This is a genomic window from Enterobacter sp. KB-221C9 (assembly GCF_041320715.1).
Taxonomy (GTDB): Bacteria; Pseudomonadota; Gammaproteobacteria; order Enterobacterales; family Enterobacteriaceae; genus Enterobacter; species Enterobacter asburiae_D.
In genome coordinates this window covers 339,804-395,490 of the sequence record NZ_JBGIWG010000001.1, presented here as the reverse complement: position 1 = coordinate 395,490, position 55,687 = coordinate 339,804, and the positions used below count along the sequence as shown (strand labels likewise).

Sequence of the window (55,687 nt, the reverse complement as noted above, 5' to 3'; positions counted from 1 at the left end):
CCTCGACCGCCAGCCGGTGTATCAGCTTTATACGCTGATGAACCGAGCCATTCTTTTTGGCGGAGAACACCTTGTTAACGCGCAGCGGGCGCTTGAGCGTATGCTTGCCGCCTGAGTAGAGAACGGGTGGCCTTGCCGCCACCCTTATCGCTTACAGAAAACCGAGCAGTGAGAAGAAGAAGTATCCCGCCACAATGATGATGACGGGAAGAATATAGAGCGGGAAAATTTGCAGGAAAATGGTGTGACGCGGCACAACAATGCGGGATTCAATCTGCTCCCGACTCATTCCTTCCGGGCCTTTGGCCTGCTCCAGAATCAACTGATCCTCAACGCCTTCGCGTAAAAAGCGCGTCTGGCGACTCATTCTCGCGCCAGAGGCCTGCAGTGCCAGCGCGACAAAGATCAGGGCGTATATCACCCAAAAGCCGATGTTCAGCTGTTGATGAAAATCCGGGGTGGGTGAGTTAAACCAGAAAACATTCAAAAATGGCGTATTAAAACGCATCATCTCAATCATGACATGAGCGAAATCAAGCATTACCGCATTGATACCCGGCTGTTTTTCGCTGTGATCGTACATAAATTTGAGTACAGAAATCAGCGTAGAAATGACGGCAGGAATAAAAATCACCCAGCCAGCAATGCGTTTTAAGACCGCAATGCGTCCAGCTTGTTGATACGTCATCAGTTCCTCTTCATAAAGACGCGTTATTTGTGCCTAAGTCTACCTGCTGGTCATCAATTTCGCCCGCTCTTTAAAAGCAATATGCTAAATTGCAGATAGTGCTTAGCACGTATCGTCTGTCGAACACCCTGGAAAAGGAGACGTTGTGATGTCGACACCGCGCCAAATTCTTGCCGCAATTTTTGATATGGATGGATTACTGATCGATTCCGAACCGCTGTGGGATCGCGCCGAACTGGATGTGATGGCCAGCCTGGGCGTGGATATCAGCCGTCGTAATGAACTACCCGATACGCTGGGCCTGCGCATTGATATGGTGGTTGACCTGTGGTTTGCCCAACAGCCGTGGGTGGGTCCCGATCGCGATGAGGTGACCGCGCGCATTATCAGCCGCGCCATTTCGCTGGTAGAAGAGAACAGGCCGCTGCTGCCCGGCGTACGCGAGGCCGTTGCACTGTGTAAAGCCCAGGGGCTGAAGGTTGGCCTGGCCTCGGCTTCACCGCTGCATATGCTGGAAAAAGTGCTCACGATGTTTGAACTGCGCGACAGTTTCGACGCGCTGGCGTCCGCTGAAAAATTGCCTTACAGCAAGCCGCACCCGCAGGTCTACCTGGACTGCGCCGCGAAGCTGGGCCTGGATCCCCTCAACTGCGTTGCGCTGGAAGATTCCGTTAACGGTATGGTGGCGTCGAAGGCGGCGCGGATGCGCTCCATTGTGGTGCCCGCTGAAGAAGGCCGTCACGATCCACGGTTTGCCCTTGCCGATGTGAAGCTTAATTCACTGGCAGAACTTACGGCGCATCACCTGCAGGGCGGTTAACGCCCTTCTCCGGTTTGTGACAAACAGTTACACCGTCACCTCTTCCGCCTACTGTATAAAAACCCTATACTGTATGAATTGACAGTTTTGTGGGTTTTATCATGACGGCGGAAGGCCACCTGCTTTTTTCTATTGCGTGCGCAGTATTTGCCAAAAACGCTGAACTCACCCCCGTGCTGGCACAGGGGGACTGGTGGCATATTGTCCCTTCCGCCGTATTGACCTGTCTGCTGCCCGATATTGACCATCCGAAATCCTTCCTCGGGCAGCGCCTGAAGTGGGTGTCGAAACCCATCGCCCGCGCGTTCGGCCACCGGGGGTTTACGCACAGCCTGCTGGCCGTGTTTGGCCTGCTGACGCTTTTCTATTTAAAGGTGCCCGAAAGCTGGATAGTCCCCGCCGATGCCATTCAGGGAATGGTGCTGGGCTATTTAAGCCATATTCTCGCCGATATGCTGACGCCTGCGGGCGTGCCGCTGCTGTGGCCCTGCCGCTGGCGTTTCCGTTTTCCCATCCTCGCACCGCAGAAAGGTAACCAGCTTGAGCGTGCACTGTGCATGGCGCTGTTTGCTTACGCCGTCTGGATGCCGCAAACATTGCCCGAAAACAGTGCAGTTCGCTGGTCATCCCAGATGATTAATTCGCTGCAATTTCAGTTTAATCGCTTTATTCATCACCAAATTGAACAGTAAACCGACAAAATTATCCCATTTGTCATAAACCATTCCATTTGGATATAAGCGCTACATCACACTTCTGCTAACCTTCCGCCAACAGGATCGGTAAAAACCGACCCAATAATAAATCAGGAGAACGGGGATGAATTTTCCACTCATCGCGAACGTCGTTGTGTTCGTTGTATTGCTATTGCTTCTCGCGCAGGCGCGCCACAAACAGTGGAGCCTGGCGAAAAAAGTGCTGGTTGGTCTGGCCATGGGTGTCGTATTTGGTCTGGCATTACAGGCAATTTATGGCTCCGATAATCCAGTTCTGAAAGACTCTATTCAGTGGTTCAACATCGTCGGTAACGGCTATGTCCAGCTGCTGCAGATGATCGTGATGCCGCTGGTGTTCGCCTCTATTCTGAGCGCCGTTGCGCGCCTGCATAACGCAACCCAGCTGGGCAAAATCAGCTTCCTGACCATTGGTACGCTGCTGTTCACCACGCTGATTGCCGCGCTGGTGGGTGTGCTGGTTACCAACCTGTTTGGCCTGACCGCAGAAGGTCTGGTTCAGGGTACCGCTGAAACGGCGCGTCTTACCGCGATTCAAACCAACTATGTTGGTAAAGTGGCTGACCTGACCGTGCCGCAGATGGTGCTCTCCTTCATTCCGAAGAATCCGTTTGCTGACCTGACCGGTGCGAGCCCAACCTCGATCATCAGCGTAGTTATTTTCGCCGCGTTCCTGGGCGTAGCGGCGCTGAAGCTGCTGAAAGACGACGCGCCAAAAGGCGAACGCGTGCTGACCGCGATTGACACCCTGCAAAGCTGGGTGATGAAGCTGGTTCGTCTGGTCATGCAACTGACGCCTTACGGCGTGCTGGCGCTGATGACCAAAGTGGTTGCCGGCTCTAACCTGCAGGACATCATTAAGCTGGGCAGCTTCGTTGTCGCCTCTTATCTGGGCCTGGGCATTATGTTCGTGGTGCACGGCATCCTGCTGGGCGTGAACGGTGTCAGCCCGCTGAAATACTTCCGCAAAGTGTGGCCTGTGCTGACCTTCGCCTTCACCAGCCGTTCCAGCGCAGCCTCTATTCCGCTGAACGTGGAAGCACAGACCCGTCGCCTGGGCGTGCCGGAGTCTATCGCCAGCTTCTCTGCTTCCTTTGGTGCGACCATTGGTCAGAACGGCTGTGCGGGCCTGTACCCGGCGATGTTGGCCGTGATGGTCGCCCCGACGGTGGGCATCAACCCGCTGGATCCGGTTTGGATTGCCACGCTGGTCGGGATTGTTACCATCAGCTCCGCAGGCGTTGCGGGCGTTGGCGGCGGTGCAACCTTCGCCGCGCTGATTGTGCTGCCTGCTCTGGGTCTGCCCGTGACGCTGGTCGCGCTGCTGATCTCCGTTGAGCCGCTGATCGACATGGGTCGTACCGCGCTGAACGTGAGCGGCTCCATGACCGCCGGTACGCTGACCAGCCAGTGGCTGAAGCAGACCGACAAAGCGATTCTGGAAAGTGAAGACGACGCCGAGCTGGCGCACCGCTAATCACTTTAGAAATAAAAAAACCGCCTGATGGCGGTTTTTTTATGGCTGTTATTCTTCAACCTCTTCATCCTGGCGGATCTGCATCGCCCACCGTTGCGCTGACTCCGGCACCGTAAACGTGGGAGAGCGACGGAAGTGTTCGCCGATCAGCACAAAGGCCACGTATTTCCCCCGCAGCTGCCAGACATCGCGAAAACCCTCCACTTTCAGGGCATGGTCAGGCGGCGCGGGCTCAACGCGGGGCACATAGCTAATAACCTGGCGGTTTTGTTGACGAAGAGGTTTCATAAGCGACTGGTTCACTAAAGCAAATTCTTGAAGCAGGAAAATTCTATGATAGCCGATCCTGTTGCCTTCCGTCGCGCTCCGAGTGGGTGGGATGGCTCCTTTCGCTAATGACGGCATGTGAAAACTCTTAGTTCGCGAGCCATCTCGCGACATTGTTCTATCCTTAATAGGGTTTTTAGCAATGGATAAAGGAGAAGCGTGCAATGTCGAACAAAGATAAAACACATCAATCACCGATTCATGGCACTGAGGAATCTCAACCGGGTATGGACTCTCTCGCCCCTGCTGACGGATCTCACCGCCCCTCCCCTGGCCCTTCCGCGCCAGGCGAACAGCCTACCGCACCGGGAAGCGTGAAATCACCAGACACGGGAAACGAGAAGCTCAAATCGCTTGAGCCACACCGTAAAGGCGGCGAAGGTTTTGCGCTCACCACCAATCAGGGCGTGCGCATTGCTGACGATCAGAACTCCCTTCGCGCAGGCGCGCGCGGGCCAACCCTGCTGGAAGACTTTATCCTGCGGGAAAAAATCACCCATTTCGACCATGAGCGAATTCCGGAACGCATCGTTCACGCGCGCGGTTCCGCTGCGCACGGCTACTTCCAGCCATACAAGAGCCTGAAAGCGATCACCAAAGCGGATTTCCTCTCTGACCCGGACAAAATCACTCCGGTATTTGTGCGCTTCTCCACGGTACAGGGCGGCGCCGGTTCGGCAGATACGGTTCGGGATATCCGCGGCTTTGCCACCAAGTTTTATACCGAAGAGGGTATTTTCGATCTGGTGGGCAATAACACCCCGGTGTTTTTCATTCAGGATGCGCATAAATTTCCTGACTTTGTCCATGCGGTAAAACCGGAGCCCCACTGGGCCATACCGCAGGGACAAAGTGCGCACGACACCTTCTGGGACTATGTCTCCCTGCAGCCTGAAACCTTACACAACGTGATGTGGGCGATGTCAGACCGCGGCATTCCGCGCAGCTATCGCACCATGGAGGGGTTTGGCATCCACACCTTCCGTCTGATCAACGCCGAGGGTAAAGCCACGTTTGTCCGTTTCCACTGGAAGCCGGTGGCGGGTAAAGCCTCGCTGGTTTGGGACGAGGCGCAGAAGCTGACCGGACGCGACCCGGACTTCCATCGCCGCGAGCTGTGGGAATCCATTGAAGCGGGCGACTTCCCGGAATACGAACTGGGCCTGCAGCTCATACCGGAAGAGGACGAATTTAAGTTTGATTTCGATCTTCTTGACCCGACGAAGCTGATCCCGGAAGAGCTGGTGCCGGTTCAACTGGTGGGTAAAATGGTGCTCAACCGCAACCCGGATAACTTCTTTGCCGAAAACGAACAGGTTGCGTTCCACCCTGGGCATATCGTACCGGGGCTGGATTTCACCAACGATCCGCTTTTGCAGGGTCGTTTGTTCTCGTATACCGATACGCAGATCAGCCGTCTTGGCGGGCCGAACTTCCACGAAATTCCGATTAACCGCCCAACCTGCCCGTACCACAATTTCCAGCGCGACGGGATGCACCGTCAGGATATTGATACCAACCCGGCTAACTATGAGCCGAACTCCATCAACGATAACTGGCCGCGTGAAACGCCGCCGGCGCCGAAACGCGGTGGATTCGAATCGTACCAGGAGCGTATCGACGGCAACAAAATTCGCGAGCGCAGCCCGTCGTTCGGCGAGTATTACGCCCACCCTCGCCTGTTCTGGAACAGCCAGACGCCGATTGAGCAGCAGCACATTATCGGCGGCTTCAGCTTTGAGCTGAGTAAAGTGGTGCGAACCTACATTCGCGAGCGGGTGGTCGATCAGCTGGCGCGCATTGATATTCAGCTCGCCCAGAGCGTTGCGGATAACCTGGGTATTACGCTGACCGATGAGCAGCGCAACCTTGCGCCGCCGAAAGAGGTTAACGGCGTGAAGAAAGATCCGTCCCTGAGCCTGTATGCCGTGCCGGGTGGATCGATTAAAGGCCGCGTGGTCGCCATCCTGCTGAACGACAACACCCGCGCCAGCGACGTGCTGGGGATCATGCAGGCGCTGAAAACCCAGGGCGTACATGCGAAACTGCTTTATTCCCGCATGGGGGAAGTGACCGCCGATGACGGCTCCGTGCTGCCGGTGGCCGCAACCTTTGCCGGGGCGCCATCGCTGACCGTCGATGCGGTGATTGTGCCGTGCGGGGATATTGACAGCCTGCTGAACAACGGTGACGCCGTGTATTATCTGCTGGAAGCCTATAAGCACCTGAAACCGATCGCGCTTTCCGGCGACGCGCGGCAGTTTAAGGCGCAGCTGAAGGTGGCCGATCAGGGTGAGGACGGTATTGTCGAGGGAGACAACGTTGACGATGCCTTTATGACGAAGCTGTTTGATTTGCTCGCCGCGCACCGCGTCTGGTCACGCAGCAGTAAGATTGACCAGATACCGGCGTAAAAAAAGCCGGGTGGCGCTTGCGCTTACCCGGCCTACATTTCGATTGGTTTTGTAGGCCCGGTAAGGCGAAGCCGCCATCGGGCTTTATCTCAAAGATCCCCAAACGTCCCCAACCGATACCCACGCTCGGCAATCGCATACTTCAGCGACGACGATGTGAGCACGTCCAGCTCCGCCAGGCGCGGCCAGCAGTAGGCGCTTTTCCGCACGGTGTTATCGACAAAAGCCGGATGCGCCATCACCTCTACGGACTTTTCACCGCGAGCGGCGGAATCATCCAGCACCTTCAGGAACAGCGCTTCGTCGATCTCGTCACCGTAAAATGCGCTGCTGAAGCCCTCTGTGGTTGTCACGGCGCAGTCCGGCACGCCGCGCGCCTCCCTATCCACGCGCATCGCCACGCCTTTGCGCTGTGCAAACTCCGCGACAATCGGGAAAATCGCCGGGATCATGTGCACGTGGTGATGGCTGTCGATATGCGTCGGCGCCTTACCAAACACATCAACAAAGCGGTTGAACTGACGCTCCAGCTCGCGGGCAATCTCTTCGAGCGGCAGCGCGCCCTGCTCCGCCAGTTCCCAAATCCATTTTCCCAGCTGGCCGTCGCGCGTCAGGCCCGGCATTGGCGAAAGCGGCATCCCGAGCGTCAGCACAAAATGCATGCCGACACCCAGCTCCGGCACCTCGCGGCTCAGCTGCGCCGCGTGTTCAACCGCCTCACCATTCACCAGCGCCGTGGTAGAGGTCACCACACCCCGGCGACAGGCTTCAATAATGCCGTAGTTCTGGCCTTTCGACAGGCCAAAATCATCAGCATTAACGATCAGCAGGTTTTCCATTGTGCGTCCTCTTAGTGGTGTTTGAACTTCAGCTTCTCGATCGTGGCGGCAAAGTTCGGCAACCATTTTTCATGCGCCAGGATCATCTCGCTGGCCAGCTGCTCCGCATCGCGGTCGGAATGCACCAGCGGGCTGAGGTTCAGCGCCAGAAGCACGTCATTGAGCTCGCCGCTCAGCGCCGCATTGCTTGCCGCCACTTCAAAGCCTTTGATGGTGTGGATCAGACCCATGACCTTATCATCGAAGTGGGTGATGCGTGGATGCGGTTTAGCGCCATCGCGTCCCAGGATACAGGTCATCTCAACCGCCCAGTCCGCCGGGATATTGTCGATATGGCCGTGGTGCGGCACGTTGACGTAGTGTTCCGCCTGCTTGTCGTTGTAGATGGCGTTAATCACTTCACACGCCGCATCGGAGTAGTAGGCCCCGCCGCGCTGCTCCAGCTCTTTCGGTTTAACGTTCAGGTTCGGATCTTTATACAAATCGAACAGCTGCTTCTCGACTTTCTGAACGATCTGCGCGCGCGCGCCGCCCTTATAGTACTCGCCCATTTCGATGGCCAGCATCTCTTTCTGCTTGAAGTAGTAAAGCAGGTACGAGCACGGCAGCAGGTTCAGCGAGCGGATCAGCCCTTCGCTGAACGGCAGGTCAAAGATGTTTTTCACCGATGCCGCGGTCAGGCGACCGGAAGCCACGCCGTCGAGCAGTTCGGCAAAGCGCGATTTTCCGTTCACGATAACGTCTTTAATGAACACCATGTGGTTCAGGCCGAACAGGTCGATAGAGAGATCGTCACCGTCGGTCAGCGCCAGCACGTCGCGGATAAACATCTTCATGCCAATCGGAATATTGCAGACGCCGATAAAGCGTTTGAAACCGGTATGACGATAGACCGCCTCGGTCACCATCCCGGCCGGGTTGGTGAAGTTAATCACCCACGCGTTCGGGCAAATCTCCTGCACGTCTTTGACGATGTCGAAAATGACCGGGATGGTACGCAGGCCTTTAAACAGGCCGCCCGCGCCGTTGGTCTCCTGACCGAGATAGCCGTGGCTCAGCGGAATACGCTCGTCCAGCTCGCGCGCTTTCAGCTGACCCACGCGCAGCTGGGTGGTCACGAAATCTGCATCTTTCAGCGCCAGACGACGGTCCAGGGTTTTATGCACGGTCAGAGGCACGCCCGCTTTCTCCACCATGCGCTTGCACAGGTCGAAAATAATATTCAGCTTTTCCTGACCTTCCTCAACGTCCACCAGCCATAATTCGCTGACCGGTAATTCATGATAACGTTTCAGGAAACCTTCAAGTAATTCCGGGGTATAGCTGCTGCCGCCACCAATGGTTACGACTTTTAATTTCTTCTGCATAATATCTCCCTTAGCGTATCAGGTTAATCGCCTGCAAGGTATAGCGTACTCTTCCCGCTATTTGGGCAAGCCATTAAAGCAATATTTGTGGCGGGTAATCCGCCGAAAGTTAATTAATTACCGTTAAATTTTTCCGGTAACTGTTCGGTGTGAATGAAGTTAATTTCTTAAAGGTCTTAATAAACAGGCTGGGACTGCTGTATCCTGACTCGTACGCAATATCGGTAACAGAGTAGTTGGTAATTTCCAGCTGTTTCTTGGCAAAATTAATGCGGATTTCATTAATAATTTGCACGGGTGTTTTACGATAATAGCGCTGCGTCGCACGGGTCAGATATTCCTGGGATTTCCCCGACAGGGAGACCATATTTTCCAGCGCATTTTCGCTGAACTGGCCTTTATCGTGCATCAGCTCAACGGTGCCGCGCAGCCATTGCGGAATATCATCCGTCACCTGCTGCTCTTCACGATGGTGGCGCAGCCGGTTCATCACGTAGAAGGTCACCGTTTCAATAAACTCATCAAATTCATTGTCGCGGAAGTTCAGCGAGGCGATAACCGTTTCAATCCAGGTCATAAACTCGTTTTTGACCCGATAGACCTGGGAGGCCACAAAGCAGAACGGCACCAGCGGCAGATAGTGCTTCTCAAAGAAGCGTCTGCTGACGCCCACGTTCAGAATACGGGTGGCACCAAATTCGTAAAAGCTCTGGTGATAAGACCCCATCGGCAGGAAGACAAAATCCCCTCGCTCAAGCAGGACGCGCTTACCGTTGATCTCCTGGTAGTAGCGGCCGGTCAGAACAATCGTGAATTCGTAGTAGTCATGCTGGTGCAGACCACTGGCGCTCTCCGTTTTGTTGTAGATAACCACGTGAAAATTTTTGCCGTTAAACAGCTGCTGTTCAAGTGCGGTTTTAATTTCCATCGTGCTGACCTCCTGCTGCGAAATCCGACTCAGTGCATTTTCTCGTGAAGCTCAATGAGCTCCGCCACCAGCTCACGCGCCAGCATCGAGGTCATCAGGTGATCCTGCGCGTGGACCAGCACCAGGCTGACCTTCATCTTCCCTTCGCCCTGGTCGCTTTCAATCAGCTTTGTCTGCACCAGGTGCGCTTCGTTCAGGGCCGTGCGGGACTGTTCCATCATGGTTTTCGCGGCGGCGAAATCCCCCTGCTTGGCCTGCTTCAGCGCGGCATAGGCCAGGCTGCGGGCCTGTCCGGAGTTGATGATAAGCCCCATCACCACTTCTTCGAGATCGTTCTCGACGGCTTCGTCTGCGACAATACTATCCAAATCTAACATTTTTAAGCTCCTTGTGGCTGGCGCGGGCTTCCCCGCGCCGGTCAATCTTAGAATTTCAGTGAGAGGGCAATATCCTCTTCGCTCTCTTCTTCATCAATAATGGTGGCGGCTTTGTTGGCAATCGCCACGAACGGCATGTACAGCAGGGTAGCAATCCCGAGGTTGAATATCGCCAGCAGGAAGGCCGCGACGCTGCCGTTGGTGTTGAAGAAGGCCCCCAGACCCGCCGGCATGGTCCACGGTGCAATGTTGGTGACCGGTGGAATGATGCCCAGGTAATACGCCGTCAGGGTGATAGCGGCCAGCAGCGGCTGAATCAGGATGAACGGAATGAACATTACCGGGTTCATGATGATTGGCAGACCGAACAGAATCGGTTCGTTAATCTGGAAGATGCCTGATGGCAGCGCCAGCTTCGCGACCTGACGGTAGTCGGCACGACGAGAGACAATAAAGACCGCGATGATCAGACCCAAGGTCGCCCCGGTACCGCCCAGGAAGATATAGGAGTCAAGCATCGGCTTCGCCCACACATGGAAGGTTTTACCCGCTGCCAGCGCCGCGTCAACGGAGCCGTACTGCTGGTAAAGCGCAACGTTTTCCAGTGCCCAGGGGGTCATAATCCCGCTGTCCAGCGCGGCCAGTGCCAGTGAACCATGCACGCCGAAGAACCACAGCAGAGAGGTGAAAATCACATACGCCCAACCGACCACGCCACCCATCGACGCCAGCGGCGTAGAGATAGAGTCCATGATGATCTGGTGGAAGTTTGTGCCCCAGTGGGAGAGCGCCCAGGCGATAATCCCCATGATGGAGAGAATAATGAAGCCTGGAATCAACGCGGAAAATGAACGGGATACGGAAGCCGGTACGCTATCCGGCAGGCGGATAACCCAGTTGCGACGGATAATAAAGGTGAACATTTCTGCCACCACCAGGCCGATAACAATACCGGAGATGATGTTGGCCCCACCCAGCCAGTTGGCGCCAACGGCATAGGCTTCACCCACGCTGTATGGCGTCACGGTCATAAAAGCGGCAACGGATAATAACCCGGCGGCCAGCGGATCCACTTTACGCTCTTCTGCCAGTGCCATCCCAATAAAGAAAGGCGCCATCAGCGACATAATCCCCAACGTACCGTTATAGACGTTGCCGCCGATGGCTTTAAAACCATTAAGGGTTTCAATTGTGGAAGCGTCTAACCGAATTCCTAATGAATAAAAGAAGGAACCTTCACCAAAGCTCAGAAAAACGTTGTTAATTAAAACGAACATGGCCCCGGCCAGCGTCAACGGCATTAATTTAATAAAGCCGTTTTTGATGGCGTTAACGTGAGGCTGCTTTCCTATTTTAACAGCAAAAGGAAGGAGTACCTTTTCAAGTGAAGCGATGACTTTACTCATAGGAAAATACCCTTAAATGCCGTAACGCATGTTACGGCGTATTGTGTGTGAAATAACTCTTTGACGGGAAAAATAAAAATTAATTAGCAGCTTTTTTAATTGCTGCCACAGCAGCTTTAAGAACACCTAAACCATCAATCTTGCCGTACAGCCCCGAGTCGATCACTTCGACCGGTTTATTCGGTAACAGTCGTTGAATTTCGGGCAACATATAGGCAATTTGCGGCCCCAGTAAAACGACATCGGCTGTCTGGCCTTTTTCGCCCGCCAGCGTCTCTGGAAACGCTTCAATCACCACAGGGACTTCATACTTTTCAGCCTGCGCACGCATCTTTGACACCAGAAGCGACGTAGACATGCCCGCTGAGCAGAACAGGTAGATATGTTTCTTTTCCATCGTGATTTCCCTCTTGTATGACTACCTGCCATCGCGCTATCACTCGACTCGCTGTCCCGGCAGACAGGTAGCTTGCGTACTGTTGTTTATCGTTGGAGTGAGTATACGCAATGGTACAGACAGGGGATAATTCTGGATAGGCTCAAATTGTCTCTCATTGACCTGGCTTATTGACTCCCTTCACATTTCAGGCAAATAATTCGCGCAAAGAAATAAGATTTTCTGATGCATAAAAAAACCGGCCCATGGGCCGGTTTGTTAACATCCTCAGGCAAGCAGGGTTACTGCGCCTTAGGTGCCTGCGGATCGGTATCATATTCAGCGCAGGTCTGATAGCCGGAGTTGATCACATGACCGGTATCATCCAGGGCAACAAAGTAGGTTTCTGCCTTACCATCACGTTGACCCAGGATATAGGTCTGACAGGTCCCCTTCGCATGAATCATGGTTACTTCAGAAGAAGGTTTACCGGCAATCGCAGCCACCTGCGAACGGGTCATCCCTTTTTTAACGTCTTTTACTACGGGCTGCGTAAACTGATCCTTGGTGCGATCGTAAGCCGTACACCCTGCCAGCATAGTCAGTACCGCCGCTGCGCTAAGAATTCCTGCTACGTTCTTGTTCATATTCCGTCCTCTTGTTTATCAGCGTGTTATCTAAGCATGGGATAAAAAGTACTATTGTTCAACTTTGTGAATTGCGCCAGACGAATTTCGGAAAATTCTAATAAAACAACGATAACCTGCTAAAACGGCGCAAATTAGCGCACTCGAAACTGTGATCCTTGTCGTTTCTCGCCCAAAGGGTTAGTTTTAACAGCTAACACATTCTGTTTATGTACTGCATATGGAGGGCGTGATGGCTCTGCAACAAGAGATTATTCAGGCACTGGGCGCGAAGCCTACGGTAGATGCACATGAAGAGATCCGCCGCAGCGTGGATTTTTTAAAATCGTACTTAAAAAAGAACGCTTTCCTGAAGTCCCTGGTGCTGGGCATCAGCGGCGGCCAGGACTCTACCCTGACCGGTAAACTCTGCCAGATGGCGATTTCAGAGCTTCGCGAAGAGACGGGCGATGAGACGCTGCAGTTTATCGCGGTGCGTCTTCCTTATGGCGTACAGGCGGACGAGCAGGATTGCCAGGATGCCATTGCCTTCATTCAGCCTGACCGCGTGCTGACCGTTAATATTAAGGGCTCGGTGCTGGCAAGCGAGCAGGCGCTTCGCGAAGCGGGCATTGAGCTGAGCGATTTTGTTCGCGGCAACGAGAAAGCTCGCGAGCGCATGAAAGCGCAGTACAGCATCGCCGGGATGACCAAAGGCGTCGTCGTCGGCACCGACCATGCGGCAGAAGCGATTACCGGTTTCTTCACCAAATACGGCGACGGCGGCACCGACATTAATCCTATCTTCCGTCTCAACAAGCGTCAGGGTAAGCAGCTGCTGGCCGCGCTGGGCTGTCCTGAGCATCTTTATAAGAAAGCGCCGACGGCGGACCTTGAAGACGATCGCCCTTCTCTGCCGGATGAAGCGGCCCTTGGCGTCACCTATGACAACATTGATGATTATCTGGAAGGCAAAAAGCTGGATGACGGTACCGCGAAAATCATCGAAGGCTGGTATCTGAAAACCGAGCACAAGCGCCACACGCCAATTACGGTGTTTGACGATTTTTGGAAGAAATAGCCAACATTTTTGCCCAGCGGCGCTTCGCTTGCAGGGCCTACGGTTTCGCGCTGTTGTAGGCCGGGTAAGCGCAGCGCCACCCGGCTCTTTTTTAACCAAACCGTCTCTGCTACACTGTATACCTGAACAGTATATGGAGCAGTATGTGAGCAGGCGTCAATCCGCCCCGCGTCTTGAGTTTGAAGCGGCGGCTATCTACGAATATCCCGAGCACCTTCGCCCCTGGCTTGAGGCGCTGCCTAAACAGCCGGGCGTATACATCTTTCACGGTGAAAGCGACACCCTGCCGCTTTATATCGGCAAGAGCGTTAACATTCGCAGTCGGGTGTTATCCCATCTGCGCACGCCGGACGAGGCCGCCATGCTGCGCCAGTCGCGACGCATTACCTGGTTCCAGACGGCGGGAGAAATGGGCGCGCTGCTGCTGGAGGCGCGGTTGATAAAAGAACAACAGCCGCTGTTCAATAAGCGCCTGCGCCGCAACCGTCAGCTCTGCTCCCTGCAGATCGACGATGGCAAGCCGCAGGTCGTCTACGCGCGCGACGTCGATTTTTCTCATGCCCCGAATCTCTATGGGCTGTTCGCCAATAAACGTGCCGCACTCCAGGCGCTGCAAACGCTGGCGGACGAGCTACAGCTTTGCTACAGCCTTTTGGGTCTGGAGGCGACCACACGCGGACGCGCCTGTTTTCGATCCGCGCTGAAGCGCTGCGCCGGTGCATGCTGCGGGAAAGAGAGCGTTGAGGCGCATCACGCCCGGCTCCTCACCGGGCTGGCGACCATCAGCGTGAACTGCTGGCCGTGGGAAAGCGCCGTTGCGCTAAAAGAAGTGGGCGAGACAATGACCCAGTATCACATCGTCAACAACTGGCTCTGGCTGGGCGCCGTCGACGACATCAACGACGCGGCAACCCTGCTGCGCACGCCCGCCGGATTTGACCACGATGGCTATAAAATTCTCTGTAAACCGGTCCTGGCCGGAAAGTTTGAGATCATTGTGCTCAATGACCCGGCAGCCACGTGATTTCGCTGAACAATAAGGTGCCCTGAGCCTCCAGCAGACGCAGCGTATGGGACCCCTCTTCCCAGCTGGCACCCTGATCGGCCGTCAGCAATTTATCGCCCAGCTGCCACGCCCCGCTTAATACAAACACCACGCCCCCGCGCGAGCCAAAGGTGGTAAAGGTGCGGTCAGCAACGCGCACCTTCGCCCGGCAGCAGTCGCGCCGGGTCATGATGTTAAAGTCCATCGCCATCCGCCCATCGGATAGCAGCGCTTTCACCGGCAAATCGCCGGCAAAACTGTAGGGCTGATGATGCTTCAGGGTATGGAAGAACGCCTGACCCGCATCCAGCGTCACCTCTCCCCCTTCCAGCAAGGTAATCACCCGATCGACACCGGGAAACGAGGAGAATTCGCCGTTGCTGGCGATAGTCGCGATACTGGCGCGCCAGTGAAAATCGCGCGTCGCGGGAGGGAAGCAGCAAATCTCACGCGTTTCGCCTGCACCATTGCGCCAGAGGCTGACCGGCATCTTACGGATATCAAAGAACTCCATCACCACTCCTGAATGGCACAACCCGTGCCAGGGCAAGGATATCGCTATCGTTGCTGTCTTGTTTGTTATCGTTGGGTATTCACAGAAACAGTATCGGCAGCAGAACGGACAGGCCTTAGCGGAACGTTAATAAAAATTCTAACGCCATGACTCTACAAACATTCTCTGAAGCGACTACAGGAGGATACCGCGCTGGCGGCGGCAGGCAAGAGGGCAGGAAAGAAAAACCGCCGGTCCTGTCCACAGCGATTGCGCTTTTGTGGACAGGATCCCGGCGGTCTTAAGAGTGTGAACCGATTATTCGGTTGGTGCTGGCATTTTACCTTCCATCGCCGGACGTTCTGTCAGACGCTTCTCAAAATTCGCATTAAATTGTTTTTTCTGTTCCGGGGTCAGAATGTTGTAGATCTTGTTCTGGGTTTCCATGTGAGCCAGCATGCGGGCTTTGTGCTGCTCGGCCATTTTGTCGATCTGCGCTTCGGCTTTCGCCTTATCGAAGCTGTCGCTGGCGATGATGTCATGCATCGCACGGCGCTCTTCAAGCGGAGGACGTTTCATCTGGTCGCGGTCGTTTTTTTTGATGTCGCGGATCTGCTGCTTCTGAGCATCCGTCAGGTTGAGATCCTTAAACATCATCATCTCGTTGTGCATACCCGGACCTTTATGATGCATCATCATTTTGCCTTCAGCAGGCGCGGCAGTCGTAGTGGTCGCAGTATCTGCGGCGAACGCCATGCTGGTAGCGCCCAGAGCCAGGGTAGAAGCAACAAACAGTGCAGTAAACTTACGCATAATTTATTTCCTTTCTTTCAGTTATTCTTCGGCGCTATGCCGTGTTGACGAGATTAACTTTACGGGGTTTATCGTCAATTAGTCAGAGCAACGGTAAAACAATGAAAGTGTAAAAAACAAATTTTCGCCAAATGTGGAGGAAATAAGGATAAAGCGTGGAGAGTTGCAACAAAAAATATTCAATACGATGATTTTAAAGCGATTTAGAAGAAGTATAGCGAAGCGAAGATCAATAATAAAGCAATTCACCAGGAATATTCCGCAAAACAAGCGCAAGCGCTTTAATCGTTAAGAAAAGTTTTTTACTTCCCCCTCCCGGATGATGAGAGGGGAAAGGTTCAGGATATTTTTTCCAGCATCAGCCCGGCCCGCAGGCCAAACGCGACGGTGGGGTTAGGGAATAAAACATACTCGGTGGTTTTCTGCACCTCGTAACGTTCCTCGCCATCTTCCGCCAGCAGCGCCCCTTTGCGGAACGGTGTGAAGTTCAGGGTGTGCGCGGCCATGTGGAGCTGAAAGGCATCGCTGCGGCGCGTGATCTGCTGTACAACCCGATACCGCTCAACGGGCTGATGCGCGTGCTCGGGCGCCTTTCCTCCCAGCAGCGCCCGAAGGGCGAGATGCGTAGGCGCAAAGCGGGTCAGATCGTTCTGGCCGAACGGCAGCGCTTTTCCCAGCTCCAGCGTGCAGGCCAGCGCAGCGAAATGTTCACAGGTGAAATGGGTAAACGTTCCGCCCGGCGACTGGTGAAACACCAGCGCCTCCAGCCCGGCGTCACCCAGCCAGCTCAGGAACGCTTCATCCCACGGCTGATTGCGCTGCGGCAGAACGCCGAAGCGAACGTGGTAAGACGCGCGGATTGCCGTATGCAGATCCAGATGCCAGCGCGCCGGTCCCGCGGCGGCAAAAAACGCGGTCACGACGTTCTCCAGCCACTCTGCCCGCGCCGTTTCATCGCTCTGCGGAAACTGCGACCAGCGGCCGCCGAACATGCGGTTAATGTCGCTCACCAGATACCGTTTGTTTTGCGCCAGCGCAGGTGGATTGCCGAGCACCACCAGCACGCGGCACGTCAGGGCGATCTCATCGCGGTACAGCGCACGCAGCAGCAGATCAACAATCTCAACGGGTGCGGTTTCATTCCCGTGGATACCCGTTGAAAGCAGCAGCGAGAGATCGCTTTTTACGGTCGGCGTCAGCTCAAGCACCCCGCGCCCCAGCCACCGCCAGCGAAATGAGGGGCCGTCCCCCTCTTTCTGTTCCGGCATCTCATCGGCCAGGGTCAGCGCCAGTAAATTTTCCATATCCACTCCTTTAGCGCTGGAACGGGTAAACCGATCCCAGCTGCAGGATTGTCGATAACGCGTCCAGCGCCTCGCGTCCTTCACGCAGAAGCTGCGGGTCAACCAGATCCGCCTGCGTTAGCCGATCGCGATAGTAGCGATCGACCCAGTCATTCAGCCGCGTAAAGAGCGTATCGTTCATCATGACCGCCGGGTTCACCGCCTGCATTTCGTCCTGGGTCAAGACCACGCGCAGACGTAAACAGGCTGGACCACCGCCGTTGGCCATGCTTTCGCGCAGGTCAAACACGCGCAGTTCGTCAATCGGGTTATCGGCCTTCACCAGCTCCGTCAGGTAGCGCCACACGCCTTTATGATCCCGGGACTCCTGCGGCAGGACCAGCATCATGCTGCCATCGTCACGGCTGAGCAGCTGGCTATTGAACAGATACGTTTCTACCGCGTCCTGTACGCTCACCGCCTCCGTGGGCACCTGGACTGGCGTGAAGCCGCGCACGCGCTCATGCAGCGTGGCGAGCAGCGTCTCCTGATGGGCAAACGCCTGCTCGTGGCAGAACAGCACCTGGCGGTTAGAGACGGCAATTACGTCGTTATGGAACACGCCCTGGTCGATCACATGCGGGTTTTGCTGGGCAAAAATAACCTGTGAAGGATTGACCTGGTTCAGGCGGGCGACCGCCTGGCTGGCTGCCAGCGTCTGGCGGGCAGGATAGCGAACAGGAGCGGAATGACCGCCCTCCTCGCGCCCGTAGATAAACAGCTGCACGCCAGGATCGCCGTAATCGCCACCCAGACGGTTATGGTTAGCCGCGCCTTCGTCGCCAAACATCGCCACCTGCGGCAGGGCCTGGTGCACCTCAAAATGGGCGTCATGATTAAAAATGGCGCACAGCACGCGCTCGGTGGTTTCCGCTTCGGTGGCGCGGTGGAATTTGTTGTTCAGGTTCGCCACCGTCAGATGGACTTTGCCATCCAGCGTGTCGGCTGACGGCGCGACGGTCGCCGCGTTTGCCACCCACATAGAGGAGGCAGAGCTTGCCGCGGAGAGCAGGTGCGGCGTCTGCGTACCCGCTTTTTCAACCACCTGCTCATCGCTGCCGGTGAAACCGAGCTGACGTAATACCGCCACGTTCGGGCGTTCCTGCGGCGGGATCACCGCCTGCGGGAAACCGGCATCCGCCAGCGCCTTCATTTTTAGCAGCCCCTGCTTCGCCGCCAGCTTCGGGTTCGAGACCTGAAAACGGTGCTTCGTCGAGGCTTCATTACCAAAAGAGAGACCGGCATAGTGGTGCGTCAGCCCCACCAGCCCGTCAAAGTTAACTTCACGCGCTTTCATGACGATCCCCTCCGGTAAAATCCAGCCCCGGATTAAGCGTCTCCGGCAGCGTCAGCGCAGGGGTTTCCAGGCTCGCCATCGGCCACGCGCAGTAATCGGCGGCATACCACGCGCTGGCGCGATGGTTGCCCGACGCGCCCACGCCGCCGAACGGTGCGGTGCTCGCGGCCCCGGTCAGCGGTTTATTCCAGTTAACAATCCCGGCGCGCGCTTCCAGCAGCAGTTGGTCAAACTTCTCGCGATGCGGTGAAATCAGACCGCTCGACAGGCCGTAGCGGGTGTTGTTCGCCATCGCAATGGCCGCATCGAAATCGTCATAGCGCCAGACGCACAGCAGCGGGCCAAAGACCTCTTCATCCGGCACGTTGTTCGCGCCGCTCATCTCAATAATGCCCGGCGTCAGCAGAGAGGTGCCCGGCTGAACCTGCTTCGGCTCCAGCAGGGTTTTCGCGCCGCGCGCGACGTGATCCTGCCAGGCCTTCAGCACGTTCAGCGCGGCCTGTTCGGAAATCAGCCCGCCGATAAACGGCTGCGGGTCGGCATCCCACGCGGCAGGCACCAGACGCGCGCTCACTTCTACCAGACGCTTCAGGAAGGCATCCCCCTGCGCGCCCCGTTTCACCAGCAGACGGCGGGAGCAGGTGCAGCGCTGTCCGGCGGTAATAAAGGCGGACTGAATCGTCAGGTGCACCGCAGCGTCGATATCGTCAGGGTCTTCCACAATCAGCGGGTTGTTGCCGCCCATCTCCAGTGCCAGAATTTTCTCCGGCTGCCCTGCCAGCTGGCGGTGCAGCTGATAGCCCGTACCGGCGCTGCCGGTAAACAGCAGGCCGTCGATATCGCTCAGCGCGCTCAGCGCCTGACCGGTTTCCCGCCCGCCCTGCACCAGGTTCAGCACGCCCGGCGGCAGGCCGGCCTGTTCCCACAGCCTAACCACCGCCTCGCCGGTGAATGGCGTGAGCTCGCTCGGTTTGAAAATAACGGTATTGCCCGCCAGCAGCGCGGGCACAATGTGGCCATTTGGCAGATGCCCCGGGAAGTTATAGGGGCCAAACACCGCCAGCACGCCGTGCGGCCGGTGGCGCAGCGTGGCCGCGCCGTCCGGCATGTCGGTGTGCTGTTCGCCGGTGCGGGCGTGGTACGCCTTCACCGAAATGGCGATTTTGTTGATCATCGCCGTCACTTCGGTTGTCGCTTCCCAGCGCGGTTTACTGGTCTCAGACGCGATGATGCGCGTCAGTTCAGCCTTGTTTGCCTCCAGCAGCCCGGCAAACTTCTCCACAATCGCCTGACGTACGGCGAAAGGCTGTTTTGCCCACGCCGGAAACGCGCGGCGAGCGGCCTGGCAGGCCTGTTCGACCTGCGCGATGCTGGCGTCATGCCCCTTCCAGAGCACCTCTTTTCCAACAGGATTGGTTTTTACGCGCTCTTCGCCTTCGCCCGTTACCCAGTCACCGTTAATCCATAATGTCATGCTGTTTTCTCCTCAGGGCAGAGACGCACCAGGCGAACCGTATCGCCGGCGTTACATTTCAGGGCATCCAATTCTGCAGCCGTCAGCACCAGACGTTCACATTTCGGGTTGGTACGCACCAGCATGGCGCGGAAATTGGCGTAATTTTCGTTCGCCACCAGACAGGCGGGCCAGTCGCCCGGCGCGGGCTGGCCTTCAGAGACCTCAACCAGACGGCTTTTACGGATCGCGCGCACGTGGTCGATGTCGCACTCAAGCGTAGGCCCGCCGTCAAAGATGTCGACATAGTTCCGGTAGCGGAACCCCTCTTTTTCCAGCACCGCGCGGGCAGGCGCGGTTTGCGGATGGACTTCGCCAATCACCGCCTGCGCTTCCGGGCTGAGGAAATGGGTATAGATAGGATGCTTCGGCATCAGTTCGGCAATAAAGGCTTTCTGGCCGGTGCCGCAAAGATAGTCCGCCCGGCTGAACTCCATCGAGAAGAAGCGCTCGCCCAGGCTCTCCCAGAACGGCGAGTAGCCGGTATCGTCGATCACGCCGCGCATCTCAGCGACCACTTTTTCGTTAAAGCGATCGCGGAAGGTGGCCATAAACATAAAGCGCGATTTGGAGAGCAGGTAGCCATTGCCCTCTTTGCGCCACGCCGGGTCGAGGAACAGCGTGCAGAGCTCGCTGGCGCCCGTGTGGTCATTACAGAGAAACAGCGTGGGCAGCGCGTTATAGACGTTCAGCTCTTTCGAGGCATGAACCATGGTGCCGACGCGGTAGTTGTACCACGGGTCGTTAAGCCCGACGGCCACTTCAATGGCGCAGATCCCGGCCACGGTTCCCGTGTCGGTGTCTTCCAGCACGAACACATACCCCTGTTCGCTTTTTGGCAACGTCCCCTGCCAGGTTTGCAGGGCGCGCTCAATGCGCACCGACAGCGTTTTTTCATCGGCAGGAAGCGAGGTTAGCCCGCCTCCCGTCTTACCGGCAAGCTGCATGAGCCCGGCGAGATCGCCGCGCTCAACGGGACGGATAACCATCATGATGACACCCCGGATTTCACCTTTTCACACGCCAGCGCAAAACGGTCCAGACCGGTTTGCACCTCCTCCTCGCTGACGATCAGCGCAGGCGCGAAACGCACCACGTTGGCACCGGCAATCAGCACCATCACGCCCACTTTTGCCGCTTCCTGTGAAATAAGTTTAGCTTTCCCGGCAAACTCGGCGGTGAGCTCGCAGCCGATTAACAGCCCCAGGCCGCGAATTTCTTTAAACAGCCCCGTTTTGCTGTTGATGGCATTCAGGCGCTCGACAAACCAGTCGTGACGCTGCTTAACGCCTTTCAGCACCTCAGGCGTGTTAATGATGTCGAGAACCTGCCCGGCAACGGCGGTTGCCAGCGGGTTGCCGCCGTAGGTGGTGCCATGGGTGCCCACGGTCATTACGCTGGCGAATTTATCGGTGGTCAGCATCGCCCCAATCGGGAAGCCGCCGCCCAGCGCTTTGGCGGTCGAAAGCACGTCCGGCGTCACGCCGTAGTGCATATAGGCATACAGCTCGCCGGTGCGGCCCACGCCGGTCTGCACTTCGTCGAAAATCAGCACCGCGTCGTGGCGATCGCACAGCTCGCGCAGCCCCTGCAGGAAGGCTTTTTGCGCCGGAAGCACGCCGCCCTCGCCCTGCATCGGCTCGACGATCACCGCGCAGGTGGTGTCGTTAATCAGCTCGCTGGCGGACTGCAGATCGTTATAGATGCCGTGGCGAATATCCGGCGGCAGCGGTGCGAAATCCTGTGAGTATGAAGGCTGGCCGCCCGCGCTGACGGTAAAGAGCGTGCGCCCGTGGAAGGCATTTTTAAACGCCACGATGCCGCTCTTGTGGGTACCAAATTTATCGTGCGCATATTTGCGCGCCAGCTTCAGCGCCGCTTCGTTGGCTTCCGCCCCCGAGTTACAGAAAAAGACTTTTTCGGCAAACGTCGCGTCGATCAGTTTTTTGGCCAGGCGCAGCGCGGGCTCGTTGGTAAAACCGTTGCCGGTATGCCAGAACTTTGCCGCCTGCTCATTGAGCGCCTGACGCAGCGCAGGGTGCGCATGACCCAGCGCGTTGACCGCAATCCCACCTGCAAAGTCGATATACTCTTTACCCTGCTGATCCCACAGGCGCGAGCCTTCCCCACGAACCGGAATAAAAGCCGCCGGAGCGTAAACCGGCATCATCCATTCATCGAAATTTTCACGCGTAATTGACAGAGACATAGCGACCTCATCCGGTAAATAAAAAGTTATTTGAATGTTAAATAATTGAGTGTTTGCACTGTGAATGTAGATTGCAGCCTTCGTGCCAGCCAGCGATAAAAATGCATAAACGGGTTGAGGTAACAGAATATCAATAAGTTACAATATGGAGTTATTCACTGTTAGTGCATAAAAAGTGAATATTTTTACGACAAGCGGCGCTTTGCCGCATGAAAATCAGAAAGAGTATGCACAGGCCAAATATAATTCTGGAATTGTGATCGCTCGCGAAATTTATCGGTCATTTACGCCCCGTTTGAGGGCGGGACGCGTCAGAATGGTGCAAATATTGCACCACCGGCATTATCTGTCGCAGTTATTGGTCGAACCCGATAACAGTTGACGCAAATTCTGCTACCATCCATGCACTATTCACCTTGCACTGGCAGCGACTATGAAATTTGTCTCTTTTAATATCAACGGCCTGCGCGCCCGCCCTCATCAGCTTGAAGCTATCGTTGAACAACATCAGCCAGATGTGATCGGTCTCCAGGAGACAAAGGTTCACGACGACATGTTCCCCCTCGAAGAGGTGGCGAAACTCGGTTACAACGTCTTCTATCATGGGCAGAAAGGCCATTACGGCGTTGCGCTGTTGACCAAAGAGACGCCTGTTTCCGTCCGCCGCGGGTTTCCCGGCGATGACGAAGAAGCACAGCGCCGCATCATCATGGCGGAGCTGCCTTCCCCGCTGGGGAACATCACCGTGATTAATGGTTACTTTCCCCAGGGCGAAAGCCGCGACCATCCGACCAAATTCCCGGCCAAAGCCAAGTTTTATCAGGATCTGCAGAACTATCTGACCACCGAACTCAACAAAGACAATCCGGTGCTGATCATGGGTGACGTGAACATCAGTCCGACGGATCTCGATATTGGTATTGGCGAAGAGAACCGCAAACGCTGGCTGCGTACCGGCAAATGCTCCTTCCTGCCGGAAGAGCGCGAGTGGATGGATCGTCTGCTGGGCTGGGGCCTGGTGGATACGTTCCGCAACGCCAACCCGGAAACGCAGGACCGCTTCTCCTGGTTTGACTACCGCTCAAAAGGCTTTGACGACAACCGTGGCCTGCGTATCGACCTTCTGCTGGCCAGTTCGCCGCTGGCAGAGCGCTGCATCGAAACCGGGATCGACTACGAGATCCGCAGCATGGAAAAACCGTCTGACCACGCGCCGGTGTGGGCTAAATTCAAGCTGTAATGACGCGTGAACATTCGAAAAATCGCTTTCCTGTGCGCCCTTCTGGGCGCATTTATTCTGACGTTTGTCATGCTTCCCCCAGGCACGCTCTCCCTGGACGGGATTAAAACCCACCAGCAGGCATTGCTCTCCCATGTTGACCACGCGCCGCTACGAAGCGCGCTGATCTTTTTTGCGCTCTATGTGGCGGTTTCCGCCCTGTCGATACCCGGGGCGGCGATCCTCACCCTGCTGGGCGGGGCGCTATTTCCCCTGTGGGAAGGCACCGTGCTGGTCTCGTTTGCCTCCACGCTCGGAGCCACGCTTGCGATGCTCGCCAGCCGGTATCTGCTGCGCGAATGGGTCCAGAGACGGTTTACTCAGCAGATGAAAACGGTGAACGCCGGTATGGCGCATGACGGCGCGGGCTATCTTTTTGCCCTGCGCCTGATGCCGCTGTTCCCGTTTTTCCTGGTGAATTTGCTGATGGGGCTGACCCGCATTGGAGTCTGCCGCTACTGGTGGGTCAGCCAGGTCGCCATGCTGCCCGCGACGGTGGTCTTTCTCAACGCCGGTCGCGAGCTGGGGAAAGTGGCGTCGCTGCGCGATATTTTGTCGCCGGGCATGCTAATCGCCTTTACACTACTGGGGTTATTGCCGCTGGCGACGCGCTGGCTGTTTTCCCGTTATCTCCCGTCTGCTAAAAAGTGAGGCATTATGCGCCGTGTGCGTTTTTGCGCGTTTCTGACCGGTCTGCTGCTGGCAGCCCCCCTGTGTGCCGCCGAGAGCTGGCACGCTATCCAACAACAGGCCAAAGGCCAGACCGTCTGGTTTAACGCCTGGGGCGGCGATCCGGCGGTCAACCGCTACCTTGAGTGGGTCAGCGGTGAGATGCAAACGCACTATGCCATTACCCTAAAAATCGTCCCGCTGGCGGACGCCGCCGATGCGGTAAAACGTATTCAGACCGAAGCCGCCGCGGGGCGTAAGACCAGCGGCTCGGTCGACCTGCTGTGGGTCAACGGCGAAAACTTCCGCACGTTAAAAGAGGCGAACCTGCTGCAAACCGGGTGGGCGCAGACGTTGCCAAACTGGCGCTATGTCGATACCCGTAAACCCGTCACGGAAGATTTTGCTGTTCCCACAGACGGGGCCGAATCGCCGTGGGGCGGCGCGCAGCTGACCTTTATCGCCCGCAAAGCCAGCATGCCGACGCCGCCGGAGGATCCTCAGGCGCTGCTGGCTTACGCGCAGCAGCACCCGGGTAAGGTCAGCTATCCTCGCCCGCCCGATTTTACCGGCACGGCATTTCTTGAGCAGCTGCTTCTGACGCTCACCGATCGCCCTGAGGCGTTACAAAAAGCGCCCGATGAAACGTTTACCCACGTTACGGCGCCGCTCTGGGCCTACCTCGATAAGCTGCACCCGCGGCTGTGGCGCGAAGGCAAAGACTTTCCCCCTTCACCTGCGCGGATGGATGCCCTGCTTGCCAGCGGCAGTCTGAACCTGTCGCTGACCTTTAACCCGGCGCATGCGCAGCAAAAAGTGGCGAGCGGCGAACTGCCTGCAGACAGCTACAGCTTTGGTTTCCATAGCGGGATGCTCGGCAACGTCCATTTTGTGGCTATCCCGGCCAATGCCGACGCGAGCGCGGGTGCAAAAGTGGTCGCGAATTTCCTGCTGTCGCCGCAGGCGCAAATCCGCAAGGCCGACCCGGCCATCTGGGGAGACCCGAGCGTACTGAATGCGAAAGCGCTGCCCGAAGGTGACGCGAAACAGCTGCTGGCCAATACGCCTCAGGGGCTGCCGCAGGTGCTTGCAGAGCCGCAGTCCGCCTGGGTGAACGCGCTGGAGCAGGAATGGCTGCGTCGTTACGGCACCCGCTGAACGGGCTTGTCTGGCTGGCGATGGCGGTGATTTATCTGCCGATCCTGCCCGCCAGCGTCATGCTGTTCGCACCGGCGTTTTCCGTGACAAACTGGCAGCGGCTGCTTAACGATCCGCAGCTGCCTCAGGCGACCGTTGCCACGCTGGTCTCAACGCTCATCGCCACGCTGGGGGCGTTGCTGATTGCCCTTTTCCTTATCTGCCTTTTGTGGCCCGGTCAACGCTGGCGACGCCTCTCTACCCGCCTGCCGTGGCTATTGGCGATCCCCCACGTGGCGTTCGCCACCAGCGCGTTACTGCTGTTTGCGGAGGGCGGTCTGTTTTATCAGATCTGCACCGTCTGTTCGCCGCCGTTTGACCGCTACGGCGCCGGGCTGGGCCTGACGCTCGCGGTCAAAGAGAGCGCGTTTGTACTGTGGGCCATTTACGCCGTACTGCCGGAAAAACGGCTCGCGCAGCAGAAGATCCTCCTGCAAACCTTTGGCTACGGGCGTATTCAGACGCTCAGTTGGCTGATCCTTCCGGCGATCGCCCCTGTCCTCGGCGCGGTGATGCTGGCGGTGCTGGCGTGGTCACTTTCGGTCGTGGATGTGGCGATCGTTCTCGGGCCCGGCAACCCGCCCACCCTGGCCGTGCTGGCCTTTCAGTGGCTAAGCCAGGGTGACGCCGAGCAGCAGGCAAAAGGGACGCTGCTGTGCCTGCTTCTCCTCCTGCTGCTGGCCGCGCTTACCGCCCTCGGGTACGGCCTCTGGAAAGCATGGCGTCGCACGATCCCGGACCTCGCGGGGACGCGCCCCCGGACTCAGCGCGTCCTGCCTGAGCGGGCATTCAGCGGGTTACTGCCCGCGTGCGGCATCCTGTGCGCCGCGGTACTGCTGATGCTGGCGCGAGGGGGCGACGTGGGTCCCGTGGGTACCAGCCTCTCCTTCGGCCTGCTTTCAAGCCTGATCGCCCTCATCGTCATTTTTCTCTGGCTGGAATGGGGACCGCAGCGCGGCGCAGTGTGGGTGTGGTTACCGCTTGCCCTTCCGGCGCTGCCGCTCGTCACCGGGCAATACTATATTGCTTTGCGTCTGGGACTCGACGGGCACTATGCCGCCGTGCTCTGGAGCCATCTGCTGTGGGTATTGCCGTGGATGCTGCTGGTTCTGCAACCCACCTGGCGGCGGATCGATCCCCGACTTATTCTTACCGCCAGAACGCTCGGCTGGCGACGGGCGAAAATATTCTTACTGCTGAAATGCCCCCTGCTGGTGCGCCCTGCGCTGCTGGCCTTTGCCACCGGTTTTTCCGTTAGCATGGCGCAATACATGCCAACGCTCTGGCTTGGCGCGGGGCGTTTCGCCACGCTGACCACCGAAACCGTCGCGCTCAGCAGCGGGGGCAGCATCCCCATTCTCGCTAGCAGGGCGCTGGGATTACTGCTGGTCACGGGCACGGTGTTCGGTCTTGCCGCACTGTTATCCCGGCTCGCGGGCCGCTACCGTCAAGGATTACGATAATGCTGAAGGTAAAAGATCTCACCATCGAACCGCTTTTCCGCGAGGTCAATTTTTGCGTTCCCTGCGGGGAGATCGTTACCCTGATGGGGCCGTCCGGCAGCGGCAAATCGACCCTTTTTGCCTGGATGGTCGGCGCGCTGTCAGACAATTTTCAGGCGCAAGGCGAACTGTGGCTCGACGCGCGTCGCTGCGATAGCCTCCCCGTTGGATCCCGCGGGCTGGGCATCCTCTTTCAGGACGCGCTGCTGTTTGAACAGTTCAGCGTCGGGCAAAATTTGCTGCTGGCGCTGCCTGAGCGGATCGTCGGGCGCGCGCGTCGGGAAGCGGTCGAGCAGGCGCTGGATTCCGCCGGGCTGAGCGGTCATTACGCCAGCGATCCGGCCACCCTCTCCGGCGGGGAGCGTGCCCGGGTCAGCCTGCTGCGCGCCCTGCTCGCAGAGCCGCAGGCGCTGCTGCTGGACGAACCGTTCAGCCGCCTCGATAAAACGTTGCGCACGACGTTTCGGACATGGGTATTTGATGCCGTCCGCGCGCGCAATATCCCTGTGGTGCTGGTCACGCACGATGAGGACGATATTCCGCCCGGCGGCGAGCTGATTGAGATCTCTCGCTGGCAATAATGTGCTAACGCAAGGTTTTCCGTTTCGGGAGAGACGACAATGCCCCCCTCTTTTACTGACGTCAGGTTATTCGATGAAACGTGTTTCTCAACTGACCGCGCTGGCCCTGCTTTGCGGCCTCGCTTCCTTTTCCTCTCTGGCGGCTGATATGGCCAACGCGATGACGCTGCCTCAGCTTCAGGCGCAGCACGGCACGCCTGTCGACACCCGTCCCAGCGCGTTTTACAACGGCTGGCCGCAGACCCTCAGCGGCCCCTCCGGGCATGAACCCGCCGCACTCAACCTTGCTGCCGCCTGGCTGGGCGCAATGAGCGACGAGCAGATTGCGAGCTGGGCAAAACAGCATCAGCTTACGCCTGCGACGGCCATCGCCCTGTACGGCGACGAGAACGATAACCTGGCGGTGAAGTCCCGCCTGGAGAAAGCCGGATACCGCCACGTCTCGCTGCTCAGCGACGCGCTGCAGACGCCCGAGCGCCTTCAGCGCCTGCCTCATTTTGAACAGCTGGTTTACCCGCAGTGGATCCACCGCCTCCAGCAGGGTAAACCCGTGACCGCCGCGCCGTCGGGTGACTGGAAAGTGATTGAAGCCGCCTGGGGCGCACCGAAGTTTTACCTGCTCAACCACATTCCCGGCGCGGGCTACATCGACACCAACGAGGTGGAAAGCGAGCCGCTGTGGAATAAAGTCTCCGACGACAAGCTGAAAGCGATGCTGGCGAAGCACGGGATCCGTCACGACACCACCGTCATTTTGTATGGCCGTGACGTTTACGCCGCCGCGCGCGTGGCGCAGATTATGCTGTATGCGGGCGTGAAGGATGTGCGCATTCTCGACGGCGGCTGGAAAGCGTGGTCAGATGCTGGCCTCCCGGTTGAACGCGGCACGCCCGGCAAAGTGGCGCCAGCCACCGACTTCGGCGCGCCGATCCCCGGCCAGCCGCAGCTGATGGTCGATATGGAACAGGCGCGCGGGATGCTGCACCGTCAGGATGCCTCCCTGGTCAGCATTCGTTCGTGGCCGGAGTTCATCGGCGAAACCAGCGGCTACAGCTACATCAAGCCAAAAGGTGAAATAGCCGGTGCCCGCTGGGGTCACGCAGGCAGCGACGCGACCCATATGGAAGACTTCCATAACCCGGATGGCACCATGCGCAGCGCTGACGATATCGCCGCCCAGTGGAAGCGCTGGAATATTCTGCCGGAACAGTACGTCGCGTTTTACTGCGGCACCGGGTGGCGGGCGTCAGAAACCTTTATGTACGCCCGGGCAATGGGCTGGAAAAACGTCGCCGTCTATGACGGCGGCTGGTACGAATGGAGCAGTCACCCGCAGAACCCGGTCACCACCGGCGCGCGCGGGCCGGAGAGTGCGCTCTAAGGGTTGAGTGACTTCAGCGTCACATAGCCGCTCCAGATGCGCGTTGTGGTGGTCAGCCAGCACAGCGCGCCGAATACCCACGCGAATAGCGCAAAGTGTGCCGGGAAGAGGCAGCACAGCACGAACAGCGCGATGGTCTCCGTCCCTTCCGTTAACCCACCGATGTAATAAAACGACTTGTGCGCATAGCCGGGGTTGTCGATGTCGTGCTTCGCGGCCAGCGCCGCAAACGCCAGAAAGCTGCTGCCGGTACCGATAAACGCAAACAGCAGCCAGGCGGCCGCCAGCGCATTCTCTGCGGAAGCCGCGAGCGCAAAGCCAAACGGCACCAGGGCGTAGAACAGAAAATCGAGCGCGATATCGAGAAATCCCCCCGCATCGGTCAGCCCTCTCCGGCGCGCCAGCGCGCCGTCCAGGCCATCCAGCAGGCGGTTAAGCACGATGGCGACCAGCGCCGCCGGATACCAGCCGAGGGCCAGAAACGGCAGCGCCAGCACGCCGACGGCAAACCCGGTCAGGGTGACTCCGTCGGGCGTGATACCCGGCTTATCCAGCACGGAAACCAGACGATTCAGCACGGGCTTTACCCGCGGGTGCAGGTGGCGGTCAAGCATGGGGAGTCTCGTTAAACGTGGCGCACAGCCCCTGCGCCGGAATATCCAGCGCGGCATTAAAGCGGGCGGAGAGATTCTGAAACGCAATGAGCGCCGTCATCTCGGTGATTGCCTCGTCCGTGAAGTGGCGTTTCAGCGTCGTTCTGATAGCCTCATCCGCCCGGGGCGGCGTGGCGGTTACCGCCTCGGCGTAGGCCAGCGCCGCGCGCTCTTGCTCGGTGAACAAGGCGGAGTCATGCCAGTTGCCCACGGCCTGAACCTTATCCAGCGCGCCGCAGCGCTCGGCCAGCCGCAGACTGTTGGCATCAATACAGAAAGCACAGTGACAGAGCTGGGACACCCGCGTCATGAGCAGCGAACGAAGCACGGGCGTCAGTCGCGCGTGACGGCGCTCCAGAAAACCGACAAACAGCGCCACCAGCCAGAACAGACGCGGCATGCGCCCCCACCAGCGGGTGGGATTCAGCACCGCGCCAAAATGCTTTTTCTGCATGGCGGCAATCGGTTTAAGGCTGGCGGGAAGGGTTTCGAGGGGGGCAACCCAGGCGGTGGTCTCTTTCACCTGATTCTCCTGATTACTGGACTCTGAGAAAGGGCACGATAATATGTCTTTTTTCGCTATCAATTATTGACGACCATGCTGAAAACACTCGATGTCGTTGCCGCCATCATCGAAAAAGACGGCAATATTTTACTGGCGCAGCGCCCTGCCCATGCAGACCAGCCGGGAATGTGGGAATTCGCAGGCGGTAAAGTCGAGGCCGGAGAAACCCAGCCAGAAGCGCTTATCCGCGAGCTGCGTGAAGAGTTGGGCATTGACGCCCTGCCGGGGCAATACGTGGCAAGCCACCAGCGGGAAGTGTCGCAGCGGTTGATCAACCTGCATGCCTGGCACGTTCCTGCTTTTCGCGGCGAGCTCACGGCGCACTACCACAGCGCGCTCGCGTGGTGTACGCCGGAAGAGGCGTTTGGCTACGCCTTAGCCCCCGCGGATATTCCGCTGCTGGAAGCGTTTATTGTTTTACGCGACGCCAGACCAGCGGGTTTGTGCTGATGGCGCGCTCGTCGCGCTGGCACTGCAGCAGAATGCCGTCCGCTTTCACAACGGCTCCTTCCGAGTAGTTCTGATTCTGATAGATACAGCACTGATTGCAGGGCTGCACCGTTTGATTCTGGCCGCTGGAGCTAAACACTTCCGGCGGCACATTCACCTCTACGTCCGGGAGAATGGGGTTGGCCTGCACGCCTGCGGCAAAGATCGCACACAGCGCGGTGAGTAGATAACGTTTCATAGACACATCTTCCTGTAGTTCCTTGATAATGACTATAACGGTAAACCAGAGCGGAACCTTTAATTTATCTCTTCATCGCTTTTGGTTATGACGCCCACGCTCTCATTAATTTCCCTTTCGGCATACATTTCTGCTTGCCTCACAAAGCGGTACGGGTGGTATAGTCAAAAAAACAACACAAATCGCATAAGTAATACACATAAAATACGATAAGAGGTTCTTATATCTATGGATCAGACACGCTCTCTGGAAAGTTTCCTTGCCCATGTTCAGCAGCGCGACCCGCACCAAAGCGAGTTCGCGCAGGCCGTACGAGAAGTTATGACAACCCTGTGGCCCTTCCTTGAACAAAACCCGCGTTATCGCCAGATGTCGCTGCTTGAACGCCTCGTCGAGCCAGAGCGCGTGATCCAGTTCCGCGTGACGTGGGTTGACGATCGCAATCAGGTACAGGTTAACCGCGCGTGGCGCGTACAGTTTAACTCGGCCATTGGCCCGTTTAAGGGCGGGATGCGTTTTCATCCGTCCGTGAACCTGTCGATTCTGAAATTCCTCGGCTTCGAGCAGACCTTTAAAAACGCGCTCACCACGCTCCCGATGGGCGGCGGCAAAGGCGGCAGCGATTTCGACCCGAAAGGCAAAAGCGAAGGCGAAGTGATGCGCTTCTGTCAGGCGCTGATGACCGAACTCTATCGCCACCTTGGTCCTGACACCGACGTGCCTGCCGGTGACATCGGCGTGGGCGGTCGTGAAGTGGGCTTTATGGCCGGGATGATGAAAAAGCTCTCCAACAACAGCGCCTGCGTCTTTACCGGCAAGGGGCTGTCGTTTGGCGGGAGTCTGATCCGCCCGGAAGCGACTGGATACGGCCTGGTTTACTTCACCGAGGCCATGCTCAAGCGTCACGGTTTAGGCTTTGAAGGCATGCGCGTCGCGGTGTCCGGTTCCGGTAACGTGGCGCAGTACGCGATTGAGAAAGCGATGCAGTTTGGCGCTCGCGTGGTGACCGCCTCTGACTCCAGCGGCACGGTGGTGGATGAAGCGGGCTTCACGGCAGAGAAACTGGCGCGCCTGTGTGAAATCAAAGCCAGCCGCGACGGTCGCGTGGCGGATTATGCCCGGGAGCTTGGCCTGACCTACCTGGAGGGTAAACAGCCGTGGGGCGTGCCGGTGGATATCGCCCTGCCGTGCGCCACGCAGAACGAGCTGGATGTTGAAGCCGCGCGTACATTGATTAGCAACGGCGTAAAAGCGGTGGCCGAAGGGGCGAATATGCCGACCACCATCGACGCGACGGACCTGTTCCTGGAAGCGGGCGTGCTGTTTGCGCCGGGCAAGGCCGCCAACGCGGGCGGCGTGGCGACCTCCGGCCTCGAGATGGCGCAAAACGCCGCGCGTCTCGGCTGGAAGGCGGAGAAAGTGGATGCGCGCCTGCACCATATCATGCTGGATATTCACCATGCGTGCGTGGAATACGGCGGCGAGGCATCGCAAACCAACTACGTGCGCGGAGCGAATATCGCCGGATTCGTGAAGGTGGCGGATGCGATGATTGGGCAGGGTGTGATTTAAGCTTTCGCTGCATTCTCGCCCTTGCAGGCCCGGTAAGCGTTAGCGCCACCGGGCTTTTTTCAGGCCGCAGAGCTGCTTTCGCCGGGTGGCGGCTTCGCCTTACCCGGCCTACGGTTTAAGAGGCCGCCGCGCTCTTTTTCTTTTTAAACGGTTTCTTCGCGCCGCCCCCGGGTGCAACCATCCCTCTGAACGTTTTCACCGGCGTGCTGCGCGCCTGATCGATCAGCTGGTAAAGCGTCCCGACCAGCGGCTGCATAAAGTCCTGATAGCGGCACTGCTTCTCGCTGATCTGCGTCAGCACCGATTCCCAGTGTGCGGTCATGTCCGGCCTGGCGGCCAGCTCCGGCAGAGAGTGGATCAGCGCCCGGCCCGGTTCCGTTGAGTGGATGTAGCGTCCCTTTTTCTCCAGGAAGCCGCGCTTAAAGAGCAGTTCGATGATCCCCGCGCGGGTTGCTTCCGTACCCAGACCGTCGGTGGCGCGCAGGATCTTCTTCAGATCTTTATCCTGAACAAACCGGGCGATCCCGGTCATCGCCGACAGCAGCGTCGCATCGGTGAAATGGCGCGGCGGCTGGGTCTGACGTTCAACCACTTCGCCCTTCTCGCACAGCAGTTCGTCATCTTTGGCGACCACCGGCAGCGGCGTGCCGTCGTTCTCTTCGTCGCGCTCTTTATTCCCCAGCAGCGTGCGCCAGCCTGCTTCAGCGAGGAAACGCGCTTTGGCGATAAACTTGCCTTTGGCAATCTCAAGCTCGATCACGCACTTGCGGAATACGGCGTCCGGGCAGAACTGCATCAGGTACTGACGGGCGATCAGGTTATACACCTTCGCTTCGTTATCCGTCAGGTTGACGTTGCTGGCGCGGGCCGTCGGGATAATCGCGTGGTGGGCATCCACCTTTTTGTCATCCCAGCAGCGGTTGTGGGTGTCCGGATTCACGATCGGCTGCGGCAGCAGATCCGGCGCGTGCACGCTAATGGCGTTCATCACCGAGTGGCGTCCGGCAAAGTGCTCCTCCGGCAGATAGCGGCTGTCCGAACGCGGATAGGTGATGAGCTTATGGGTTTCGTAGAGCTTCTGGCAGATATCCAGCACGTTCTGCGCGCTCAAGCCAAACTTTTTGGCCGCCTCAATCTGAAGTGCAGAAAGCGAAAACGGCAGCGGCGCGGGTTCTGATTCCCGTTTATCGTTATAGCTGGTGACGATAGCGGGCTGCCCGGTAATGCGATTAACCACATGATCCGCCAGCGGACGGTGCAGCAAACGCCCCTCTTCATCCTGATACGATTCGCAGGCATCGCTCGGCTGCCAGACGGCGGTAAAGCGTTCGTCTTTAGGCGTGACGATATGCGCTTTCACTTCAAAGAAATCTTTGGCGACGAAGTTCTCAATCTCTTCATCACGACGCACCACCAGCCCCAGCACCGGCGTCTGGACACGGCCTACGGAGAGCACGCCCTGATAGCCCGCGTTGCGCCCAAGAATGGTGTAAGCGCGGGTCATGTTGATGCCGTACAGCCAGTCGGCGCGGGCGCGGGCTAAAGCCGAGACGCACAGCGGAATAAACTCGCTGTTGGCGCGCAGGCGCGAAATCGCCCGCTCGACGGCCTGCGGGTTGAGGTCGTTGATCAGGCAGCGCTGCACCTGCTGGCGCTTTTCCGGCGCCAGCTCCAGGTAGTCAAGCACCTCATCCACCAGCAGCTGTCCTTCCCTGTCCGGGTCACCCGCGTGCACTATTTCAGCGGCGTCATGAAGGAAGCGCTTGATCACGTTAAGCTGTTTGGTGACCGAAGGTCGGGGCTGCAGGCGCCATTTTTCCGGCACGATGGGCAGATCGTTCAAATTCCAGCGGGCGTAGCGGCTGTCATAGACATCCGGCTGCGCCTGCTCAAGCAGGTGACCAATACACCAGGTGACCACCTGCCCGTTACCGCATTCGATAAAGCCGTCACCTTTGCGATGCGGTTTAGGCAGCACGTCGGCGATGGCGCGGGCCAGGCTCGGCTTTTCGGCAATAAACAACCGCATCGAATTAACGGATCTCAATCATCGGTCGGCCACCGCGCGCGGTCACCAGCTCACCGATCGCCGTCAGGGTAATGCCAAACTCGGCGGCAGTCGCCTGTACCTCGGCTTCGGACTCAGGCGTGACTGCCAGAAGCAGGCCGCCGGAGGTTTGCGGATCGCACAGCAGGTTGCGCCACTCCTCGGGCATTTCGCCCATCAGGTGACCGTAGCTGGCGAAGTTGCGCTGGGTACCGCCCGGGACCGCGCCCTGAGCAATATACTCCTCCACGCCCGGCAGCTTCGGCACGTCCTGATACCAGACCTGCGCCTGCACGCCCGCGCCCTGACACACTTCAGAGAGGTGCCCCAGCAGACCAAAACCGGTGACGTCGGTCATCGCCTTCACGCCGTCGATATTGGCGAATGCCGCACCGGCGAGGTTCATCTGGCACATGACTTCCGTTGCCAGGCCTTTGTGCTCCGGTTTCAGCAGCGATTTTTTCTCGGCGGTTGTCAGCACGCCAATGCCCAGCGGTTTGGTAAGGAACAGTTTGCAGCCCGGCTGCGCGGTGCTGTTGCGCTTCACGCGTTCGGTCGGCACCACGCCGGTGACGGCCAGGCCAAAGATCGGTTCAGGCGCATCAATAGAGTGACCACCGGCCAGCGCAATCCCCGCCTGCTGGCAGGCAAAACGACCGCCATCAATCACTTCACGAGCCACTTCCGGCGGGATGGTGTTGATCGGCCAGCCCAGAATGGCAATCGCCATGATCGGCTTGCCGCCCATAGCGAAGATATCGCTGATGGCGTTGGTGGCCGCAATGCGACCGAAGTCGAACGGGTTGTCGACAATCGGCATAAAGAAGTCAGTGGTGCTGATAATGCTGGTGCCGTTACCTAAGTCATAAACTGCAGCATCGTCACGCGTTTCGTTGCCGACAAGCAGGTTCGGGTCGACAAACTTCGCCTGTTCACTGTGCAGGATGGTCTCCAGCACCTTCGGGGAAATTTTACAACCGCAACCGGCTCCGTGGCTGTACTGCGTTAAACGAATGGTTTGCTCGCTCATGGACGTCTCCTGTCATCTCAATCGCGCTATGGTAGCGCTCATTCCATAAAGAGGTAAGTATGACTGTCTGAATTCTGCGGCAGATGCTCAGAATCCAGACAGTTTAGCGTGCGTTATCAGAAACGGCTGACGAAAGGCGTGGTGTCCGGCACGCTGATGGTGCTGGAGGCTTTAAGCTGCGGGGTGCCGAGATAGAGGAAGCCGACAATTTTGTCATGCTCGCCGCAGCCAAAACCGTCACGAACCGCCGGGCTTTCGGTCAGCGCACCGGTGCGCCAGATCCCGTTAAAACCCTGCGCGACGGCGGCCATTTGCATCGCCATCACCGCACAGCCTGCGGACATTTCCTGCTCCCAGACCGGCACCTTATGGTCGGCCTGGCATTTGGCCACGACGGTGACGATCATCGGGGCGCGGAACGGGGCATTGCGCGCCTTGTCGATACCTTTCTCATCCTGCCCGGCGGCAACCGCGCCCTGCTCCAGCAGCTGGCTGAAGCGATCGCGGCCTTCGCCTTCAATCACAAAGAAGTGCCACGGCTGCAGCGTGCCGTGATCGGGGGCACGCATGCCGGCACGCAGAATATTCTCCAGCTGCTCGCCTGCCGGGGCAGGTTCGGCCAGACGGGAAGCGCTACGGCGGTTAACAAGCAGTTCGAGTGCGTCCATTGGTTAACTCCTTTCTTGAAATTTACTCACAAAATTAACACGACGGCAGATTTTGTTACAGCCTGGCAGGCGATTCCTGCTGACAAGTGGCGGTTGGGTCATTACGATAACCCAACATTACCGTCCAGTGGCGACGGAAACAGTCATTTTCTGGTTAGGGAGAATACATGCGAACCCTTTGGCGAATCTTTGCCGGTTTCTTTAAATGGACGTGGAGACTGCTCAACTTCGTCCGCAACCTGGTGATGAATATCTTCTTCATCTTCCTGGTTCTGGTTTGCGCGGGCATCTGGATGCATATCAGCAGCGCGAATCAGGCGCAGCATTCAACGCGCGGCGCGCTATTACTCGATATCACCGGCGTTATCGTTGATAAGCCGTCCACCAGCAGCCGCCTGAGCGTGATTGGTCGCCAGCTGTTTGGCGCAACCTCAGATCGTCTGCAGGAAAATTCCCTGTTCGATATCGTCGATACCATCCGCCAGGCCAAAGACGACCGTAACATCACCGGGATCGTGCTGGATCTGAAAGATTTTGCCGGAGGCGATCAGCCTTCAATGCAGTACATCGGTAAAGCGCTGCGCGAATTCCGCGACAGCGGCAAGCCGGTGATTGCCGTGGGCGACAGCTACAGCCAGGGGCAATATTATCTGGCGAGCTTCGCCAATAAAATCTGGCTCTCTCCGCAGGGCACGGTGGATCTGCACGGCTTTGCCACCAACGGCCTGTACTATAAATCTCTGCTCGACAAGCTGAAGGTCACCACCCACGTCTTCCGCGTCGGTACGTATAAATCAGCCGTCGAGCCGTTTATTCGCGACGATATGTCCCCTGCCGCCCGCGAAGCGGACAGCCGCTGGATTGGCGAGCTGTGGCAGAACTATCTGGGCACCGTTGCCGCCAACCGCCAGATTACGCCCGAGCAGGCGTTCCCGGGCGCACAGGGCGTGCTCGAAGGCCTGCGTAAGGTTGACGGTGATACCGCGAAATATGCGCTGGATAACAAACTGGTTGATGCCCTGGGCACCAGCGCCGAGATTGAAAAATCCCTGAGCAAGCAGTTTGGCTGGAGCAAAGAGGATAAAAATTACAGCGCCATCAGCATGTATGATTACTCGACGAAAAAGCCGGATGACAGCGGTAACAGCGTCGCGGTGGTGTTTGCAAACGGCGCCATCATGGACGGTCAGGAGACTCCGGGGAACGTGGGCGGCGATACAACCGCGTCACAGATCCGCGATGCTCGCCTGGATCCGAAAGTGAAAGCGATTGTCCTGCGGGTGAACAGCCCTGGCGGCAGCGTCAGCGCCTCCGAGGTGATCCGCGCTGAACTGGCCGCGGCGCGCGCCGCCGGCAAGCCGGTCGTCGTATCCATGGGCGGAATGGCCGCCTCCGGGGGTTACTGGATCTCAACGCCAGCCAACTACATCGTGGCCAACCCAAGCACGCTGACCGGTTCGATTGGCATCTTCGGGGTGATCAACACCGTGGAGAACAGCCTGGATTCTCTGGGCGTGCATACCGATGGCGTGGCTACCTCTCCGCTGGCGGACGTGTCGGTGACCAAATCTCTGCCGCCGGAAGTCTCTGAGATGATGCAGCTCAGCATTGAGAACGGCTATAAACGCTTTATCACCCTGGTAGCGGACTCGCGTAAAAAGACGCCTGAGCAGATTGATCAGATCGCACAGGGCCACGTCTGGACCGGCCAGGATGCGAAGAGCAACGGTCTGGTCGACAGCCTGGGCGACTTCGATGACGCGGTGAAGAAAGCCGCCGAGCTGGCGAAACTCAAGCAGTGGCATATCGAGTATTACCAGGACGAACCGTCGTTCTTCGATATGGTCATGGACAGCATGTCCGGCTCGGTACGCGCCATGTTGCCGGAGGCGATGCAGGCTTACCTGCCTGCGCCGGTCGCCACGGCAGCGAAAGCGATGAAGGCGGAAAGCGATAAGCTCGCGGCCTTTAACGATCCACAGAGTCGTTATGCGTTTTGCCTGACCTGCGCGAACGTCCGTTAAAAACCGTCCCCTCTTCCCGCGAAGAGGGGATTTTTTTCTTTTGAAGAACAAGAACTCACTACCATGCAGAAGAAATCGATTTATGTAGCCTACACTGGCGGTACCATCGGTATGCAGCGCTCTGAAAACGGCTATATCCCCGTCTCTGGCCACCTTCAGCGTCAGCTTGCGCTGATGCCAGAATTCCACCGTCCGGAAATGCCTGACTTCACCATCCACGAATACGAGCCGCTGATGGACTCCTCCGACATGACGCCGGAAGACTGGCAGCACATCGCGGATGACATTAAAGCCCATTACGACCAGTACGACGGCTTCGTGATCCTGCACGGCACCGACACCATGGCGTTTACCGCCTCGGCGCTCTCCTTCATGCTGGAGAATCTGAGCAAGCCGGTTATCGTCACCGGGTCGCAAATCCCGCTGGCGGAGCTGCGCTCGGACGGGCAGATCAACCTGCTGAACTCCCTGTACGTGGCGGCGAATTACCCGATCAACGAAGTGTCGCTGTTCTTTAATAACCGTCTCTATCGCGGCAACCGCACCACCAAAGCCCATGCCGACGGCTTTAACGCCTTCGCCTCCCCTAACCTGCAGCCGCTGCTGGAGGCCGGGATTCATATCCGTCGTCTGGGCACGCCGCCTGCGCCGAACACCGCCGGCGAGCTGATTGTGCATCCGATTACTCCGCAACCGATTGGCGTGGTCACTATCTACCCGGGTATCTCTGCCGACGTGGTGCGTAACTTCCTTCGCCAGCCGGTGAAAGCGCTGATTCTGCGCTCCTATGGCGTAGGCAATGCGCCGCAGAACGGCGAATTCCTGAAAGAGCTTCAGGAAGCCAGCGAGCGAGGAATTGTGGTCGTGAACCTGACCCAGTGTATGTCCGGAAAGGTCAACATGGGCGGCTATGCCACCGGTAACGCGCTGGCGCATGCGGGTGTTATCAGCGGCTTCGATATGACCGTTGAGGCAACGCTGACTAAACTTCACTATTTACTGAGTCAGGATCTGGACATTCAGTCCATTCGCAGCGCGATGATGCAAAACCTGCGCGGCGAGCTGACCCCGGACGAATAAGGAGTCCTCATGAAGCAACGCGCCCTGCTACTGGTCGATTTGCAAAATGATTTCTGCGCGGGCGGTGCCCTGGCCGTCGCCGAAGGTGACAGCACCGTTGACGTGGCAAACACGCTGATGGACTGGTGCAAAGCCCGCGGCGAAGCGGTTGTTGCAAGCCAGGACTGCCACCCGGCGAACCACGGCAGCTTTGCCAGCCAGCACGACGTCGAGCCTTTCACTCAGGGAGAACTCGACGGGCTGGCGCAAACCTTCTGGCCGGTTCACTGCGTACAGCAGACGGAAGGCGCGGAGCTGCATCCGCTCCTGAATCAGAAAGCCATCGACGCGGTGTTCCATAAAGGTGAAAACCCGGCTATCGACAGCTATAGCGCGTTTTTTGATAACGGGCATCGCCAGAAAACGGCGCTGGACGCGTGGTTACGTCACCATGAAATCACGGAGCTGATTGTGCTGGGCCTGGCAACGGACTACTGCGTGAAGTTTACCGTGCTCGATGCGCTCCAGTTAGGTTATACCGTCAGCGTCATCACCGACGGCTGCCGCGGGGTGAACATTCACCCGCAGGACAGCGCTCAGGCGTTTATGGATATGGCTGCGGAAGGCGCGACGCTGTATACGCTCGAAGACTGGCTGGAGACGCAGGCGTAAGCCTTTAAGCCGGGTGGCGGCTTCGCCTTACCCGGCCTACTTTCTCTGGTTTTGTAGGCCGGGTAAGCGCAGCGCCACCCGGCATTTCTTCCCCAATCCCCATAAAGTGAACTCCCTCGCATCCACAGCGAAGCGGCAATGCTATTCTCGTCAGGCTGTTTTTTCGCCACGCCTTTTCTGTGGCGTGGTCGTTTTGTTTAGTCAAAGAGGAACTTGTATGAAACGTTTGCCCTTGCTGGCAGCATTACCCTTGCTTTGCGCGTCAGTTGCCTCCGCCAGTACCCTGATGTCCGTGGGCTACTTTAACGGGGGTGGCGATGTCACCGCCGGACCGGGTGGCGATATCAATAAATTAGACGTTCGCCAGATCACCCACCTGAACTACTCGTTTGGTCTGGTCTATAACGACGAAAAAGACGAAACCAACGCTGCGCTAAAAGATCCGGCAAAGCTGCATCAGATCTGGCTATCGCCAAAAGTCGCCGCCGATCTGGCCCTCATCCCGACCCTGCGTAAGCAAAACCCGAACCTCAAAGTGCTGCTTTCTGTTGGCGGCTGGGGTGCGCGTGGCTTCTCTGGCGCAGCGGCAACCAAAGAGACGCGCGCGGTGTTTATCCGCTCCGCGCAGGAGATTGTCGACAAATACGGCCTGGACGGGATCGATCTCGACTGGGAGTATCCGGTCAACGGCGCCTGGGGTCTGGTCGCAAGCCAGCCCGCCGACCGGGATAACTTCACCGCCCTGCTGAAAGAGATGCGCGCGGCGTTCGGGCATAAAAAGCTGGTGACCATTGCGGTAGGCGCGAATGCAGAAAGTCCGAAAAGCTGGGTGGATATCAAAGCCATCGCGCCCCTGCTCGACTACATCAACCTGATGACCTACGACATGGCATACGGTACGCAGTACTTCAATGCCAACCTGTATGACTCCAGCGCCTGGCCGACGGTGGCTGCCGCAGACAAATACAGCGTGGATTTTGTGGTGAACAACTATCTGGCCGCCGGGCTGAAGCCTCAGCAGATGAACCTCGGGATTGGTTTCTATGGCCGCGTGCCGAAACGCGCCGTAGAGCCGGGGATCGACTGGACGAAACCGGATGCGCAAAAAAATCCGGTCACTCAACCTTACTTCGGGGCTCAGGAGATCGGGTTGTTCAAGTCCCTCGGCTATGACCTGACCAAAGATACCTACGTGAAATACAACGATATCGTGAAAAAGCTGTTGAACGATCCGCAGAAGCGCTTTACCGAGCACTGGGACGACCAGGCGAAAGTGCCGTGGCTCTCGGTGAAGGGTGCCGATGGCAACGCGCTGTTTGCGATTTCGTATGAGAACCCACGTTCTGTTGCGATCAAAGCGGACTACATCAAAGAGAAAGGTCTCGCCGGAGCGATGTTCTGGGAGTACGGGGCTGATGACAACAATCAGTTAGCGAAACAGCTGGCGGAGTCGCTCGGGATCCCGCACAAGTAGTAAGACAATCAAGCCCTCTCCCACGGGGAGAGGGTTGGGTGAGGGCATCAACCCCCACCGTTATTGCATTTTCATCGTCGCAATCGGCTTCGGCGTGATGCCGAAGTCTTCTTTCAGCTCGCGCTTGCTCTTCATCACCATCTGGCCCTGGGTGTCGATAGTCATGTGCTGCGCGTCGGTGTTATTGCGCGCCTGCCACAGCATCACCAGCTGCAGGCTGTTCTCTTTTTGCTCCGGCGTCAGCGCGACGCCATCGGGCCATTTTCCCAGCTCTACGGCGGTCACCAGACGCTGATAAATCTCCGGCGTCATACCGCTAATCATGTCATCAATATTCACAATCGCGCCCTTTTAAAGGAATAATTTGCTGAATCGTTTTTTCAACCCTTCACCTGGTCGCCGTTTTCGTCGTCAGTGAAGCTCATTGAGGCTGAGTTCACGCAAAAACGCTCGCCCGTGGGCTGAGGGCCATCCGGGAAGACGTGCCCAAGGTGCGCATCGCAGTTGCCGCAGCGAATTTCCGTGCGCACCATGCCGTGCGACGAGTCGGTCAGGTAGCGGATGGCCTCATCGCTCACCGGCTCGTAGAAACTCGGCCAGCCGCAGCCAGAATCAAATTTCGTTTGTGAATTGAACAGGGGCGCATCACAGACCAGGCAGTGGTAGACGCCGTCTCGCTTGTTGTGCAGCAAACGCCCGGTGAACGGCGGTTCCGTCCCGTGATTCTGCGTCACGTAAAACTGCATTTCTGTGAGGTTTTTTTTCAAATCTTCAGGGTTACGTTGGTTCGACATATGCTTACATCTCGCTGTAGAAACAGACATCTTTTAACCCGGATTCTAACAAAACATTAACACCCTTGCGTGCACTTTTGATCTAAACTTATGTGTCGCGAAAAGGCGGTCAGGCAATTGTGATCATTCTCACATTTTTATCCTGCGGGGACTTTAAAATCCCGGGCGCAGCCCCCATTTGGTTGCAAGCTCAAAGGGAAAGTGAGGCGAGTCAGTCGCACAAACGTTAGTCACAGGATTGATTTGTCGCAATGATTGACACGATTCCGCTTGACGCTGCGTAAGGTTTTTGTAATTTTACAGGCAACCTTTTATTCACTAACAAATAGCTGGTGGAATATATGACTATCAAAGTAGGTATCAACGGTTTTGGCCGTATCGGCCGTATTGTTTTCCGTGCTGCTCAGAAACGTTCTGACATCGAAATCGTTGGTATCAACGATCTCCTGGACGCTGAATACATGGCGTACATGCTGAAGTACGACTCAACTCACGGTCGTTTCGACGGCACCGTTGAAGTGAAAGACGGCCACCTGGTTGTTAATGGCAAAACCATCCGCGTTACTGCTGAAAAAGACCCAGCTAACCTGAAATGGAACGAAATCGGTGTTGACGTTGTTGCTGAAGCAACCGGTATCTTCCTGACCGACGAAACTGCACGTAAACACATCACTGCGGGTGCGAAGAAAGTTGTTCTGACTGGTCCTTCCAAAGACAACACCCCAATGTTCGTTCGTGGTGCAAACTTCGAAACTTACGCTGGCCAGGATATCGTGTCTAACGCATCCTGTACCACCAACTGCCTGGCACCGCTGGCTAAAGTTATCAACGACAACTTCGGCATCATCGAAGGTCTGATGACTACCGTTCACGCGACCACCGCTACTCAGAAAACCGTTGATGGCCCGTCTCACAAAGACTGGCGCGGCGGCCGTGGCGCGGCTCAGAACATCATCCCATCCTCTACCGGTGCTGCTAAAGCTGTAGGTAAAGTACTGCCAGAACTGAATGGCAAACTGACTGGTATGGCGTTCCGCGTTCCAACTCCTAACGTATCCGTTGTTGACCTGACCGTTCGTCTGGAAAAAGCTGCTTCTTATGAAGAAATTAAGAAAGCAATCAAAGCTGCTTCCGAAGGCGCAATGAAAGGCGTTCTGGGCTACACCGAAGACGACGTTGTATCTACCGATTTCAACGGCGAAATCTGCACTTCAGTATTCGATGCTAAAGCAGGTATCGCACTGAACGACAACTTCGTTAAACTGGTATCCTGGTACGACAACGAAACCGGCTACTCTAACAAAGTACTGGACCTGATCGCTCACATCTCCAAATAAGTTGAGATGAGTGCTTGATCCAAAAAGGCGACTTCGGTCGCCTTTTTTTATTTATAAGACAGAGGATTGCTTAATGATTAATAAAATTTTTGCACTTCCGGTAGTCGAACAACTTACCCCTGTGCTCTCCCGCCGTCAGATTGACGGTGCCGACGTTATCGTCGTTGACCATCCGCGCGTCAAAGCGTCCGTGGCGCTGAACGGCGCCCACCTGCTTTCCTGGAAACCGGAAGGCGAAGCCGAAGGTCTGTGGCTGAGCGATGCGACCTCCTTCAAAAAAGGGGCAGCTATTCGCGGTGGCGTGCCGATCTGCTGGCCGTGGTTCGGCCCGTCCGCACAGCCGGGTTTACCGTCTCACGGGTTTGCCCGTAACCAGCAGTGGACGCTGAAAGCGCATAATGAAGATGACAACGGCGCCGTGCTGACCTTTGAGTTGCAGGCTAATGATGAAACCCGCGCCCTCTGGCCGCACGATTTCACCCTGTACGCCCGCTTTAAGCTGGGCAAAACCTGTGAAATCGAACTGGAAGCCCACGGTGAGTTTGAAACCACCGCAGCCCTGCACACCTACTTCAACGTGGGTGACATCAGCGCAGTGAAGGTGAGCGGTCTTGGCGATACCTTTATCGACAAAGTGGATAACGCCAAAGAAGGTAAACTGAGCGATGGCGTACAGACGTTCCCTGACCGTACCGACCGCGTCTACCTGCACCCGGAAGCGTGCAGCGTGATCCACGACGGCGCGCTGAACCGCGGAATTGAAGTGGTTCATCATCATCACAGCGACGTGGTGGGCTGGAACCCGGGTCCGGCGCTGTCCGTCAGCATGGCCGACATGACGGATGAAGGGTATAAAACGTTTGTCTGTGTGGAAACGGCCTGCGTGAGCACGCCGCAAAAAGCGAGTGACGAAAAGCCGTCTCGTTTAGGGCAGACAATTAAGATTGTGAAACGCTAAGGCATTTCACCTCCCCCGCTTCACTGCACCACACTAAAGCAAACGGGGCGCAAGCGCCCCGTTTTAATGCATCAATTGCACGATATTAGTGCGCAATCAGAACTTGTAGCTCACGCCGACAGAGAAAATACCTGCCCAGGATTTGTCGACCATCGGGCTATCCTTCACTTCGTCGCTCAGACGCTCGTAACGGCCGGTACCGTACACGCTCCAGTCGCCAAGGAAGTTGTAGCTCGCGGTCAGCTCCAGGTAAGGATCCCAGCCGTCATCGGCACTATAACTTTTCAGACCACTGCGGCGGGACTCGTTTTTAGAGACGCCGTAGTAGTAGTCGTTGTAGTTCTCGCTGTTGTATTGCACACCGATACCCGGCGTCAGAGTCAGCCCACCGTTGGTATAGCGATATAACCACGCCAGATCCCAGATAAAGCCGTTGCTGTTATCCAGCGTATCACCCGCAAGGGCCGTACGCAGGAAGCCATACTGGGTGTTATGCACGTATGAGAGCCCGGCCATCATCGAGCTTTTGCGCTTGTCGAGCTGGCGAAGCGCGTGGCTGTCGCTGTCACCCGGCTTGAAGTGCGTCGGATCGTAGTAGGCCATGATAGAGAGCTTATCGGCCGTATCGTTCCAGAGATAGTAGCCGCCGCCGAGCCCGCGGAACCAGACGTTATCGCCTTCATAGGTGATAACGGGAACAGGGTAAACATCACGGTCATACTGTTTGTACGGGCTGTTAATGACGCCAACACCCGCGCCAACCGTCCACTGACTTTCCGCCTGTGCGGTGTTCACTGCGGTCGCGGCAAGGATGCCTAATGCCAGAAGTTTGAGTTTGGTCACAATCCATTCTTTCCTGTAGTCAAATAATCAGCCGATGAAGTGTAACCGCCAATCCCGTACATCCCAAAATTTTTTGCCTGCTAATCAGTCTGATTAACCCGTTATTTTTAACTTATCAGATGACAGCCCGCTTTCATTTATATGACCGCTGAATGAAAAACGTGCATTTGTCTTATAACGACAGTGGGAATTTTTGGATGAGTTATTGATATGTCATTGAAAGTAGATTTTCTGGACATGCAAGTTTTGCAAATGCCATCTACGCTTTAATTTAAGAAGAGTTTTCCTGAACACCTGCGGTTCTTAGCGTCTGACCTGGCACACAGGTTGCTGCTCTGGCAGTGAGGTGCGAGAGATTCTCTTCCGGGAGCCTCCACTACTCATACGAACGGCTCTTATCCTGTGCTAAAAAACGAAAGGACGGCATGCCATGAATATATTCGATCACTATCGCCAGCGCTATGAAGCTGCCAAGGACGAAGAGTTCACACTGCAGGAGTTTCTTACCATCTGTCGGCAAGATCGCAGTGCCTATGCCAATGCGGCAGAACGGCTATTGATGGCTATTGGTGAGCCAAACATGGTTGACACCGCCCTGGAGCCTCGGCTTTCCCGTCTCTTTTCGAATCGGGTGGTCGCCCGATACCCGGCGTTTGAAGAGTTCTATGGTATGGAAGATGCCATTGAACAGATTGTCTCCTATCTGAAGCATGCCGCTCAGGGTCTGGAAGAGAAGAAACAGATCCTCTATTTACTCGGCCCGGTGGGTGGCGGTAAATCCTCGCTGGCTGAACGCCTGAAGTCGCTGATGCAGCGCGTCCCTATCTATGTACTGAGCGCCAATGGTGAACGCAGCCCGGTGAACGACCATCCGCTGTGCCTGTTCAATCCGCAGGAAGATGCGCAGATTCTGGACAAAGAGTATGGCATCCCGCGCCGCTACCTCGGCACCATTATGTCGCCGTGGGCGGCAAAACGCCTGCACGAGTTTGGTGGCGATATCACCAAATTCCGCGTGGTGAAAGTCTGGCCATCTATCCTTGAACAGATCGCCATCGCCAAAACAGAACCTGGCGATGAGAACAACCAGGATATCTCGGCGCTGGTGGGTAAAGTCGACATCCGCAAGCTGGAAAACTTCGCGCAAAACGATCCGGATGCCTACGGTTACTCAGGCGCGCTGTGCCGCGCGAACCAGGGGATTATGGAATTCGTCGAGATGTTTAAAGCACCGATTAAAGTGCTGCATCCTCTGCTGACGGCGACCCAGGAAGGCAACTACAACGGGACGGAAGGTATCTCCGCCCTGCCGTTTAACGGGATTATTCTCGCTCACTCGAACGAATCTGAATGGGTGACCTTCCGTAATAACAAAAACAATGAGGCCTTCCTTGACCGGGTGTACATCGTCAAGGTGCCTTATTGCCTGCGGATCTCCGAAGAGATCAAAATTTACGAGAAACTGCTTAACCACAGTGAGCTGGTGCATGCCCCCTGCGCGCCCGGGACGCTGGAAACGCTGTCACGCTTCTCCATCCTTTCGCGTCTGAAAGAGCCGGAAAACTCCAGCATCTATTCGAAAATGCGCGTCTATGACGGTGAAAGCCTGAAAGATACCGACCCGAAAGCGAAGTCGTATCAGGAATACCGCGACTATGCCGGGGTTGATGAGGGGATGAACGGCCTGTCCACGCGTTTCGCGTTTAAGATCCTCTCTCGCGTCTTTAACTTCGACCATGCGGAAGTGGCGGCCAACCCGGTTCATCTGTTCTACGTGCTGGAGCAGCAAATCGAACGCGAGCAGTTCCCGCAGGAGCATGCTGAACGCTACCTTGAGTTCCTCAAAGGTTACCTGATCCCGAAATACGCCGAGTTCATTGGCAAAGAGATCCAGACGGCCTACCTGGAATCCTATTCAGAATACGGGCAGAACATTTTCGACCGTTATGTCACCTATGCTGACTTCTGGATCCAGGACCAGGAGTACCGCGACCCGGATACCGGCCAGCTGTTTGACCGTGAATCCCTGAACGCGGAGCTGGAAAAAATCGAGAAGCCTGCCGGGATCAGCAACCCGAAAGACTTCCGTAACGAGATTGTGAACTTCGTCCTGCGCGCCAGAGCGCATAACAACGGGCGCAATCCGAACTGGACCAGCTACGAGAAGCTGCGCACGGTCATTGAGAAGAAGATGTTCTCCAATACCGAAGAGCTGCTGCCGGTGATCTCGTTTAACGCCAAAACCTCAACCGATGAGCAGAAAAAGCACGACGATTTTGTCGACCGTATGATGGAAAAAGGCTACACCCGCAAGCAGGTCCGCCTGCTCTGCGAATGGTATCTGCGCGTGCGTAAATCGTCTTAAAACAAGTGCCCGGTGGCGGTTAGCGCTTGCCGGGCCTACAAAATGCAAGTTGGCAAATGCAGTACGGGGGGTATATGACCTGGTTTATTGACCGGCGTCTTAACGGCAAAAACAAGAGCACGGTGAACCGCCAGCGCTTCTTGCGTCGTTATAAAGCGCAAATTAAACAGTCTATCTCCGAGGCCATCAACAAACGCTCGGTGACCGACGTCGACAGCGGCGAATCTGTCTCCATCCCCACCGATGACATCAGCGAACCGATGTTTCATCAGGGGCGAGGCGGCCTGCGCCATCGCGTACACCCAGGTAATGACCACTTCGTTCAGAACGACAGAATTGAGCGTCCTCAGGGCGGCGGCGGTGGTTCAGGAAGCGGTCAGGGACAGGCCAGCCAGGACGGTGAAGGCCAGGACGAATTTGTCTTCCAGATTTCGAAGGATGAATATCTCGACCTGTTGTTTGAAGACCTGGCGCTGCCGAACCTGAAAAAGAATCAGCATCGTCAGCTTAATGAATATAAAACCCATCGCGCGGGCTATACCGCCAACGGCGTGCCCGCCAATATCAGCGTCGTGCGTTCGTTGCAGAATTCACTGGCGCGACGCACGGCGATGACGGCAGGCAAACGTCGCGAGCTGCGCGAGCTGGAGAGCAGCCTGAAGGTCGTGGAAAACACGGAACCGGCGCAACTGCTGGAAGAGGAGCGCCTGCGTAAAGAGATTGCGGAACTGAGGGCGAAGATCGAACGGGTACCGTTTATCGACACCTTTGACCTGCGCTACAAGAACTACGAAAAACGCCCTGAGCCCTCCAGCCAGGCGGTGATGTTCTGTCTGATGGACGTTTCAGGCTCGATGGACCAGGCCACTAAGGACATGGCGAAGCGTTTTTATATTCTGCTCTACCTGTTCCTGAGCAGAACCTATAAGAACGTGGAGGTGGTCTATATCCGCCACCACACTCAGGCGAAAGAGGTGGATGAACATGAGTTCTTCTACTCGCAGGAGACCGGCGGGACCATCGTATCAAGCGCCCTGAAGCTGATGGATGAAGTGGTGAAAGAGCGTTACGACCCGTCGCAGTGGAATATTTATGCCGCGCAGGCGTCGGATGGTGATAACTGGGCCGACGACTCACCGCTGTGTCACGAGATTCTGGCGAAGAAAATTCTGCCGGTGGTGCGTTACTACAGCTATATCGAAATCACCCGTCGCGCGCACCAGACCCTGTGGCGGGAGTATGAACATCTGCAATCGATGTTCGATAATTTTGCCATGCAGCATATCCGTGACCAGGATGATATTTATCCGGTGTTCAGAGAGCTGTTCCATAAGCAATCTTCAACCAGCAACGCATAATCCAACAGCCAGCGAACCCGCTGGCTGTTTTCTTTCGACCCCGCTCATCCCGTGCTAATGTAGAACGCTGCATACTGGATTATCACCGGGAAATCGTTATGACTGACGACGTTATTGGGGCAGGAACCCACCAGCAACTGATTACCTTACTTACCGAGCAGGGCGCGCGGTTTCGCGTTATGGAGCACGAGGCGGTCGGGAAATGTGAAGCGGTAAGTGAAATTCGCGGGACCGATCTGCGCCAGGGTGCAAAAGCCCTGGTCTGCAAGGTGAAGGGAAACGGTGTAAAAAAACACGTTCTGGCGATCCTCGCAGCCGATCTGCAGGCTGATCTGAGCCAGCTTGCCAGCCATTTTGGCGGGCTGAAGGCCTCCCTCGCCAGCCCGGCCGAGGTCGATACCCTGACCGCCTGCGTTTTCGGCGCTATCCCGCCCTTTAGCTTCCATCCTGATTTGGCACTGGTTGCCGACCCGCTGCTGTTCGAGCGTTTTGACGAAATCGCGTTTAACGCCGGTCTGCTGGAGAAATCCGTGATTATGGATACCCAGGATTACCTGCGCATCGCCCGTCCTGAGCTTGTGAACTTCCATAAAGCGTAACCGCTATGGCTGGCGACCCTGTCAGCCTTTTCTTTCCAGGAACAGCACGGAGGCGACGAGAATAACGGCAATAGCGAAAAACGATGAGGAGATAATCAGCGTTTCAACAAACATGTGATCGTTCATGATGGCGACCCCTTTTGCGATATCTCCCTCCGTTTTAATCCGCGTAAATGACAAGGTTATGACAACAATAAAATCTTTTTAAAAGTGCCCTGCGTCGCGTTTGCGCGTACTGTAAGCAGGTTAATTATTTTGGCAAGGATTCCCTATGTTTGACCCTACTCTGCTCATACTTCTGGCACTCGCCGCGCTCGGCTTTGTCAGCCATAACACCACCGTCGCCATCTCGATTCTGGTGCTGATTATTGTTCGCGTGACCCCGTTAAATACCTTTTTCCCGTGGATAGAAAAGCAAGGCCTCACCATCGGGATCATCATTTTAACCATCGGGGTAATGGCGCCCATCGCCAGCGGTACGCTTCCCGCGTCAACCCTGCTGCACTCGTTTGTAAACTGGAAATCGCTGGTGGCAATCGCGGTGGGGGTTTTTGTTTCGTGGCTGGGCGGACGCGGCGTTACGCTGATGAGCAGCCAGCCCTCGCTGGTGGCGGGCCTGCTGGTGGGCACCGTTCTGGGCGTGGCGCTGTTTCGCGGCGTTCCGGTGGGGCCGCTGATTGCGGCAGGCCTTGTCTCTCTGTTTATCGGGAAGTCGTAGTCAGGCTGGCCATATAACGCGCCGGCGTCTGGCCCAATCCCTTCCTGAACATGGTGATAAACGCGGTGGTAGAGTCATATCCCAGTGACTGTGCCACCTGCTGTACCGATTTCCCACTAATCAAATGCTGTAACGCCACGATCAGCTGCAGCTGGTGACGCCAGCGGCGAAAGCTTAAGCCGGTCTCTTTCACCACCAGCCGCGCCAGGCTGCGTTCGCTCATGGCGAAGTGGCTCGCCCACTGCGCCAGCGTCTGCCAGGCGGCAGGCTCTTCCGCCATTTTCTCGCTCATCAGCCGAATTTTAGGATGGGGCGAGACGGGCAGCTGCAGATGCTCCTGACGCTGGAGCGGCAGCTCGTCAAACAGGACGTCCACCAGACGCGATGTGGCCGCAAGAGGAAGTTGTTCACGCGATTTTTCCGCCAGGGATAAAATCAGCTCCCGCACCAGAGGAGAGATTTTCAGGGTGCAGCAGCGGTCGGGCAAGCTCGCCGCCCCCGGCTCAATGAACAGAAAGCAGAGCTGCGCGCCCGGCGTGGCCCTGTTGCTGTGCGGCATTTGGCCGGGGATCCAGACGGCGTACTGGGGCGGAACCATCAGCATGGCATTTTCCACTTCGCAGGTGATCGCGCCGCCGAGGGCCAGGATCAGCTGCCCCTTACGGTGATGATGTCGGGGAATATATTGTTCTTCCGCCACCACGCGGATGCGAAACGCTACGGCCGCATCGTGCTGGCTATCGGGATCATAGCCTTCCAGTCCCAGACCAATCATCAGTTTGTCCGATTTTAGCGATAAACTGTCATTTTAGCCTGATTTCAACCGCGGAGAAAATCGGTATTGTGTGCCCTCGCTTGAACGAATGAGAACATAATGACTACTGCTATTCGCACCTCAGGAAAACACGGCGCGCTGTTGATTGCAGGCATCCTGATGATTGCCACTACGCTTCGCGTCACCTTTACCGGCGCAGCCCCGCTGCTCGACACTATTCGTCTTGATTATGGCTTAAGCACGGCGCAAACCGGTCTGCTGACCACCCTGCCCCTGCTGGCTTTCGCCCTCGTCTCGCCGCTCGCCGCAGGCGTTGCCCGACGTATCGGCATGGAGCGCAGCCTTTTTGTCGCCTTGCTGCTGATTTGCGCCGGAATTGCGGTTCGCTCGCTACCATCCGCCGCGCTGCTTTTCATCGGAACCGCGGTCATCGGCTGTGGTATTGCACTGGGGAATGTGCTGTTACCCGGATTAATTAAACGTGACTTTCCCGGCCAGGTGGCGAAACTCACCGGAGCCTATTCCCTGACGATGGGCGTGTCGGCGGCGTTCGGCTCGGCGATGATTGTTCCCCTGGCGCAGGGTAATGCGGGCTGGCATGGCGCGCTGCTGATGCTGATGGCGTTTCCGCTGGTCGCGCTGCTGCTCTGGCTGCCCCAGTGGCGTCAGAAACACGTTGCAACGGTAACGGGCGCTGGCGCGCTGCATAACCGCGCCATCTGGCGCTCGGCCCTCGCCTGGCAGGTGACCCTCTTTTTGGGAATTAACTCGCTGATTTACTACGTCATCATCGGCTGGCTGCCGGCGATATTGCTGAGCCACGGCTACAGCGAAGCGCAGGCCGGCTCGGTGCATGGTCTTTTACAGCTGGCCACGGCCGTGCCGGGGCTTGCCGTGCCGCTGGTCCTCCACCGTCTGAAAGATCAGCGGGCCATTGCAGGCGCGGTGGCGCTGCTGTGCGCGGTAAGCGCGGCGGGGCTATGGTTTATGCCTGACATGGCGGTGATGTGGACACTGGTGTTTGGCTTTGGCACAGGGGCAACGATGATCCTCGGCCTGACGTTCATCGGGCTGCGCGCCAGCTCTGCACACCAGGCTGCGGCGCTCTCCGGCATGGCGCAGTCGATTGGCTATCTGCTCGCCGCCTGCGGCCCTCCGCTGATGGGGAAAATTCACGATAGCGCGGGAGACTGGCGGATCCCGCTACTGGGCTGCGCCCTGGCCGCTGTGATAATGGCTGTTTGCGGCGTGCTTGCCGGGCGAGACCGGGAGATCGCGCCCCGTTAAACAGTATGGCAGACCATCGGGCCTGCCTTTTCTTACCCGTGCGCCGCGCGCAGAATTGTAGGCCGGGCAAGCGCAGCGCCACCCGGCAAGAAAAGCGACGACGTTATGAATCGCGCGCCGCGCGCAGCATCGCCTGCACCAGCACGACCGGGCGTCCTTCCAGCGCAGCACGCTCATGCTGGAATAAGGTGATCACGAAGAACGGGTGCGTAACCAGCTCTGCGGCGCGAATTTCCCCCTGTTCGTCCCAGCCCGTAACGTGCATATCACCGCTTTCCAGCGCCTCTGCAAACTCTGGCGACACGCCATAGTTACAGTGATACCCCTCTTCAATTTCCGGCTTGCCGTACGCCTTCGCGATCAGCGTATTTTTACGCAGCTCAATGGCATCGGTTTTCTCCACCAGCGAGCAGGCCAGCGGCGCAATCACCATGGTGCCTTCGCTATCCGTCTCAGCATGTGCCGCATCCGCCCAGCCCAACACATTGCGGGCATACTCAATCAGCGCATGCTGGAATCCACCGCAGGTGCCAAGGAACGGAATGCTGTTTTCACGGGCGTAGCGCGCGGCGATAAAAGCGGCCTCGGTATTTTTATAGGGGCTGGCGGGAACCAGCCAGATGGCATCGTAGCCCACCAGATCTTCAGGGCTTGTCAGCTCCGTGGTGGGAAGCCAGTCGTAATCGGCGGTGAGGTCAAGGACTGCGGCAGCGTCGTCAATGGCCAGCGGGATCGCCTGATGCGCAATAACATTGGGATTGTAATCGCCGACCAGCGCAATGCGCAGCGTCGTTTTAACCGGGAGGTGTTCCATGAAAGGTTCCTTATGCCAGAGTATTATCAGATAACATAAGGAACCTCAGACTACCGATCTTCTGCAATTATCACAATACCTTAAATTGGGAGGGTGGAATCATGATTCAGTGCAAACGCGTGTACGAACAGGCAGGTCCGGACGACGGCTATCGGGTGCTGGTGGACAAGCTGTGGCCGCGCGGGGTCAAGAAAACGGACCTCGCGTATGATGAATGGTGTAAAGCGCTCACGCCCTCGAATGAACTTCGCAAGGCCTTTCATAGCGAAACCATTGATTTCGCCGCCTTCAGTAAGGCCTATCGGGAAGAGCTGGCGCAGCATGCTGACGAGGGAAGGCGTCTGGCGACGCTGGCGAACAGGCAGACCGTCACCCTGCTCTTTGCTGCCAAAAACACAAAGCAAAATCACGCCCTGGTATTAGCCGACTGGCTGCGCCACCTGTGATCAGCCGATCGCCAGCTCATCAAGAATTTGCGGTGCTTCATCGGGGGTGAGCGGCATCAGATGTTCGGCGCGGACAAACGCAAAGCCGTGCTGATTGTCAAAGGCGTAAACATCACCCGTCACCAGCCAAAGCGCGCGATCCGCAGTTGCGGGGAGTTGCGTCATCACACCGTTGACCGGGTTAACGAAACGCAGGCCAGGCTGGCACAGGCCAAACAGCTCAACAGATTTACCAATATTGCGACGGCCTGACGCCGTGCGGGCACCCACGATCATCGCCATGCTGCCCGGTTTAAGCTGGAACATACTTCTCTCACGATAACGGTAGCCAGGGACTGGCTAAGAATAATCCTAAAGAGAAGTGTATCGCAGGCAATATACGTCTGTCACCTGGTGGGTTGAGGATGGTCGCGACGGTAGAGCGTCCATTCATCAATCACTTCGCCCCCCGGTAGTTTGCACTCCGTGCGTACGCCCTGCGGGCTTTGAACCGGGATCTGTTCCCCGCCTTTCTCCAGACAGTATACGGAGGCCGGGTTCGCCATACCGATAGCGTGCGGCGGTTTTGGGGCATCGGGTGGGGTCGTTTTAGCGGTGCAGGCGGCCAGGGGAAGCGCCAGCGCCAGAAGCAGAAATCTCATCTCATTGATCCTTGTGACATCATTACAGTCTAAGGGTAACGGCTCATCGCCGCTTTCTCCATGATTTCTCCATTTTAACTGCACTTTTCAACACTATAGTGAGGCGTGTTCTCGATATGACCAGAGAACATCATTCCGTAATCAAGATGTCTTTGCCCCGGTCTCAACAACGGGGCCTTTTTTCTATCCTGCTGCCCTCTCCCTGCATATATTAAATTTTCTATATTCATGTTTTACTATGCCTGAAGTCTAAAAACTCAGCATAACATGCAGATGCAGACGTCTTCTGCCTGGGAGTCATTCTACGTCATGTCGGATATTATCCTTGCCCGTGTTTCAGAAACCCTCGCCACTGAGCAATCCCTTGAAAGTCTCGTTCGTCAGCTGCTGGAGATGCTGGAGATCGTGACGGATATGGAGTCGACTTACCTCACCAAGGTAGATATCGAAGCCCGACTGCAGCATATCCTCTACGCCCGCAACAGCAAGCAGATGACAATCCCGGAGGGACTGAGCGTCCCGTGGGATGAAACCCTGTGCAAGCGCGCGCTGGACAGCGACACCGTATTCAGCAACGACGTTCCCGAACGCTGGCCGGAGTGCGAGGCGGCGAAAGCGCTCGGCATTACGACCTACATGAGTATTCCTGTCCATCTTGCGGATGGTTCGCTCTACGGAACGCTCTGTGCCACCAGCACGGCCAGAAAGCCGCTGAGCGAGCGCGGTGAACAGGTGCTGAAGTTATTCGCCGGGCTGATTGCCCAGTCCATTCAGAAAGAGTCGCTGGTGACCCAGCTTCGCGAAGCCAACGCGGCCCTCATCGCGCACTCCTACACGGATGCCCTTACCGGTTTACCCAACCGTCGCGCCATTTTTGAAGATTTGACTACCCTGTTTTCTCTGGCGCGCCACCTTAAGCGTAACACCGTCATCGCGTTCATCGATCTGGATGATTTCAAGCTGATTAACGATCGCTTCGGCCACGAGGCGGGCGACCAGTTCCTGATTGAAGTGGGCAAGCGTTTGACGGAAGAAAAACGGCAGGACGATATCATTGGCCGGTTGGGCGGCGATGAGTTTCTGGTGGCGTCATTGAGCACATCCCACAGCGAAAGAGATAACGCGCAGGTCACCCTGCTCAAAACGCGTCTCAGCGCCTGTATTGCCGGTGAATACTGGCTGGGTAGCGTCAACCTCATCTACCCCGGAGCCAGCCTCGGCGTTATCGAAGTGGATCCTCAGATAACCGATCCGGACAGCGCATTACGCGACGCGGATATCGCGATGTATCAGGATAAGAAGGGAAAAAGCAAAACACGCTTTCTCACTATGGATTAACCCCGTACACTCTACGGCGTTATAGAAACCGAAACAGGTGATGGTATGAGAATAGGGATCCTCTTCCCGGTCGTTATTTTTATAACGGCGGTGATTTTTTTAGCGTGGTTCTTTGTCGGTGGTTACGCGGCACCGGGGGCATAAATGAGAAAAACGACCCTCATTATGCTGATCGTAGCC

The 55,687-nt window shown here is 56.9% G+C and carries 59 protein-coding genes (1 of these 59 running past the window's edge); 29 read left to right on the top strand and 30 right to left on the bottom strand.

Translation table 11 applies throughout. The annotated features are described in order from the left end of the window. On the top strand, window positions 1-115 hold the 3' end of the coding sequence (locus AB8846_RS01925; protein WP_370731879.1) for a fructosamine kinase family protein. The gene continues 746 nt to the left of window position 1, outside the view; the window shows 115 of its 861 coding nt (coding positions 747-861); its start codon lies off the left edge, out of view; it ends in the stop codon at window positions 113-115. A gap of 36 nt (window positions 116-151) precedes the next feature. On the opposite strand, the gene AB8846_RS01920 is transcribed toward AB8846_RS01925, so the two are convergent. Next, window positions 152-688, bottom strand: a complete 537-nt coding sequence (locus tag AB8846_RS01920; RefSeq protein ID WP_023311291.1) for a YniB family protein — start codon at window positions 686-688, stop codon at window positions 152-154. Between the two features lie 148 nt (window positions 689-836). Here AB8846_RS01920 and hxpB point away from each other — a divergent pair, with 148 nt between their 5' ends. The 3 genes from hxpB to AB8846_RS01905 all read left to right on the top strand — a co-directional run bounded on the left by hxpB (window position 837) and on the right by AB8846_RS01905 (window position 3,719). Then, the gene (gene hxpB, locus AB8846_RS01915) at window positions 837-1,508 is read left to right on the top strand and encodes a hexitol phosphatase HxpB (RefSeq protein ID WP_159513931.1); all 672 of its coding nucleotides are present in this window, start codon (window positions 837-839) and stop codon (window positions 1,506-1,508) included. Between the two features lie 101 nt (window positions 1,509-1,609). Then, entirely contained in the window at window positions 1,610-2,200 is a 591-nt protein-coding gene (locus AB8846_RS01910; RefSeq protein WP_023335366.1) for a metal-dependent hydrolase, read from the top strand. A 127-nt stretch (window positions 2,201-2,327) separates the two neighbouring features. Beyond that, window positions 2,328-3,719: an L-cystine transporter gene (locus AB8846_RS01905; protein WP_029740442.1), complete on the top strand. Its 1,392-nt coding sequence runs from the start codon at window positions 2,328-2,330 to the stop codon at window positions 3,717-3,719. A gap of 48 nt (window positions 3,720-3,767) precedes the next feature. Here the strand turns inward: AB8846_RS01905 and cedA are convergent, their stop codons facing one another. Continuing rightward, window positions 3,768-4,124 carry a cell division activator CedA gene (gene cedA / locus AB8846_RS01900; RefSeq protein WP_370731906.1) on the bottom strand — a complete coding sequence of 119 codons (357 nt, stop codon included), beginning with the start codon at window positions 4,122-4,124 and terminating at the stop codon, window positions 3,768-3,770. 86 nt (window positions 4,125-4,210) lie between these two features. Here cedA and katE point away from each other — a divergent pair, with 86 nt between their 5' ends. Further along, entirely contained in the window at window positions 4,211-6,460 is a 2,250-nt protein-coding gene (gene katE / locus AB8846_RS01895) for a catalase HPII (protein ID WP_370731878.1), read from the top strand. A gap of 89 nt (window positions 6,461-6,549) precedes the next feature. Here katE and chbG read toward each other — a convergent pair whose 3' ends face one another. The 7 genes from chbG to osmE all read right to left on the bottom strand — a co-directional run bounded on the left by chbG (window position 6,550) and on the right by osmE (window position 12,400). Continuing rightward, window positions 6,550-7,299 (bottom strand): chitin disaccharide deacetylase, encoded by a 750-nt coding sequence (chbG, locus tag AB8846_RS01890; RefSeq protein WP_370731877.1) that lies wholly within the window; start codon window positions 7,297-7,299, stop codon window positions 6,550-6,552. Window positions 7,300-7,310: 11 nt separating this feature from the next. After that, window positions 7,311-8,666 (bottom strand): 6-phospho-beta-glucosidase, encoded by a 1,356-nt coding sequence (locus AB8846_RS01885; protein WP_059346539.1) that lies wholly within the window; start codon window positions 8,664-8,666, stop codon window positions 7,311-7,313. Between the two features lie 109 nt (window positions 8,667-8,775). After that, entirely contained in the window at window positions 8,776-9,618 is an 843-nt protein-coding gene (gene chbR, locus AB8846_RS01880) for a transcriptional regulator ChbR (protein WP_072034209.1), read from the bottom strand. Between the two features lie 5 nt (window positions 9,619-9,623). After that, window positions 9,624-9,971: a PTS N,N'-diacetylchitobiose transporter subunit IIA gene (chbA, locus tag AB8846_RS01875; protein ID WP_063142895.1), complete on the bottom strand. Its 348-nt coding sequence runs from the start codon at window positions 9,969-9,971 to the stop codon at window positions 9,624-9,626. Window positions 9,972-10,018: 47 nt separating this feature from the next. Continuing rightward, window positions 10,019-11,377 (bottom strand): PTS N,N'-diacetylchitobiose transporter subunit IIC, encoded by a 1,359-nt coding sequence (gene chbC / locus AB8846_RS01870; RefSeq protein WP_063142894.1) that lies wholly within the window; start codon window positions 11,375-11,377, stop codon window positions 10,019-10,021. 79 nt (window positions 11,378-11,456) lie between these two features. After that, a complete protein-coding gene (gene chbB, locus AB8846_RS01865; protein WP_008500676.1) occupies window positions 11,457-11,774 on the bottom strand; it encodes a PTS N,N'-diacetylchitobiose transporter subunit IIB in 318 nt (105 codons plus the stop codon). A 281-nt stretch (window positions 11,775-12,055) separates the two neighbouring features. Beyond that, window positions 12,056-12,400 carry an osmotically-inducible lipoprotein OsmE gene (gene osmE / locus AB8846_RS01860; protein WP_010430142.1) on the bottom strand — a complete coding sequence of 115 codons (345 nt, stop codon included), beginning with the start codon at window positions 12,398-12,400 and terminating at the stop codon, window positions 12,056-12,058. A gap of 232 nt (window positions 12,401-12,632) precedes the next feature. Between osmE and nadE the strand changes: the two genes are divergently transcribed. After that, window positions 12,633-13,460: an ammonia-dependent NAD(+) synthetase gene (gene nadE, locus AB8846_RS01855; protein WP_370731876.1), complete on the top strand. Its 828-nt coding sequence runs from the start codon at window positions 12,633-12,635 to the stop codon at window positions 13,458-13,460. A gap of 145 nt (window positions 13,461-13,605) precedes the next feature. Beyond that, entirely contained in the window at window positions 13,606-14,484 is an 879-nt protein-coding gene (gene cho, locus AB8846_RS01850) for an excinuclease Cho (RefSeq protein ID WP_370731875.1), read from the top strand. On the opposite strand, the gene ves is transcribed toward cho, so the two are convergent. The 7 genes from ves to AB8846_RS01815 form a co-directional block, all read right to left on the bottom strand. Next, window positions 14,462-15,019, bottom strand: a complete 558-nt coding sequence (gene ves, locus AB8846_RS01845; protein WP_370731874.1) for an environmental stress-induced protein Ves — start codon at window positions 15,017-15,019, stop codon at window positions 14,462-14,464. The genes cho and ves overlap by 23 nt on opposite strands. 297 nt (window positions 15,020-15,316) lie before the next feature. Beyond that, on the bottom strand, window positions 15,317-15,811 hold the full coding sequence (spy, locus tag AB8846_RS01840) for an ATP-independent periplasmic protein-refolding chaperone Spy (protein ID WP_370731873.1): 495 nt from the start codon (window positions 15,809-15,811) through the stop codon (window positions 15,317-15,319). A gap of 338 nt (window positions 15,812-16,149) precedes the next feature. Continuing rightward, window positions 16,150-17,115 (bottom strand): succinylglutamate desuccinylase, encoded by a 966-nt coding sequence (gene astE, locus AB8846_RS01835; protein WP_370731872.1) that lies wholly within the window; start codon window positions 17,113-17,115, stop codon window positions 16,150-16,152. 10 nt (window positions 17,116-17,125) lie between these two features. Next, the gene (gene astB / locus AB8846_RS01830) at window positions 17,126-18,451 is read right to left on the bottom strand and encodes an N-succinylarginine dihydrolase (RefSeq protein ID WP_370731871.1); all 1,326 of its coding nucleotides are present in this window, start codon (window positions 18,449-18,451) and stop codon (window positions 17,126-17,128) included. Further along, window positions 18,438-19,925, bottom strand: coding sequence for a succinylglutamate-semialdehyde dehydrogenase (astD, locus tag AB8846_RS01825; RefSeq protein ID WP_370731870.1), 1,488 nt, complete (start codon window positions 19,923-19,925; stop codon window positions 18,438-18,440). Before astD ends, astB begins: the two co-directional genes overlap by 14 nt. After that, window positions 19,922-20,956, bottom strand: a complete 1,035-nt coding sequence (astA, locus tag AB8846_RS01820; RefSeq protein ID WP_370731869.1) for an arginine N-succinyltransferase — start codon at window positions 20,954-20,956, stop codon at window positions 19,922-19,924. Before astA ends, astD begins: the two co-directional genes overlap by 4 nt. Next, window positions 20,953-22,173, bottom strand: a complete 1,221-nt coding sequence (locus AB8846_RS01815) for an aspartate aminotransferase family protein (protein WP_063142887.1) — start codon at window positions 22,171-22,173, stop codon at window positions 20,953-20,955. The genes astA and AB8846_RS01815 overlap by 4 nt, the downstream gene beginning before the upstream one ends. A 433-nt stretch (window positions 22,174-22,606) precedes the next feature. Between AB8846_RS01815 and xthA the strand changes: the two genes are divergently transcribed. The 6 genes from xthA (at window position 22,607) to AB8846_RS01785 (ending at window position 28,782) form a co-directional block, all read left to right on the top strand. After that, window positions 22,607-23,413 carry an exodeoxyribonuclease III gene (xthA, locus tag AB8846_RS01810; protein WP_370731868.1) on the top strand — a complete coding sequence of 269 codons (807 nt, stop codon included), beginning with the start codon at window positions 22,607-22,609 and terminating at the stop codon, window positions 23,411-23,413. Between the two features lie 6 nt (window positions 23,414-23,419). Next, window positions 23,420-24,103 carry a TVP38/TMEM64 family protein gene (locus tag AB8846_RS01805; RefSeq protein ID WP_370731867.1) on the top strand — a complete coding sequence of 228 codons (684 nt, stop codon included), beginning with the start codon at window positions 23,420-23,422 and terminating at the stop codon, window positions 24,101-24,103. 15 nt (window positions 24,104-24,118) lie between these two features. Continuing rightward, on the top strand, window positions 24,119-25,279 hold the full coding sequence (locus tag AB8846_RS01800) for an ABC transporter substrate-binding protein (RefSeq protein WP_370731905.1): 1,161 nt from the start codon (window positions 24,119-24,121) through the stop codon (window positions 25,277-25,279). Beyond that, on the top strand, window positions 25,252-26,781 hold the full coding sequence (locus tag AB8846_RS01795; RefSeq protein WP_370731866.1) for a thiamine ABC transporter permease: 1,530 nt from the start codon (window positions 25,252-25,254) through the stop codon (window positions 26,779-26,781). Before AB8846_RS01800 ends, AB8846_RS01795 begins: the two co-directional genes overlap by 28 nt. After that, entirely contained in the window at window positions 26,781-27,401 is a 621-nt protein-coding gene (locus tag AB8846_RS01790; protein WP_370731865.1) for an ATP-binding cassette domain-containing protein, read from the top strand. The genes AB8846_RS01795 and AB8846_RS01790 overlap by 1 nt, the downstream gene beginning before the upstream one ends. A 73-nt stretch (window positions 27,402-27,474) precedes the next feature. Then, window positions 27,475-28,782: a sulfurtransferase gene (locus tag AB8846_RS01785; RefSeq protein ID WP_370731864.1), complete on the top strand. Its 1,308-nt coding sequence runs from the start codon at window positions 27,475-27,477 to the stop codon at window positions 28,780-28,782. On the opposite strand, the gene AB8846_RS01780 is transcribed toward AB8846_RS01785, so the two are convergent. Continuing rightward, window positions 28,779-29,396 carry a CDP-alcohol phosphatidyltransferase family protein gene (locus AB8846_RS01780; RefSeq protein WP_370731863.1) on the bottom strand — a complete coding sequence of 206 codons (618 nt, stop codon included), beginning with the start codon at window positions 29,394-29,396 and terminating at the stop codon, window positions 28,779-28,781. The genes AB8846_RS01785 and AB8846_RS01780 overlap by 4 nt on opposite strands. After that, window positions 29,389-29,958, bottom strand: coding sequence for a carboxymuconolactone decarboxylase family protein (locus AB8846_RS01775; RefSeq protein ID WP_370731862.1), 570 nt, complete (start codon window positions 29,956-29,958; stop codon window positions 29,389-29,391). Before AB8846_RS01775 ends, AB8846_RS01780 begins: the two co-directional genes overlap by 8 nt. A 75-nt stretch (window positions 29,959-30,033) precedes the next feature. Here AB8846_RS01775 and AB8846_RS01770 point away from each other — a divergent pair, with 75 nt between their 5' ends. Next, entirely contained in the window at window positions 30,034-30,450 is a 417-nt protein-coding gene (locus AB8846_RS01770; RefSeq protein ID WP_121423414.1) for a pyrimidine (deoxy)nucleoside triphosphate diphosphatase, read from the top strand. Here the strand turns inward: AB8846_RS01770 and AB8846_RS01765 are convergent. Then, on the bottom strand, window positions 30,410-30,688 hold the full coding sequence (locus tag AB8846_RS01765) for a DUF1496 domain-containing protein (RefSeq protein ID WP_023335340.1): 279 nt from the start codon (window positions 30,686-30,688) through the stop codon (window positions 30,410-30,412). The genes AB8846_RS01770 and AB8846_RS01765 overlap by 41 nt on opposite strands. A 228-nt stretch (window positions 30,689-30,916) precedes the next feature. On the opposite strand from AB8846_RS01765, the gene gdhA reads away from it, so the two are divergent. Beyond that, window positions 30,917-32,260: an NADP-specific glutamate dehydrogenase gene (gene gdhA, locus AB8846_RS01760; RefSeq protein ID WP_202774384.1), complete on the top strand. Its 1,344-nt coding sequence runs from the start codon at window positions 30,917-30,919 to the stop codon at window positions 32,258-32,260. A gap of 115 nt (window positions 32,261-32,375) precedes the next feature. Here gdhA and AB8846_RS01755 read toward each other — a convergent pair whose 3' ends face one another. The 3 genes from AB8846_RS01755 to AB8846_RS01745 all read right to left on the bottom strand — a co-directional run bounded on the left by AB8846_RS01755 (window position 32,376) and on the right by AB8846_RS01745 (window position 36,005). Further along, window positions 32,376-34,289 carry a DNA topoisomerase III gene (locus tag AB8846_RS01755; protein WP_370731861.1) on the bottom strand — a complete coding sequence of 638 codons (1,914 nt, stop codon included), beginning with the start codon at window positions 34,287-34,289 and terminating at the stop codon, window positions 32,376-32,378. Between the two features lie 4 nt (window positions 34,290-34,293). After that, on the bottom strand, window positions 34,294-35,337 hold the full coding sequence (gene selD, locus AB8846_RS01750; RefSeq protein WP_063142877.1) for a selenide, water dikinase SelD: 1,044 nt from the start codon (window positions 35,335-35,337) through the stop codon (window positions 34,294-34,296). A gap of 116 nt (window positions 35,338-35,453) precedes the next feature. Beyond that, window positions 35,454-36,005, bottom strand: coding sequence for an NAD(P)H nitroreductase (locus tag AB8846_RS01745; protein WP_063142876.1), 552 nt, complete (start codon window positions 36,003-36,005; stop codon window positions 35,454-35,456). Between the two features lie 167 nt (window positions 36,006-36,172). Here AB8846_RS01745 and sppA point away from each other — a divergent pair, with 167 nt between their 5' ends. The 4 genes from sppA to AB8846_RS01725 all read left to right on the top strand — a co-directional run bounded on the left by sppA (window position 36,173) and on the right by AB8846_RS01725 (window position 41,234). Beyond that, window positions 36,173-38,029, top strand: a complete 1,857-nt coding sequence (sppA, locus tag AB8846_RS01740; RefSeq protein WP_370731860.1) for a signal peptide peptidase SppA — start codon at window positions 36,173-36,175, stop codon at window positions 38,027-38,029. 63 nt (window positions 38,030-38,092) lie between these two features. Beyond that, window positions 38,093-39,109 (top strand): asparaginase, encoded by a 1,017-nt coding sequence (ansA, locus tag AB8846_RS01735; protein ID WP_063142874.1) that lies wholly within the window; start codon window positions 38,093-38,095, stop codon window positions 39,107-39,109. Between the two features lie 9 nt (window positions 39,110-39,118). Further along, complete coding sequence (gene pncA / locus AB8846_RS01730; protein WP_370731859.1) at window positions 39,119-39,760, top strand: bifunctional nicotinamidase/pyrazinamidase; 642 nt, start codon at window positions 39,119-39,121, stop codon at window positions 39,758-39,760. Window positions 39,761-39,977: 217 nt separating this feature from the next. After that, entirely contained in the window at window positions 39,978-41,234 is a 1,257-nt protein-coding gene (locus tag AB8846_RS01725) for a glycoside hydrolase family 18 protein (protein WP_063142872.1), read from the top strand. Window positions 41,235-41,294: 60 nt separating this feature from the next. Here AB8846_RS01725 and AB8846_RS01720 read toward each other — a convergent pair whose 3' ends face one another. After that, window positions 41,295-41,558, bottom strand: a complete 264-nt coding sequence (locus AB8846_RS01720) for a YeaC family protein (protein ID WP_196239757.1) — start codon at window positions 41,556-41,558, stop codon at window positions 41,295-41,297. Between the two features lie 56 nt (window positions 41,559-41,614). After that, window positions 41,615-42,028, bottom strand: a complete 414-nt coding sequence (gene msrB, locus AB8846_RS01715) for a peptide-methionine (R)-S-oxide reductase MsrB (protein WP_024908573.1) — start codon at window positions 42,026-42,028, stop codon at window positions 41,615-41,617. Between the two features lie 341 nt (window positions 42,029-42,369). Between msrB and gapA the strand changes: the two genes are divergently transcribed. Both gapA and AB8846_RS01705 read left to right on the top strand, forming a co-directional pair. Continuing rightward, window positions 42,370-43,365, top strand: a complete 996-nt coding sequence (gene gapA, locus AB8846_RS01710; protein WP_023311257.1) for a glyceraldehyde-3-phosphate dehydrogenase — start codon at window positions 42,370-42,372, stop codon at window positions 43,363-43,365. A gap of 73 nt (window positions 43,366-43,438) precedes the next feature. Continuing rightward, complete coding sequence (locus AB8846_RS01705; RefSeq protein ID WP_370731858.1) at window positions 43,439-44,323, top strand: D-hexose-6-phosphate mutarotase; 885 nt, start codon at window positions 43,439-43,441, stop codon at window positions 44,321-44,323. Between the two features lie 96 nt (window positions 44,324-44,419). Here AB8846_RS01705 and AB8846_RS01700 read toward each other — a convergent pair whose 3' ends face one another. Further along, entirely contained in the window at window positions 44,420-45,166 is a 747-nt protein-coding gene (locus AB8846_RS01700; protein WP_024908575.1) for a MipA/OmpV family protein, read from the bottom strand. Window positions 45,167-45,596: 430 nt separating this feature from the next. On the opposite strand from AB8846_RS01700, the gene yeaG reads away from it, so the two are divergent. From yeaG to AB8846_RS01685, 3 genes are all read left to right on the top strand, one after another. Next, the gene (yeaG, locus tag AB8846_RS01695) at window positions 45,597-47,531 is read left to right on the top strand and encodes a protein kinase YeaG (protein ID WP_063142870.1); all 1,935 of its coding nucleotides are present in this window, start codon (window positions 45,597-45,599) and stop codon (window positions 47,529-47,531) included. A gap of 74 nt (window positions 47,532-47,605) precedes the next feature. Then, window positions 47,606-48,889 carry a YeaH/YhbH family protein gene (locus AB8846_RS01690; RefSeq protein ID WP_024908577.1) on the top strand — a complete coding sequence of 428 codons (1,284 nt, stop codon included), beginning with the start codon at window positions 47,606-47,608 and terminating at the stop codon, window positions 48,887-48,889. A gap of 98 nt (window positions 48,890-48,987) precedes the next feature. Continuing rightward, window positions 48,988-49,488, top strand: a complete 501-nt coding sequence (locus tag AB8846_RS01685; protein WP_029739834.1) for a YbaK/prolyl-tRNA synthetase associated domain-containing protein — start codon at window positions 48,988-48,990, stop codon at window positions 49,486-49,488. Window positions 49,489-49,509: 21 nt separating this feature from the next. Here AB8846_RS01685 and yoaI read toward each other — a convergent pair whose 3' ends face one another. Continuing rightward, complete coding sequence (yoaI, locus tag AB8846_RS01680) at window positions 49,510-49,614, bottom strand: small membrane protein YoaI (RefSeq protein WP_010430055.1); 105 nt, start codon at window positions 49,612-49,614, stop codon at window positions 49,510-49,512. A gap of 145 nt (window positions 49,615-49,759) precedes the next feature. On the opposite strand from yoaI, the gene AB8846_RS01675 reads away from it, so the two are divergent. Beyond that, window positions 49,760-50,206, top strand: a complete 447-nt coding sequence (locus AB8846_RS01675; protein WP_003857881.1) for a DUF441 domain-containing protein — start codon at window positions 49,760-49,762, stop codon at window positions 50,204-50,206. Here the strand turns inward: AB8846_RS01675 and AB8846_RS01670 are convergent. Beyond that, the gene (locus AB8846_RS01670; RefSeq protein WP_063142868.1) at window positions 50,190-50,981 is read right to left on the bottom strand and encodes a helix-turn-helix domain-containing protein; all 792 of its coding nucleotides are present in this window, start codon (window positions 50,979-50,981) and stop codon (window positions 50,190-50,192) included. The two genes, AB8846_RS01675 and AB8846_RS01670, sit on opposite strands and share 17 nt — an antisense overlap. A 99-nt stretch (window positions 50,982-51,080) precedes the next feature. On the opposite strand from AB8846_RS01670, the gene AB8846_RS01665 reads away from it, so the two are divergent. Continuing rightward, window positions 51,081-52,268: a CynX/NimT family MFS transporter gene (locus tag AB8846_RS01665; protein ID WP_370731857.1), complete on the top strand. Its 1,188-nt coding sequence runs from the start codon at window positions 51,081-51,083 to the stop codon at window positions 52,266-52,268. Between the two features lie 103 nt (window positions 52,269-52,371). Here the strand turns inward: AB8846_RS01665 and AB8846_RS01660 are convergent, their stop codons facing one another. After that, window positions 52,372-53,082 (bottom strand): CTP synthase, encoded by a 711-nt coding sequence (locus AB8846_RS01660; protein ID WP_370731856.1) that lies wholly within the window; start codon window positions 53,080-53,082, stop codon window positions 52,372-52,374. Window positions 53,083-53,183: 101 nt separating this feature from the next. Between AB8846_RS01660 and AB8846_RS01655 the strand changes: the two genes are divergently transcribed. Next, window positions 53,184-53,528 carry a DUF488 domain-containing protein gene (locus AB8846_RS01655; RefSeq protein ID WP_370731855.1) on the top strand — a complete coding sequence of 115 codons (345 nt, stop codon included), beginning with the start codon at window positions 53,184-53,186 and terminating at the stop codon, window positions 53,526-53,528. Here the strand turns inward: AB8846_RS01655 and AB8846_RS01650 are convergent, their stop codons facing one another. Both AB8846_RS01650 and AB8846_RS01645 read right to left on the bottom strand, forming a co-directional pair. Next, on the bottom strand, window positions 53,529-53,834 hold the full coding sequence (locus AB8846_RS01650; protein ID WP_193939942.1) for a hypothetical protein: 306 nt from the start codon (window positions 53,832-53,834) through the stop codon (window positions 53,529-53,531). 80 nt (window positions 53,835-53,914) lie between these two features. Next, entirely contained in the window at window positions 53,915-54,169 is a 255-nt protein-coding gene (locus AB8846_RS01645; protein ID WP_029739839.1) for a DUF333 domain-containing protein, read from the bottom strand. 309 nt (window positions 54,170-54,478) lie between these two features. Between AB8846_RS01645 and AB8846_RS01640 the strand changes: the two genes are divergently transcribed. Next, window positions 54,479-55,507: a sensor domain-containing diguanylate cyclase gene (locus AB8846_RS01640; RefSeq protein WP_370731904.1), complete on the top strand. Its 1,029-nt coding sequence runs from the start codon at window positions 54,479-54,481 to the stop codon at window positions 55,505-55,507. Window positions 55,508-55,552: 45 nt separating this feature from the next. Then, a complete protein-coding gene (locus AB8846_RS01635) occupies window positions 55,553-55,651 on the top strand; it encodes a YoaK family small membrane protein (RefSeq protein WP_029739841.1) in 99 nt (32 codons plus the stop codon). The last annotated feature ends 36 nt before the right edge of the window (window positions 55,652-55,687 follow it).

Coding starts and splice junctions, on each gene's coding strand:
- AB8846_RS01910 (WP_023335366.1), top strand. CDS start 1,610: ATGACGGCGGAAGGCCACCTGCTTTTTTCTATTGCGTGCGCAGTATTT.
- AB8846_RS01685 (WP_029739834.1), top strand. CDS start 48,988: ATGACTGACGACGTTATTGGGGCAGGAACCCACCAGCAACTGATTACC.
- xthA (WP_370731868.1), top strand. CDS start 22,607: ATGAAATTTGTCTCTTTTAATATCAACGGCCTGCGCGCCCGCCCTCAT.
- AB8846_RS01905 (WP_029740442.1), top strand. CDS start 2,328: ATGAATTTTCCACTCATCGCGAACGTCGTTGTGTTCGTTGTATTGCTA.
- hxpB (WP_159513931.1), top strand. CDS start 837: ATGTCGACACCGCGCCAAATTCTTGCCGCAATTTTTGATATGGATGGA.
- cedA (WP_370731906.1), bottom strand. CDS start 4,124: ATGCCGTCATTAGCGAAAGGAGCCATCCCACCCACTCGGAGCGCGACG.
- AB8846_RS01690 (WP_024908577.1), top strand. CDS start 47,606: ATGACCTGGTTTATTGACCGGCGTCTTAACGGCAAAAACAAGAGCACG.
- astD (WP_370731870.1), bottom strand. CDS start 19,925: ATGACATTATGGATTAACGGTGACTGGGTAACGGGCGAAGGCGAAGAG.
- AB8846_RS01670 (WP_063142868.1), bottom strand. CDS start 50,981: ATGATTGGTCTGGGACTGGAAGGCTATGATCCCGATAGCCAGCACGAT.
- AB8846_RS01655 (WP_370731855.1), top strand. CDS start 53,184: ATGATTCAGTGCAAACGCGTGTACGAACAGGCAGGTCCGGACGACGGC.
- nadE (WP_370731876.1), top strand. CDS start 12,633: ATGGCTCTGCAACAAGAGATTATTCAGGCACTGGGCGCGAAGCCTACG.
- yeaG (WP_063142870.1), top strand. CDS start 45,597: ATGAATATATTCGATCACTATCGCCAGCGCTATGAAGCTGCCAAGGAC.
- chbC (WP_063142894.1), bottom strand. CDS start 11,377: ATGAGTAAAGTCATCGCTTCACTTGAAAAGGTACTCCTTCCTTTTGCT.
- msrB (WP_024908573.1), bottom strand. CDS start 42,028: ATGTCGAACCAACGTAACCCTGAAGATTTGAAAAAAAACCTCACAGAA.
- AB8846_RS01765 (WP_023335340.1), bottom strand. CDS start 30,688: ATGAAACGTTATCTACTCACCGCGCTGTGTGCGATCTTTGCCGCAGGC.
- pncA (WP_370731859.1), top strand. CDS start 39,119: ATGAAGCAACGCGCCCTGCTACTGGTCGATTTGCAAAATGATTTCTGC.
- AB8846_RS01725 (WP_063142872.1), top strand. CDS start 39,978: ATGAAACGTTTGCCCTTGCTGGCAGCATTACCCTTGCTTTGCGCGTCA.
- AB8846_RS01780 (WP_370731863.1), bottom strand. CDS start 29,396: ATGCTTGACCGCCACCTGCACCCGCGGGTAAAGCCCGTGCTGAATCGT.
- astE (WP_370731872.1), bottom strand. CDS start 17,115: ATGGAAAATTTACTGGCGCTGACCCTGGCCGATGAGATGCCGGAACAG.
- AB8846_RS01645 (WP_029739839.1), bottom strand. CDS start 54,169: ATGAGATTTCTGCTTCTGGCGCTGGCGCTTCCCCTGGCCGCCTGCACC.
- sppA (WP_370731860.1), top strand. CDS start 36,173: ATGCGAACCCTTTGGCGAATCTTTGCCGGTTTCTTTAAATGGACGTGG.
- chbB (WP_008500676.1), bottom strand. CDS start 11,774: ATGGAAAAGAAACATATCTACCTGTTCTGCTCAGCGGGCATGTCTACG.
- AB8846_RS01650 (WP_193939942.1), bottom strand. CDS start 53,834: ATGTTCCAGCTTAAACCGGGCAGCATGGCGATGATCGTGGGTGCCCGC.
- AB8846_RS01885 (WP_059346539.1), bottom strand. CDS start 8,666: ATGCAGAAGAAATTAAAAGTCGTAACCATTGGTGGCGGCAGCAGCTAT.
- AB8846_RS01705 (WP_370731858.1), top strand. CDS start 43,439: ATGATTAATAAAATTTTTGCACTTCCGGTAGTCGAACAACTTACCCCT.
- AB8846_RS01720 (WP_196239757.1), bottom strand. CDS start 41,558: ATGATTAGCGGTATGACGCCGGAGATTTATCAGCGTCTGGTGACCGCC.
- AB8846_RS01635 (WP_029739841.1), top strand. CDS start 55,553: ATGAGAATAGGGATCCTCTTCCCGGTCGTTATTTTTATAACGGCGGTG.
- chbG (WP_370731877.1), bottom strand. CDS start 7,299: ATGGAAAACCTGCTGATCGTTAATGCTGATGATTTTGGCCTGTCGAAA.
- AB8846_RS01795 (WP_370731866.1), top strand. CDS start 25,252: ATGGCTGCGTCGTTACGGCACCCGCTGAACGGGCTTGTCTGGCTGGCG.
- AB8846_RS01785 (WP_370731864.1), top strand. CDS start 27,475: ATGAAACGTGTTTCTCAACTGACCGCGCTGGCCCTGCTTTGCGGCCTC.
- astB (WP_370731871.1), bottom strand. CDS start 18,451: ATGAAAGCGCGTGAAGTTAACTTTGACGGGCTGGTGGGGCTGACGCAC.
- AB8846_RS01755 (WP_370731861.1), bottom strand. CDS start 34,289: ATGCGGTTGTTTATTGCCGAAAAGCCGAGCCTGGCCCGCGCCATCGCC.
- AB8846_RS01665 (WP_370731857.1), top strand. CDS start 51,081: ATGACTACTGCTATTCGCACCTCAGGAAAACACGGCGCGCTGTTGATT.
- selD (WP_063142877.1), bottom strand. CDS start 35,337: ATGAGCGAGCAAACCATTCGTTTAACGCAGTACAGCCACGGAGCCGGT.
- osmE (WP_010430142.1), bottom strand. CDS start 12,400: ATGAACAAGAACGTAGCAGGAATTCTTAGCGCAGCGGCGGTACTGACT.
- ansA (WP_063142874.1), top strand. CDS start 38,093: ATGCAGAAGAAATCGATTTATGTAGCCTACACTGGCGGTACCATCGGT.
- gdhA (WP_202774384.1), top strand. CDS start 30,917: ATGGATCAGACACGCTCTCTGGAAAGTTTCCTTGCCCATGTTCAGCAG.
- AB8846_RS01920 (WP_023311291.1), bottom strand. CDS start 688: ATGACGTATCAACAAGCTGGACGCATTGCGGTCTTAAAACGCATTGCT.
- AB8846_RS01770 (WP_121423414.1), top strand. CDS start 30,034: ATGCTGAAAACACTCGATGTCGTTGCCGCCATCATCGAAAAAGACGGC.
- katE (WP_370731878.1), top strand. CDS start 4,211: ATGTCGAACAAAGATAAAACACATCAATCACCGATTCATGGCACTGAG.
- gapA (WP_023311257.1), top strand. CDS start 42,370: ATGACTATCAAAGTAGGTATCAACGGTTTTGGCCGTATCGGCCGTATT.
- AB8846_RS01815 (WP_063142887.1), bottom strand. CDS start 22,173: ATGTCTCTGTCAATTACGCGTGAAAATTTCGATGAATGGATGATGCCG.
- yoaI (WP_010430055.1), bottom strand. CDS start 49,614: ATGAACGATCACATGTTTGTTGAAACGCTGATTATCTCCTCATCGTTT.
- AB8846_RS01640 (WP_370731904.1), top strand. CDS start 54,479: ATGTCGGATATTATCCTTGCCCGTGTTTCAGAAACCCTCGCCACTGAG.
- chbA (WP_063142895.1), bottom strand. CDS start 9,971: ATGTTAGATTTGGATAGTATTGTCGCAGACGAAGCCGTCGAGAACGAT.
- AB8846_RS01660 (WP_370731856.1), bottom strand. CDS start 53,082: ATGGAACACCTCCCGGTTAAAACGACGCTGCGCATTGCGCTGGTCGGC.
- AB8846_RS01790 (WP_370731865.1), top strand. CDS start 26,781: ATGCTGAAGGTAAAAGATCTCACCATCGAACCGCTTTTCCGCGAGGTC.
- AB8846_RS01675 (WP_003857881.1), top strand. CDS start 49,760: ATGTTTGACCCTACTCTGCTCATACTTCTGGCACTCGCCGCGCTCGGC.
- spy (WP_370731873.1), bottom strand. CDS start 15,811: ATGCGTAAGTTTACTGCACTGTTTGTTGCTTCTACCCTGGCTCTGGGC.
- astA (WP_370731869.1), bottom strand. CDS start 20,956: ATGATGGTTATCCGTCCCGTTGAGCGCGGCGATCTCGCCGGGCTCATG.
- ves (WP_370731874.1), bottom strand. CDS start 15,019: ATGGAGTTCTTTGATATCCGTAAGATGCCGGTCAGCCTCTGGCGCAAT.
- AB8846_RS01745 (WP_063142876.1), bottom strand. CDS start 36,005: ATGGACGCACTCGAACTGCTTGTTAACCGCCGTAGCGCTTCCCGTCTG.